Source organism: Pseudomonas sp. PD9R, from assembly GCF_019200975.1.
Lineage (GTDB): Bacteria > Pseudomonadota > Gammaproteobacteria > Pseudomonadales > Pseudomonadaceae > Aquipseudomonas.
On sequence record NZ_JAHTMR010000014.1, the window covers coordinates 1 to 57,671 of the forward strand.

Sequence of the window (57,671 nt, forward strand, 5' to 3'; positions counted from 1 at the left end):
CCCCTGAAGGGCCGTCGAAGACTACGACGTTGATAGGTTGGGTGTGTAAGCGCTGTGAGGCGTTGAGCTAACCAATACTAATTGCCCGTGAGGCTTGACCATATAACACCCAAGCAATTYGCTTGCTTCGAGCCCAAAAGCGAAAGAGCACCAGATTGCGGTGTGTGAAGACGCAATGAACCGAAAGTTCRAGAGCAACACACAAATCTATTACATACCCAATTTGCTGAAACGTTGAAAGACGGATCAGTACCCGAATTTCTTGACGACCATAGAGCCTTGGAACCACCTGATCCCATCCCGAACTCAGTAGTGAAACGATGCATCGCCGATGGTAGTGTGGGGTTTCCCCATGTGAGAGTAGGTCATCGTCAAGATTAAATTCCGAAACCCCAATTGCGAAAGCAGTTGGGGTTTTGTTTTGTCCGCAGGAAAGTACCGCGCAAATAAAGGGACGGCCTGATGGCTGTCCCTTTTTCTACCGCTGCATTAATGAAACTTTGGCAGCACGTGTTCTGCGATCTCTTCAATAATCTCTGCAACGGGTCTCTCGCTGCGACGCAAGTGCAGACCAATATGTTGCACGCCTGCCTCGCGTAATGCCTGAAGTTCGTCAATCAACGCCAGACGTCCACAACTGCCGCCGAAATGGACACGGTGCATTGGCGCATGGGGATTGGCTGCTAGATCCAAATGCACAAAGCTGATGTAGGGCTTGTCGCCGCTGACCTCACGCCACAACCCAACTCGACGACGATGCTCCTCCGGCGTTCCAGGGTAGGCGAGCCAGCCATCCATGTGTTCGCCAATCCACGATGGTGATTGCTGGCCAAGGCCCGCCACCAGCAGCGGCATTGACTCATCACGCTCCGGAAGCAGGCGAGCACCTTCAGGCAAACGACCTTTCCCCTGGCTGTGCAGCAACTCAACGGTATTGCGAAAGATCTCGCCGCGTTGCTCATAGTCCACTCCAAACAACGGATATTCCATCGGTCGATCGCCACTGGCCACGCCCAGCAGCAGACGCCCATCACTCAGTTCATCGACACTGTTAGCCGACTTGAGTGTCAGCCAAGGCTGACGCAAGGGAAGCACAACAGCTGCCGTACCCAGCATGATGTTGTCAGTGATGCCTGCCAGGTAACCCAAGTAGGAAAAGGTTTCGAACACCTGTGCAGCATCACCAAAGTGAGGGTCGTAAATGGGTACATCTCGGACCCACAGCGCACGGAAACCGGCCTTGTCTGCCAGGCGCGCCATGGCTGCATGCTGCTTCAGGTCCGGCACACCAAACGGGCGACCTTCAGCGACTCTCAATCGCTGACCATCGTTGGACCAATCATTGTCCAGCGGCAATTCCAGCCCGATGGAAAACTCCTTCGAACCCAGTAATCGTTGAAATCGTGGATGCATAAATTAACTCCAAAAAAAACGATGGAATGACATACACCCAGTATCCATACGCCGGTCAGCAAGAAAAATGCACGAATAGGAATATCAATCTTGAGCAAAACGCACGAGTGGCGAAACACATTAAGGTTTTACCATTCACAAAAACTACCGTTAGAGGAAATCGAACTAAAGTGACCGGACAGTTTTTGGTATGGTGCAGCTCCTTTTTAACGGACTGATTTCAAGCCCACGGATCGGCACCTCATCTTCAAAGAGTTGCTACAGAAATGCCTGAACCGATACCCATCAAGGATCACGAAAAAGAGACGCGCCTGGTCAACAAAAGGCTGATGGCCTGCGCCTTGTTCGTCGCCGCCATTACTTGTGCACTTGTGGTGCGCATGTACGTCTTGCAAGTAGTCGAGTTCGACTATCACTCCACGATTTCCGAAAACAACCGCGTCCACGTTCTTCCAATCACCCCCACCCGTGGATTGATTTATGACCGCAATGGCGTGGTCTTGGCGGACAACCGGCCCAGTTACAACCTGACCATCACCCGCGAGCGCGCTTCGGATGTCAAAGAGGAGCTGGATGAGGTAGTCAACCTGCTGCACTTGCCCGCTGAGGACCGCACGCTGTTTGACAAGGCGATGAAGCAGGCGCGGCACCCGTTCGTGCCGGTGACACTGTTCTACGAACTGACCGAAGAGCAGATCGCCGTGCTGGCAGTCAACGAGTTCCGTCTGCCGGGCCTTGATGTCGAGCCGCAGTTCGTACGCCATTACCCGCTGGCCGAGCATTTCGCGCATTCAATTGGTTACGTCGGGCGTATCAACGAGAAAGAATCCAAGGTTCTGGATTCGGTCGAGTACCGGGGCACCCAGTCCATCGGCAAGACCGGCGTTGAAAAATTCTACGAATCGGAACTGCACGGCCAAGTCGGTTACGAGGAAGTCGAAACCAATGCACAGGGCCGTGTACTTCGAGTGCTCAAGCACACCGACCCGATTCCCGGTAAAAACATCGTCTTGAGTCTCGACGTCAAACTTCAGGAAGCTGCCGAAGAAGCCTTGGGTGATCGCCGTGGATCGGTGGTGGCACTCGATCCGTCGACCGGCGAAGTGTTGGCGATGGTCAGCAAGCCGAGCTTTGACCCGAACCTGTTCGTCACCGGCATCAGCTTCAAGGAATACGCGGCACTTCACGATTCGATCGATCGGCCACTGTTCAACCGCGTACTGCGTGGACTGTATGCGCCGGGCTCAACCATCAAACCGGAAGTGGCAATTGCCGGGCTCGATACCGGTGTGGTCACGCCGCAGACCCGCGTTTTCGACCCCGGCTATTACCAACTCCCCGACTTCGATCACAAGTACCGCAACTGGAACCACAGCGGCGACGGTTGGGTGGACATGGACGCGGCGATCATGCGCTCCAACGACACCTATTTCTACGACCTCGCGCACAAACTGGGCATCGATCGCCTGCACGACTACATGGCAATGTTCGGTCTAGGCGAAAAGGTCTCGCTGGACATGTACGAAGAGTCCGCCGGGCTGATGCCGTCCCAGGCCTGGAAGCGCGCCACGCGTCGTCAGCCTTGGTTCCCCGGCGAAACGGTGATCCTTGGTATTGGCCAGGGCTACATGCAGGTCACGCCGCTGCAACTGGCCCAGGCCACGGCGCTGATTGCCAATAAAGGCGTCTGGAACCGCCCGCGTCTGGCCAAGACCGTCGACGGTGTTGTGCCGGTGGATGAGCATCCGATGCCGAACATCCTGCTTAAAGACCCGCGTGACTGGGAGCAGGTCAACCATGGCATGCAGATGGTGATGCACGATGCCCGTGGTATTGCTCGTGCTGCAGCAGTGGGTGCGCAATACCGTATTGCCGGCAAGAGTGGCACCGCGCAAGTGGTGGCGATCAAGCAGGGCGAGCGTTACAACCGCGAGAAGACCCAGGAGCGTAACCGCGACAACGCCTTGTTCGTCGGTTTCGCCCCGGCCGAACACCCGAAGATCGTCATCTCGGTGATGATCGAAAACGGCGAGGCCGGTGGCCGTGTTGCCGGTCCAGTGGTGCGGCAAATCATGGACGCCTGGCTGCTCGATCAGGAAGGCCATCTGAAACCGCAATACGCGGCACCGAGCAAAGCGCCGGGTGATCCTCACGTTTAAGAACGCTGACGCGATCCGCCTGGCGGAACACAAGCGCCGTAAGGCACTTGCCATCGCCCTTACGTTAACGTAAAGATTGCGGCAGGGCGCCGTTGTTTAAAGGCGCAGGGCGGACGACCCGGAGCGCTTGATGACGCTAATAAAAACAAACTCTCCCAAACTGCACCGCGAAGCCCGGCTGGCCCGGGAAAAGCTGCACTTGGAAGGCGAAGTACCGGACGGTGTCCTGCGCGCCGAAATCGACGCTTCGTGGCGACGCAGTCTCAGTCATGGTGTGCATTTCAATGCCAAGCATGAACTGGCACTGGCATCGAGTGCCGGCCTGGACGTGTTGCTGGCGAGCAATCGCTTGCTGATCGACGCCGCATTACCGGCTATCGATTACCTGGCCGAGCGCCAGGGCAAGGAAGGGTTGATCATCCTCGCCAACTCCGATGCGACCATTCTTGCTGTTGAAGGACGTGCTGACCGGCTCAAGGGCAGCGGCCTGCAAGACATCACCCTCGGCGCTTGCTGGAGCGAAGCCGCGCGCGGTACCAACGCGCTCGGTACGGCGCTGGTAGAAGCGCGGCCAACCCTGATCGATTGCGGCGAACATTACCTGGATCGCCTCAGTGATTTTTCCTGCACGTCGGTGCCGATTTATTGCCCGCAGGGTGAGATCCTCGGCGTCCTCGACCTGACCCGCGAAGGCCCACTCGGTCGCGCCCACGACAGCACCGCGCTGCTGGCCATGGCCGTCAGCCAGATTGAAAGCCGGGTGTTCAACGCCAGTTACCCGGACGAGATCGTCCTGGCTTTTCACAGTCGTCGTCAGTACCTCGAATCCCCTTGGCAGGGCCTGCTGGCGGTGAGCCTTGGCGGTCAGATACTCGCCGTCAGCGCCCAGGCCTGCCAGTTGCTGCATGCCGAGCGCTCCGCACTGGTTGGCCGGCGCTGCGAAGAGTTTCTCGGCGTCGATGGCCTGCAATTATTGGCCCGATTGCATCAGGGCGGTGCCGGTAGCCTGCAGACCGCCAAAGGCGAATTTTTCTACAAAACCCTGCGTGCGCCGCAACGTTCGATCAACGTCAGCACACCGCCGCGCAGCGCCCCCAAAACCGCCAAGGCGCAACCGGATCTGGAAACCCTGGCCGGCAGCAACGTCCGTTATGCCCGCGCCTTGCGCATGGCCCGCCAAGGCCTGGCCAACGAGTTGCCGGTGTTGTTGCTGGGTGAAACCGGCACCGGTAAAGAAGTCATCGCCCGCGCTCTGCACATGGCTGGCACCCGCTGCGACAAACCCTTCGTCGCGGTGAACTGCGCGGCGATTCCTGAAGGCCTCATCGAGTCCGAACTGTTCGGTTACCGCGAAGGCGCGTTCACCGGTTCACGCCGTGGCGGCATGATCGGGCGACTTCAACAGGCCCACGGCGGCACGCTGTTTCTCGATGAAATCGGCGACATGCCACTGGCTTTGCAGGCGCGTCTGCTAAGGGTGTTGCAGGACCGCAAAGTCGCGCCGCTGGGCGCCGGTGAAGAGCAGGACATCGACGTCGCGCTGATCTGCGCCACCCACCGTGACCTCAAGCGCCTGGTGGAAGAAAAACACTTTCGTGAAGACCTGTTCTACCGGGTCAACGGCATCAGCGTGATACTCCCAGCCCTGCGCGAACGGGAAGACTTCAGCGGTCTGGTCAGCCGTTTGTTGGCCAAACTCGACGCGCCAACGGTGGTGCTGCATGACGACTTGAGTCGCTTGCTCGGTGGCTACCACTGGCCGGGCAACATCCGCCAATTGGAGATGGTCCTGCGCACCGCGCTGGCCATGCGCGAACCGGGGGAAACCGTCCTGACCCTCGATCATTTGCCCGACAGCATGCTCGACGACCTGAACGCCAGCGAACGGCCGCAGTCCGGCAGTATCCGCGAAAACGAACTGGAGATGATTCGCCAGTCCCTGGACAACCATCAGGGCAACGTCTCGGCCGCCGCCGATGCCCTGGGCATCAGCCGCGCGACCTTGTATCGCAAGCTCAAACAGTTGCGCTCGTGATGCAGCGCCTGATCGTTCGGCTGATCGACAGCCAGAACCCGCAAGCCCTGCAATCGGCGTTGCAGTGGCTGTACAGCTTCGTGCGTCCCCATCGACTGGCGATTGCAGGGTTGCTGGGTTTATCGGTCTGCGCTTCGGCGTTGGTGCTGGTGCAGCCATGGCTGACCAAACTGCTGATCGACGATGGTCTATTGGCGCGCAACTTTCCGAAGCTAATGCTGATCGCCGGGTTGATGATCGTCGCCGGGCTGCTGGGCACGGCACTCTCCGGGATCAATCGTTACCTGCACACGCGGCTGTCCGGGCGCATGTTATTTGCCCTGCGCGACGACCTTTATCGGCATTTGCAAACCCTGTCGCCGAGCTTCTATGGCCAGCGGCGCATCGGTGATTTGATGTCGCGCCTCGATGGCGATGTCGCCGAAATTCAGCGCTTTGCCGTGGACTCGCTGTTCTCGGCAGTGTCCAGCGTGATCGGGCTGGTAGTCGCCATTGCGATGCTCCTGACGCTGTCATGGAAACTTTCGTTGCTGGCACTGGTGCTGATTCCCCTCGACGTGCTTTGGCTGCGCTGGATGCGGCGCAAAGTCGAGCGCGATGTGCGGCAGTTGCGCGAACGCTCGGCGGACATGTCGTCATTCATGGTCGAGACCTTACCGGTGATGAAATTCATCCAGTCTGCCGGCCAGCAACAACGCGAGGCGCGACGTCTAGAAAGCCTGGGTCAGGGCTACATGAGCCAGTTGCTGCGCCTGCAAGTCACCGAGTTTTTCACCCAGGCCGTGCCAGGCACGCTGACCTCGCTGTCCCGGGCCTGTGCGTTTTTGATCGGCGGTTATTGGGTGGTGCAAGGCACCTGGCAATTGGGTGCGTTGATCGCCTTTTCGACTTATCTGGGTATGGCTGTCGGGCCGGTGCAGAGCCTGCTCGGACTGTACGTTGCGATTCAACGGATGACCGTCAGCCTCGGGCGCGTCATGGAGCTTCGTGGCGAACAGCCGACCGTGCTCACACCGAACACGCCGAAACCGATGCCGGCCTCTGGTGAACTGCGTTTCGATAACGTGCACTTCAGCCACCCCGGCCGCACCACGACCCTGCGCGGTATCGAAGCGCGTATTCCTTATGGTTTGAAAGTGGCCCTGAGCGGCGGCTCCGGCGTCGGCAAATCAACCCTGATCGACCTGCTGCAACGGCACCACGATCCACAGTCCGGGCGGGTGTTGTTGGGGGAGGTCGATGTGCGCGAACTGGACCTGTTCCAGCTGCGTCGTCGCATCGCCGTAGTCAGTCAGGACATCGTGCTGTTTCGCGGCAGCCTCGCCGACAACCTGGCGTATGCGGTGCCGGACGCCAGCCGTGAAGCGATTGCCGAAGTGGCGCGCCTGGCGCAACTCGACAGCCTGATCGCGTCCCTGCCCGAAGGCCTTGACAGTCCTTTGGGTGAACGCGGCCAGCAGTTATCCGGTGGGCAGAAACAACGCATCGCGATTGCCCGCGCACTGCTACAAGACCCGTTGATTCTGGTGCTCGACGAAGCCACCTCGGCGGTGGACGAAGCCACTGAGCGCGAAGTGATCGAAGCCATTGACCGCCTGTTTGCCGGGCGTACGCGCATCCTGATCAGCCATCGCCCTTCAACCTTGGCCGATGCCGATCTGCGCTTTGAATTGCTCGATGGTGTGCTGGTTTCGAAAACGGTGCTGCATGAAGCCTGAGCCCTATGAAACCTGAGTTGCGCATCGGCGTGGTGGACAGTGGTCACTCGGCGGCGCAACGGGTGCAGGTGATCGCCGGCCGGTGTTTTTCGCTGGTGGAGGATGGGCTTGCCGAAAGCGATTTGCGCGATGATCCGTTGGGCCATGGCAGCGCAGTGATCGAGGCCATCGGCCGACGTGCACCGTCGGCGCTGTTTTGCGTGGCTCAGGTGTTTGACCAGCGCGGCGTCACCAGCGCCTTGCAGATCGCCACGGCGATTGACTGGCTGGTGGCGCAGGACGTGCGCTTGATCAATTTGAGTCTCGGCTTGCGCCAGGATCGCAGCCTGTTGCGCACGGCTTGCGCGGCAGCGGTAGAGCGGGGCGTGCTGCTTTGCGCGTCCAGTCCGGCTCAGGGCGATGGCGTGTATCCAGCGAGTTATCCAGCAGTGCTGCGAGTGACCGGCGATGCGCGCTGCGCCGAACTCGAATGGTCGTGGCTCAACAGTGCCCAGGCGGATTTCGCTGCCTGTGTGCATGGCACCTATCCGGGGCAATCTGGTGCCAGCCTCGGCTGTGCGGCGTTGAGCGGGCACATCGCGGCGTTTCTGGTGGCACACCCTCCGGCGAGCAACGAGCAGGTCATCCAGTGGCTGCGCGATAACGCCCGTTACCGTGGCCCCGAACGGCGCTTAGGGCCATGACAAGGATTGTGATTTTAGGCGCCGGCCCGGCGGGTGCGGCGGTTGCGCTGGGTTTGCGGCGGCTCGGTTATGCCGTGACGCTGGTCAGCGAGTGGCGTCGCTTTGCCGCGCTGGAAGGCGTTTCCGTGCGGGTGCTGGAAGCCATGCGCGGTGCAGGTCTGCATCAGGCGTTGGCGGATGCGGTGTTGCCTTCTCAGCGACAGGTGTCGTGGAACGGCCGGCAACACGCACAGAACATCGAATACCTGCTGGATCGCCCGAGCGTTGATCGAGGCCTGCGCGAAGACCTGCGTCAGGCGGGCGTTGAATTGATCGAAGGCCGGGTGCTGACGGTTCAGACATCTGCTGACGGGCACCGGATCGAAATCCAAGGGTGCGAAACACGGGTTGCGGATTTCCTCGTCGAGGCCCGTGGGCGTCAGGCACCCGCCCTCGGTAAAGGCTTGCGCGGTCCGGAGACAGTCAGCCTGCTCAACCGCTGGCAAGGCACGTCGGGTAACACGGCCAGTGCAGTGGAGAGCCTTGAGGACGGTTGGGCCTGGATGGCGCGCCGAGCCGATGGCCAGTGTTACTGGCAATGGACGGTGGACGTGGTCAGTGCCGGCTTGCCGGGCAAGACTATGTTGCTCGATTACTGTCGTCGGCGGCGTCTGGATTCTTCGGTGGCCCGGGCATTTTTCGGCAACGATCCGGAACTGGATTTGCAGCTACACGCCCGCAGCAGCACAGCAATTCTGAGCCCGCGGGTATGCGGCGATAACTGGATTCGGGTCGGCGATGCGGCGATGGCGGTGGACCCGCTGTCGGGCAATGGCATCTTTCAGTCCTTGTCGTCGGCGTTGCAGGCACCGACGGTGATCAACACCTTGCTGTGCAAACCTGAGCGAGCGGCGTTGGCCCAGCGCTTTCATCAGCAACGCGTCGAGCAGTTGTTTTTACGCTTTGCGCGGATCGGTCGTGATTTTTATGCCGATGAGCAGCGCTGGCTCGATCTGCCGTTCTGGCAGGCTCGGCGACAATGGCCGGATGCTGAGGTCGCCCATGCCGAGGCGGATTTCAATGCGCTGAGGATCGAGCGAGCGCCAGTGCTGCGGGACGGGTTTGTCGATGAGGCTGAGGTGGTGATTACGGCGGATCAGCCGCTGGGGATCTGGCATGTGCAAGGGGTTGAGCTGGCGTCGTTGGTGCGGCGGTTGCGCAGCGAGCCGGCGGACCAGGTTTTGGCGGGTTTGACGGTGGAGCAGGGGCGGACAGTTCGGGGGTGGTTGTTGGCTCAGGGTTTCAAACCCTGATTTTTTGCATTGGCCGGTCGGGCCTCTTCGCGGGCAAGCCTCGCTCCTACAGGGTATCGCGAGACCCTGTAGGAGCGGGCTTGCCCGCGATGGCGCCCGTGAGGACGCCGCGGATTACAACTTGATCAACACCGACTTCAACTCGGTGTAATGCTCAATCGCCGCATACCCCATCTCGCGCCCGACCCCGGACATCTTGTAGCCACCAAACGGCAGCGCCGGGTCCAGGGCGCTGTGGCAGTTGACCCACACTGAACCGGACTTGATCCGCGGAATCATCCGATGCACTGCCGCCAGGTCATTCGACCAGATGCTCGCCCCCAACCCGTAAGGGCTGTCATTGGCCATGCGCAACGCATCGGCTTCGTCATCGAACGGAATCGCCACCAGCACCGGGCCGAAGATTTCTTCCTGCACCAGCGAATGCTTCTGATCGACGTCAACAATGACCGTTGGTTTGACGAAGAACCCAGGGCCGAACTGTTCGCCACCGCACGCAATGGTCGCGCCGCTTTCCCGGCCTTTTTCGATATAGCCATACACCCGTTCCTGCTGACGCGCCGAGATCAACGGCCCCATCTCGACGCTCGGGTCCAGGCCATTACCGAGCTTCATCGCATTGGCGATGCCGGCGATATCCGCCACCACATTGTCGAAGTGTTTGCGCTGCACATACAGGCGTGAACCGGCGCAACAAACCTGGCCCTGGTTGAAGAAAATCGCGCTGGCAGCACCTGCGGCCGCGCTCGGCAAATCGGCATCGCCCATGACGATGGTCGGCGATTTGCCGCCCAGTTCCAGAGTGACGCGGGTCATCGAGTCCATGGCGATTTTGCCGATCTGCTTGCCCACGGCGGTAGAGCCGGTGAAGGTCAACTTGTCCACCAAAGGGTTATGCGTCAGGGCGGAACCGGCGGTGATACCGGTGCCGGTGACCACGTTGAAAACGCCTTCGGGGTAGCCGGCTTCCAGTACCAGTTCGGCCAGCTTCAGCGCTGTCAGCGGGGTTTCGTCGGCCGGTTTGAGCACTACAGTGCAACCGGTGGCCAGGGCCGGGCCGAGTTTCCAGCAGGCCAGCAGCAGCGGAAAGTTCCAGGCGACGATCGCGCCGACCACGCCTACCGCTTCGCGACGGATGAAACTGTGGAACTGATCGTTGGGCATCAGCGGCAGCGACACCTCGACGCTGGAGCCTTCGATCTTGGTCGCCCAACCGGCCATGTAGCGCAGAAAGTCGATGGCCAGTTGCACGTCCATCACCTGCGCAACGGCGGCGCTTTTTCCATTGTTCAGGCATTCCAGCTGGGCCAGCAGTTCGGCGTCGCGCTGCATCAGGTCGGCGAGTTTCCACAACAGGTTCTGCCGCTCCCGGGGCCGAGTGCGGGTCCACGCCGAATCATCGAACGCCTGACGCGCGGCAAGCACCGCACGGTCGACATCGTCCGGCGTGGCCCGTGGCACTACGCACAGCACTTCGCCAGTGGCCGGGTTGTGCAGGGGCATGGTCTGACCGTCGGCGGCCTCGATCCAGTCGCCACCAATAAGCATGCGCGGAGCGCGCTGGATGAATGCCGTAGTGGCGGGAAGCAGGTTTGGAAGCGACATGTTGAAACCTCGTCTTGTTCGTGTGGCGAGGTCTTTCGCAACGGTTGTGCCAGTTGTGGTTTTTTTAGTGAAAGCCCCATGCGACGGGCAATGGCAGGTGCTTGAGCAATGCATGGCGAGTGCCGGACGTCGCAAATTGCGACGCGGTGAGACGGCCAAGATCAAATGTTCGCAGCCTTCGGCAGCTCCTACACAGGAGTCGGCATACACCTGTAGGAGCTGCCGAAGGCTGCGATCTTTTGATCTTGATCCTATGCTTGTCTCAGAGTGAAACAGTTGTCGCGATATTGGACGCCTGCCGTTCGCTTCAGAAGTCGACAAGGACTCTTTATTTCAATCAACCGGTTGATAAATAACACTATTCGTAAGCTGGCACGCTCCGTGTATTGCTCATCGCAGACGTTTCTCTTGCCTCCGTCAGCGGATCAAAGCCGACGGCAGAAACCAAAAAAACGATAAGCCACAAAAATAAGAAAGCACCGTGCGAGGTTCGACGTTGATGAAGAGAAAACTCCGATCAGGTATGAGCGCCAGCTTGCTGGCCGTAGCCGCTTGTGTAGCGCTGCATTCGCCTCATAGCCTGGCAGCCCGAGACGCCCAGACCATCCTCAAGGAAACCTGTCAGGGCTGTCACACCCCCGAAGCCGATAACGCCCTGAGCCGTATCAGCCACCAGCGTAAAACGCCGGAAGGCTGGCTGATGAGCATTGCCCGGATGCAGACCATGCACGGCTTGCAGATCAGCGATGAAGACCGTCGCACGCTGGTCAAGTACCTGGCCGATACACAGGGCCTGGCACCCAGCGAAACCGATGGCGTGCGTTATGCGATGGAGCGCCGGCTCAACACTGTCGAGCAATTCGACGAGAAGACCAGCCAAATGTGTGGCCGCTGCCACTCCGGTGCACGGGTTGCCCTGCAGCGGCGTCCGGCCCAGGAATGGGAACGCTTGGTGAATTTCCACCTCGGCCAATGGCCGTCGCTGGAATATCAGGCTCTGGCCCGTGACCGCGACTGGTTCGATATCGCCCGCAAAGAGATGGTGCCATTGTTGGCCAAGCGTTATCCGCTGGACAACCCGGCCTGGAAGAAATGGCAAAGCGTTGCGCCGAAAAGCGATGCACTGGTGGGTGACTGGAGCTTCAGCGGTCACGTGCCGGGCAAAGGCGAACTGGCTGGCGTGATGAGCGTGACGGTAGACGGCAGCGACACCTTCAAGGTCAGCGTCAAAGGTCAATACGCCGACGGCACGCCGTTCAATGGCGACGGCAGCGCGATTCTCTACACCGGCTACGAATGGCGCGGCAACGTGACCATCGACGGCGTGACCATGCGCCAGGTGTTCGCTGCCCAAGGCAACGCCATGCAGGGGCGGATGTTCGAGGCCGAGCATGATGAACGTGGTCTGGATTTTGTCGCAGCCAAGCAAGGCTCCAGTCGTCTGCTCGCAGTGCAGCCGGGTTACCTGAAGGCCGGCAGCGAAACCGAAGTCACCCTGATCGGCAGCGGCCTCACCGGCAAACCGAACTTCGGCAAAGGTGTGGAAGTGGTCGAAGTCGTGGAGCAAAGCGCGGACCGGATCAAGGTCAAACTCAAGGCTGCCGCCAATGCCCAACCGGGCCTGCGCGAAGTCACCCTTGGAACGCTGAAAGGCCCGAGCCTGTCGGTCTACAACAAGATCGACGCGGTCAAAGTGGTGCCGGAATTCTCGGTGGCGCGGATCGGCGAGGGCGGTGGTTCGACGCCGAAAGTCCAGGGCCGTTTCGACGCCGAAGCCTGGGGCAAGGGCGCGGATGGCAAGCCGTATCGCATCGGTGTATTCCCGGCGCAATGGAAGGTCGAAGCATTCGACGACCGCGCCAAGGAAGATGACGACGTCAAGTTTGCCGGCACCATGCAGGCCGACGCAGGCGTATTCACACCGGGCGATGCCGGGCCGAATCCGGCACGCAAAATGTCCACCAACAATGCCGGCAACCTCAAGGTCATCGCCGCCGTCGACGACGAAGGGAAATCCCTGACCGGCGAAGGCCACATGATCGTGACCGTGCAACGCTGGAACAGTCCACCCATTCCATAAGTTGGCTGAAACCCACAGCTTCAGACACTTTTTCGGAATGACCGCAGGCCCCGCACTCGGGGTTTGCATTGGAGGTTTGCAATGGGCGCTATCTTGAATCTGGTCGAACGCAACCTGCACGAAGTGCACGTCGATGCCGACCGCATTCTGTTTCACATCCCCAGCAGTTCGCTGTTTGCCAGCGATGAGCTGACCGGCACCATCATCGATACCTTGCGTGGTCCTGGCTGTTCCTCGGACGACCTGATCCAGCGCCTGGCCGCGCGCTTCAGCGGTGAGGAAATCACCGAAACCCTGCGCGAACTGATGGCCCTGGAACTGGTCAGCGACGGCTCGCCACTGACCCCGGACATCGCCACCAAACGCGTCGAGCGCACGGCGATCAATACCGTGGTGCTCAACGTCAACACAGGTTGCAACCTGAGCTGCACCTACTGCTACAAGGAAGACCTCGACAAGCCTTCGGCCGGCAAGAAAATGGACGTCGAAACCGCGATCGCTTCGGTGGAAATGCTGCTGCGTGAATCCCCGGACGAAGAGCGTTTCACCGTGGTGTTCTTCGGCGGCGAACCATTGAGCAACCGCAAGCTGATCGAGTACATGGTCGACTATTGCGAGAAGCGTTTCCGCGAGGCTGGCAAGTTCGTCGAATTTGTCATGACCACCAACGCCACGCTGCTCACCGAAGAAACCGTGGACTACCTCAATGCCCACCGGTTCGGTTTGTCGGTAAGTATCGACGGACCGAAAACCGTGCACGACCGCAACCGCATCACCGTGGGCGGGCAGGGTACGTACGACGTGGTGCGGCGTAAGGCCGAGATGCTGCTGTCGCGTTACAACAGCCGTCCGGTCGGTGCACGCGTGACGCTAACCACTGGCGTGACGGACGTCGAAACCATCTGGGATCACCTGTTCAACGAACTGGGTTTTGCCGAAGTCGGTTTTGCCCCGGTGACCTCCGGCGACATCAGCACATTCAACCTGACCAGCGACGAGTTGATCGAAGTCTTCGCCAATATGAAAAAACTCGGTCGGCGTTACCTGGAAGCGGCTTTGGAGCACCGCAACATCGGTTTCTCCAACCTGCACCAGTTGATCACCGATATCCACGAAGGCCACAAGAAAGCCCTGCCGTGCGGCGCGGGCCTGAAGATGCTGGCGGTGGACTACAAGGGTGAATTGAACTTGTGCCACCGCTTCACCGGGTCGAGCCTGCCGACCTTCGGTAACGTCCACACCGCCGTGAAACAGGTGGAGTTGAACGACTTCCTGTCCCAGCGCCTGGACCGCACCAACACCGGCTGCGAAGACTGCCAGATCCGCAACCTGTGCTCCGGCGGCTGCTACCACGAGAGCTACGCCCGCTACGGCGACCCGACGCACCCGACTTATCACTACTGCGAACTGATGCGTGACTGGGTCGACTTCGGCATCGAGGTCTACACCCGGATCATGGCTCACAACCCTGCGTTCATCAGCAGCTACATCACTCCGCGCAAGGCTCACTGATATGAAACATCTCAAGGCAATCAATAACAAAGCGTTGAAGCTGGATCAGGCCGCGGACGAAAACCGCATCGAAGAAGTGGTCGCGATGAGCTCCGTGGCGGGTTGCGCCTCGACCACCGACCCCGGTTGGGAGATCGATGCGTTTGGCGGTGTGTCGTCGCTGTGCCAGCCGATGGAGGCTGACTTGTATGGCTGCTCCGACCCTTGCTGGTGGCCAGCCCAGGTGCCCGACATGATGAGCACGTACCCGGACTGGAACAAGGATGCCCAGTCGTCCAACGAAAACTGGCGCAACCTCGGCACGGTCTTCCCCAAAGACAAGTGATCAGAACAAGAAGAAGGATTCCAGCATGCACAGCATCAAAGCCTGCGGCCTGGCCGCGTTCGCCGTCCTGAGCACCTTGTCGCTCAGTGTCCTGGCCGATGAAAACAGCGCGTTGCAAGACGGTCACGAGTACATGTTGACCACCAATTACCCGAACAACCTGAACGTGATCGACCTGGCCACCGACACGCTGTTCAAGACCTGCAAGATGCCTGACGCCTTCGGCCCTGGCACCGTGCAACTATCGCCGGATCGCAAGACCGCTTACGTGCTGAATAATCACTATGCGGATGTCTACGGCGTCGAGCTGGACAATTGCAAACAGGTGTTCCACGCCAGCATCACCCAGAAACCGGGGGAGAAAGCGAAGTCGATGTTCGCCTTCACCCTCAGCCACGACGGCAAGGAACTGTTCACCATCGCCAACCCGACATTGATGCTCAACGATCACTACGAAGTGCAGCAGCCTCGGCTTGATGTGTATGCGACCAGCGCCGGCATGGACGCCAAACCGCTGCGCAGTTTCCCGGCGCCGCGCCAGCTGACCATCATGCAGAGCGGTGACGATGGCACGCTGTACGTGGCGGGGGCGGATGTCTACAAGGTCAATGTGCAAACCGGCAAGTTCGACGTGCTGATCCCGAGCCGTCACTGGAAACGCCCGAACTACAGCGCGCCGGACGTGCTCTATGTGTGGAACCAGCAGACCTATCGGCATGATTTTTCGCTGCTCTATACCGCAGCGAAATTCAAGGATAAGAAGCAGGACCCGTTGACCGCCGAATACCTGTATGGGCTGTTCAGCATCGACCTGAAAACCGGCAAGACCGAAACCACCGACTTCGGTCCTCTGACGGAGATTTACTTCAGCGGCATGCGCTCGCCGAAAGACCCGAACCTGATGTTTGGTGTGCTCAACCGCTTGGCCAAGTACGACATCAAGCAGAAGAAACTGCTGCAGTCGGCGACGCTTGATCACTCTTATTACTGCATTTCCTTCAACAAGGATGGCAGCAAGATCTACCTGGCCGGGACCTTCAACGATGTGGCGATCTTCGATGCCGATAGCCTGAAACAGATCGGCAGTATCAAGATGCCGGGCGGGGATATGGCGATTACCACGGCACAGGTTTTTGTGCGGTAGAGCAGATCAAAAGATCGCAGCCTTCGGCAGCTCCTATATGAGGCTGCGATCTTTTCGCTTTTAAGGGTTGGATGGCACCGGACACCCCAAATCCCCTTCCTGACACTTCAAGTAAGTCTTGAACGTCTCAACCCGCGCCTTGGTCAATTGCGTCACGCAGTTGCTATAGATCAGCGGATAAACACTCCCGCCTTCGACACCCGACGCCGAAAACTTGCACTCGGCATCCCGAAACGCAACCCACGAACGCTGCGCGCCCACCAACAGCTTCTTGCTGTCCGGATTGCTTTTCAGTCGTGTGCTGATTTGCTGGTACAGGGCATTCAATTCCTTATCCGCCGCCATATGTTCCTGCGATGCACATTGGTTCATCGTGGCTTGGTCGGCGGCGTTGTCGCAATCGACGGCATGGGCCAGGGCGGTGAACAACAAAGGCGTCAGCGCCAGAAGAATGCGTGAGTGCATGGGGAAACTCGCTTTGGCAGGGAAAATTGAGGTGCAGTTTAGCGCGATGGAATATTGCGCCATCTACGTTTGCCATTCCGGGTATTTTTTTACCGCTTCGTATTCAAGCCAGGGTAAATCGTGGGACGTCCAGATATGCGCCTGAGGCGTCATTTTCGGGTCGTCGTCCAGTGTCGCTACTCGAACAATGACGTGCGGCTGGGCCAAGCGTTCCGCCACCAAATGCGAGCCGCAGACCGAACAGAAATGCCGCAGTTTGCCCGGCGACGATTCATAGCTGCTCAGCCGATCCTGGCCCTTGGTCCAGCGAAAGTGCTCGCGCATCACCCCGGCATTCGCGGCGAATTGCGCCGCATGCGCCTTGCGGCAGGTCTGGCAGTGACAATGACTGATAGGCACGTCGAGGCTTTCGACTTCGTACTGGACGGTTTTGCAGAGGCAGCTTCCGCGCAGGCTATTCATGGAGCTCTCCTGAGGGAGTGAGTACAGTGGCTGCCCGAAGTAACGCGTCAGCCATGGCTTGAATTTCTTTGCGTAGGTGCAGCTTCCCTAGCCAGTGTTCGGGAATGGCCTTTACGCCGTAGTGGGCACCGGCCAATTGGCCAACGATAGCAGCGGTGGTGTCCGCATCGTCGCCCAGGTTGGCCGCTTTGAGAATGGCGGCTTCAAAGCTGTCCGTGTGATGGAAGCACCACAAGGCTGCTTCGAGTGAGGCAACGCAATAACCGCTGCCCCGGATATCGCTTGCAGATTTATCAGAGTAATCGGCTCGGGCGATGGCCGCGACTTTTGGTTCAAGGCATGTCGTCTTTGCGGCACTGAGCAAGTCGCGCGTGGGTGTGCCTTGCAAGGCCATGCAGGTCAGCTCGGCGAACAACTGGCAACACTCGACCGCTTCCGGTGCGGCGTGAGTCGTTCTGGAACTGTTCGCGGCAAATGTTCGCACCCGTTCGCGGTCCGGAAAGTAATACAAAACCACCGGAGCCAGTCGCATCAACGAACCGTTGCCGGCGGTGCAGGGATCGCGGGAGCCCGCGAAGGGGATGCCTGTTGCCTGATAGCGGGCCAGCGCATCACTCACAGTCATGCCAATGTCGAAGCACTCCCCGGTTGAACTCAGGTAGCCGTGTCGCCACCAAGCGAGGTAGCGGTTCATTTGATCGGTTGCATCAAAGCCATTTTTAATCAGCAGGCTTTCAGCCAGGCACAGCGCCATTGAGGTGTCGTCGGTCCATTGACCGGGCTTCAGGTTGAAGGGGCCACCGCCTGCCATGTCGGTCAGGGCCGGGAATGTACCGCGCGGCTGGAATTCGACAGTGGTGCCAACGGCATCGCCGCAGGCCAGGCCGAGCAAGGCCCCGCGATATCGTTCCGTAAGTGAGGGCTGCATGAATCTACCTTTTTGCGACATCGGTCTGGCGGTAAACGTTAGCAGTTTTGGCTGACTGCCATTCCTCTCAAAGGCAGAACTAATTACTGGAAATGCAGCCGAATATTTCAGGAAAAGTTGATTTGCTATACCTGACGGGTACAACTTTAGCGCTGGACATGGGGTCTTACAGGCCTACTGTTGTTCAGTACAGGAGGTGACTAATGAACCCAGCATCAGATCGCATCGAAAGAAAGATTTTGCTCAAGGCGCCGCGTTCACAGGTCTGGCGAGTGATCGCCCATGCCGAAGAATTCGGGAAGTGGTTTGGCGTGGCACTCGACGGCAAGCGTTTTGTCGCCGGTGAGTGGACCCAGGGGCAGATTACCTACCCCGGTTACGAGCACCTGCGCTGGAATGTGCTGGTGGAGCGGGTCGAGCCGGAGCGGTTGTTTTCGTTTCGCTGGCACCCTTACGCAGTAGAGCCGGAGTTCGATTACTCCCAGGAACCCACCACGCTGGTGAAGTTCGAGCTCGAAGACATGGACGATGGCACGCTGCTCAAGGTGTCCGAGTCCGGTTTCGATCACATTCCCCAGCATCGCCGCCTCAAGGCGTTTCGCATGGACAGCCGGGGCTGGGATGAACAGATGAACAACATCGAACAGTTTCTTGTGGAAAGGGCAAAGGCTCACGAGCATCAGGATGATTGACGGAAACCTGCTGACGGTCCCGGAACACGCGGCCTCCAGGCAAGGCACCTGAGTCATCTAAGGGTTTTCGGAAGGGCTGCTATGGCGAATGTCTTACACGCGATGGTAGCTATGTCGTCTATTGAACTTTGGATCCCATGCGTATTCTGGCCCCATCCACTGAAGCACAGGCAGTGCTCAGGATCATGGATGATCGGCCATTTGCATGGAATGCTGACGACAGGGAGTCGTAATGGTCTTGGAAGAACCCGCTTCGGCGGGTTTTTTTATGAGCGAATGAAAAGTAATGGCTGCGAGGACTTGGTCCCCGCAGCCATTTTGTTCACTGAAGATCGAGTTTCTCTGCTGCACGCCGGGTAATTTCCGCGCGCAGTTTCAATGAAGCAGCCGCACGTTTACGGGCCTCTTCCAGTACGCCGGTTGGCGCGGTTTCAGGGCTGCCAGACTGGAACGGCGGTGCCGGCGCGTATTCCAGCTGCAATTGCACCAGTTCGGCGGTGTCCTTATCGAACAATTCAGCGGCCAGGGTCAGGGCAAAATCGATTCCTGCAGTGATCCCGCCACCGGTCAGCAAATTGCCGTCGCGAACCACTCGATCCTTCACTGCGATTGCGCCCAGTGGCGCCAGCAATTCGTGATAGGCCCAGTGAGTCGTGGCGCGTTTACCCTTCAACAGGCCTGCCGCGCCGAGCACCAGTGCTCCGGTGCAAACCGAGGTGACGTAACGCGCATTGGCCGCCTGTTTCTTGATGAACGCCAGGGTCTGCTCATCCTCCATCAACGGCCCGACACCACTACCACCGGGAATGCAGATCACATCCAGCGCCGGGCAATCGTCGAAGGTGGCGGTGGGTTTGAGCATCAGGCCGGTGCTCGCGGTGATGGGCAGCAAGTCCTTCCAGATCAGATGCACCTTCACATCCGGCAGCGAAGCCAGCACGTCGTACGGGCCGGTCAGGTCGAGTTGCTGAACCTGTGGAAACAACAGAAATCCGATCTGCAGGGTCATGGTGTTTTTTCTCGTGAAGTGGGTGGACGACTTCACTGTAGGCGCCTAGGATTTGGCGCATACGCCAATCAGCCCACGAATTACGCCAATCATGCCTAAATCCATTCATGTGCTCGCCTTCACTAACGTGCAATTGCTCGACGTAACGGGGCCGCTGCAGGTATTTGCGTCGGCGAACGACATCGCTCGCCAGCAAGGGCTGCCGGCGCCTTATGCACCGACGGTGATTGCCAGTGGCGGCGGGGCGGTGATGTCGTCGGCGGGATTGGCGTTGTTGACCGAACCATTGCCCGAGCAGGGCAGCGACACCTTGATCATCGCCGGTGGCTGGGGCGTTTATGCGGCAGCGGAAGATGGACCTCTGGTGAGCTGGGTGCGCGAGCATGCGGCGGGGTGTCGACGGGTTTCATCGGTGTGTACGGGGGCGTTTTTGCTGGCAGCCAGCGGTTGGCTCGATGGCCGGCGCGTCGTTACCCATTGGACTCGCTGCGAGCAGTTGGCTCAGCAACACCCGCAATTGCAGGTCGAGCCTAATCCGATTTTCATCAACGACGGTCCGGTCTGGACCTCGGCCGGCGTCACCGCTGGCATCGACCTGGCGTTGGCCATGGTTGAGCAAGATCTCGGTCGGACCATGGCCCTGGAAGTCGCGCGGCAACTGGTGGTGTTCCTCAAACGCCCCGGCGGCCAGTCGCAGTTCAGCGTGACCTTGTCTTTACAGAAAGAAGGCAGCCGTTTCGACGAACTTCATGCCTGGATCAGTGAAAACCTCACCAAGGACCTCGGCATTCCGACCCTGGCCTTGCAGGCCGGCATGAGCGAACGCAGCTTCGTTCGCCACTACCGCGCCGACACCGGGCAGACCCCGGCCCGGGCAATCGAATTGATCCGGGTCGAAACTGCGCGACGCCTGCTGAGCGACACCGGCGTGCCGATCAAGCGGGTCGCCGTGCAATGTGGATTCGGCAGCGAAGAAACCCTGCGGCGCAGTTTTCTGCGTGCCATGGGCGTGACGCCGCAAGCCTACCGCGAGCGGTTTTCCGTCAGCGTTGCAGTCGATCCAGTAATGCTTTGAGCGTGGGATTGGGTGCCTCTTCCGCAGTGTTATGCCCATCGAGTCAACGTGGACGCTATGGGGAAATCAGCACTATTCAACGGCGTCCACTTCCGCCACCTGATTAAAATACTTCGTCCGATCCGGCGTAAACGTCACCACCATTCGCGTGCGTGAACAGGTCAGCGCCCGCTCCTCGGCCACATCCACATCCAGATCCTCCCCGCGCAAGCCCTGCCACTGGGCGAGGTATTTCAGGGAGCCGTATTTTTCGCGTTTTTTCAGGCCGCGGCTGACGCCACCTTTCCAGCCCAGGACCGGCAGTTCGTCGGCGAGGCATTGTTGGGCCAGTTCGGGTAAACGGGCGGCGCGCTGGCGGCCGATTTCCCAGCATTTGATCAGGCCCTTGTCATCGGCGTCCCACAGTTCTTCGCGATTCAGGCCGGTTCGTAAGGGGAGGTCGATGCTGCGATGGATGCGTTGGCTCATTCGGGTTCCTTGAATTCGGGTTGTGTTGGACAGCTCCGCTGTACCCGTTGAGCACGGATGTTAGGTGGCGATGCAGTGACTGGCAACAAGGTATTTCGGGGGCATGGGCGTCGGTGTTGTTTAAGAAATGTAGGGCGTGGGCCTACACAGATACCAACGCAAGGACACTGTTGGTGGCGAGGGAGCAAGCTCCCTCGCCACAGGTGATCGGTCGCGCCAGAAAACCCCGATTTACGGCTGCCAAAAACTCTTCTCCCCACTCAATCTCCGATCCAGAAAACACGCCGCGCTGATCAGTGCCAAATGCGTCAGCGCTTGCGGTGTGTTGCCCATGTGCCGCGCGTGGCTGTCGAATTCCTCGGCGTACAACCCCAGTGGATTGGCGTACCGGAGCAGTTGTTCGAATTCCAGATGGGCTTTCTCTACGCGTCCGGCGCGCGCCAGGCATTCGACGTACCAGAAGGAACAAGCGGCGAAGGCGCCTTCAGAGCCGGGCAGGCCGTCGATGTGGGTTTTGTCGTTGTGGTAGCGGTAGACCATGCCGTCGCGCACCAGGTGTTTTTCGATGGCGTCGAGGGTCGTGAGCCAGCGTGGGTCTTTGGCGCTGACGAAACGCACCAGCGGCATCAGAAGCATCGAACCGTCGAGGGCAGTGCCACCGATGTGCTGGACGAAATGCCCACGCTCTTCGTTCCAGAAGTTGTCCCAGATGTCGGCGTAGATCGCCTGGCGGGTCTGATCCCAACGGGCGAACGGCGCGGGCAGTGAGCGTTTAGAGGCGAGGCGAATCGCCCGGTCCAGCGCCACCCAGCACATCAGTCGCGAGTGCAGGAAATGATGCTGCTCGCCGCGCATTTCCCAGATGCCCACATCCTCTTGCTGCCAGGTTTCGCAGACCTGATCGACCACTTCCATGGTGTGCTTCCAGCCTTCATGGGAAATGGCTTCGCCGTATTTATTGACCAGGTAAATGGCGTCCATCAGTTCGCCAAAGATGTCGAGCTGGACCTGCGCATAAGCCAGGTTGCCAATACGCACCGGTTTCGCGCCGCCGTGACCGGACAGGTGCGAAAGCTCGATCTCCGGCAGTTCCTGGCGGCCATCGATGCCGTAGAGAATGTTTAATTTCATCGACTTGCCATGACAGTCGCTGACCCGCCCGCGCAACCAGCGCATGTAGGCGTTGGCTTCTTCAACAAAACCCAGGCGCATAAAGGCATAGACGGTAAACGAAGCATCGCGGATCCAGGTGTAGCGATAGTCCCAGTTGCGTTCTCCGCCAACGGTTTCCGGCAGGCCAAATGTCGCGGCGGCCAGGATCGCGCCGTGCTTGCGCGAGGTCAGCAACTTCATTGCCAGTGCCGAACGGTTGACCATTTCCCGCCAGCGGCCGCGATAGTTGGACTGGCCGATCCAGTCGCGCCAGAACTTGAGCGTGCGTTCCAGGCACAGCGCGGCGGCACCGTCCTTGAAGCGCGGATCGTCGATGGCACCGAGCAAAAATTGCGCAGTCTGGTCCTGCTCAAGGGTGAATTCGGCGGTTGCCGCGTTGCGATCAATCTTTAAAGGCTGATCCGCCGACAGGCGCAGGGACGGTTGATCGGCGGCCTCGAAGATCACGTCGTTCTTATCCATGCGCGCGTGGGTGTTGGCGCGGGCATAGTCATGACGCACGGCGCAGCGCAGGTGGAATGTCGCTTGGCCACTGACCACCCGGACGCGACGCATCAGCATCGGCAAGTCGTCTTCGGTATCGCCGATGGGCAGCAGATCAGTCACTTCGACCACGGCGCGGTCGCTGAGCCAGCGGGTTAGCAGCACGTTGGTGTCCGGCAGGTAAATCTGTTCACGGCGTGCGTCGGGCAAGTCCGGGGACAGCTGGAAGATGCCGGCTTCGGGGGTGTCCAGCAGCGAACAGAAAATCGATGGGCTGTCGAATTCCGGCCAGCAGAAAAAATCCACGCTGCCTTTGTCGTTGACCAGCGCGGCGCTGCGCATGTCACCGATGATGCCGTGGGCGTCGATGGGGCTTTGGCGTTCGGGATGATGATCAGCCATTGTTTCGGGGCTCCGGGTTTTACGATGAGGGCCTTAGTAGCTGACTGGTTTGGGCGGGTTGGAGTTCATTTGTCTGCGGTTACAGGGTGAGCGTTCTGGCCTCATCGCGAGCAGGCTCTCTCCCACAATGGATTTGTGTACACCGATTAATGTGGGAGTGAGCCTGCTCGCGATAGGGCCTTCACATTCAACCAACAATTCCACGCTTTCCCCTCAACCAAGGGTTATGGCAACGTGCATGCCCTTGTCGAGACTTGCACCCATGGCAAACCCCTACCGCGAACTGTTCAAGGCCCCAGGCAGCCGAGCCTTCGTGCTCGCCGGCATGATCGCGCGCATGCCGATTTCCATGACCGGCATCGGCCTGATCACCATGCTTTCGCAGTTGCAAGGTGGCTACGGCCTGGCCGGCGCGGTGGCGGCAACGTTTGCGCTGGCCACGGCGTTTTGTGCGCCGCAGGTGTCGCGGTGGGTCGACCGTTTTGGTCAGCGGCGGATCTTGCCGGTGTCGGCGCTGGTCGGTGGCGGGGCGTTGATGATGGTGTTGCTTTGCACGCGTTTGCAGGCGCCGCACTGGACCTTGTTTGTATTCGCCGCTTTGGCCGGTTGCATGCCGAGCATGTCGGCGATGGTACGGGCGCGCTGGACCGAGGTGTATCGCGGCCAGCCGCAATTGCAAACGGCGTATGCCCTGGAATCGGTGCTGGACGAAGTCTGCTTTATTGTCGGGCCGCCGTTGTCGGTGGGCTTGTGCGTGGTGGCGTTCCCCGAGGCCGGGCCTTTGGCGGCGTTGCTGATGCTGGCCATCGGGGTGACGGCATTTGTCTTGCAACGCAGCACTGAACCGCCGGTGCATCCGCACGAAGAACATCAAATGGGCTCGATCATTCGCTCCGTGGACATTCAATTGCTGATGCTGTTGATGGTCGCGATGGGCACCATCGTCGGTGTGGTGGACGTGGTCAGCGTCGCCTTCGCCCAGCAGCAGGGCCAGCCGGCGGCGGCGAGTATCGTGTTGTCGGTGTATGCGATTGGCTCGTGCATGGCCGGGTTGGCGTTCGGCGCATTGCGTTCGAAAGTGCCGTTGCCTCGATTGTTTTTGTACGGTGGGGTGGCGACGGCGGTGACGACTTTGCCGTTGCTGCTGGCGACCAATATTTTCGGGTTATCCCTGGCAGTGTTCGTCGCCGGGCTGTTTTTTGCGCCGACCCTGATTGTCGCCATGGCGTTGGTGGAGCAGATCGTGCCGCCGGCCAAACTCACCGAAGGCCTGACCTGGCTGGTCACCGGTTTGAGCATCGGCGTGGCGATTGGCGCTGCGAGTTCCGGGTGGCTGGTGGATGCGTTCGGCGCGCCCAGCGGGTTTTGGGTGGCGATTGCGGCGGGGGCGGTGGTGTTGGGTTCGGCAATCCAAAGCTTCCGCCACCTGAAATAGGCACCCCTTTTTGTAGGAGCTGCCGAAGGCTGCGATCTTTTGATTTTTCTAATCAAAGGCAAGATCAAAAGATCGCAGCCTTCGGCAGCTCCTACAACAGCGCTTTGAAGCAGCATCAAGACAGTTGCTCACACATTGGATCTTCGACTAATTCAAGCGCTGCCTCATCCGTTCTCTTAGCAGACAACTTTTGAGGTAAGCCCAGTGACCCAGCTGACATTGCTGTGCCTGCCCTATTCGGGCGCGAGTGCCATGGTCTACAGCCGCTGGCGGCGCAAACTGCCGCAGTGGCTGAAACTGCAACCGGTGGAGCTGCCGGGGCGCGGTGCGCGTTACGGCGAACCGCTGCACACCGACATGCGCCGCCTCGCGCTACAACTCGCCCATGAACAGAAAGCCACGCTCAAGGCGCCATATGCCTTATTCGGCCATAGCCTGGGCGCGTTGCTCGCCTGTGAAATGGCGCATGCCTTTCGCGCTCTCGGCATGCCGGAGCCGGCAGCGTTGTTCGCCTCGGGCACCGCCGCGCCAACGCTGCGCGCCGAGTACGACCGCGGTTTCGCCGAGCCAAAATCCGATGCCGAGCTGATCGAGCAATTGCGCACGCTCAACGGCACCAGCGAGGAAGTACTGGCCAACGAAGAGCTGATGAGCCTGACGCTGCCGATCCTGCGCGCCGACTTCCAGTTGTGCGGGCGATTCGAGCCGGTGCAGCGGCCATTGCTCAAATGCCCGGTGCATGTGCTCGGCGGCAAGGCCGACCGGGCGACTACCGAACAACTGATCGGCTGGCGCAAGGAAACCCTCGGCAGTTTTTCCGTCGACATGCTCGCCGGCGGGCACTTCTTCATCCATGAGCACGAGGCCAAAGTGTTGCGGGTGATCAAGGATCAACTTGAAGTTCATCATCGGCGACACGCCATGGCCGCCAGCGCCTGACCACCATCCCTGCGGCACGCGATGGTCGCCTGACCACTATCCCCTGTGGCACGCCATTGTCGCCTGACCACCATCCCCTGTAGGAGCCGAGCTTGCTCGCGATGACTGACTGACCTTCAACATTGATGTCGACAGTTACAGCGCTATCGCGAGCAAGCTCGGCTCCTACACTCATTCGCTAATTTTTCCGGCCTGCATTCGTTTTATAGGGACGACGTGCCTTTGTGCTGCCTGCCACTGATCCGGATGCCTAGAAATGAATGCTGAAGACTCCTTGAAACTTGCTCGCCGGTTTATCGGGTTGCCCCTGGAAAAGCGCCAGATGTTCCTTGCGGCCTTGCACAAGGAAGGCGTTGATTTCGCCCGGTTTCCAATTCCTGCCGGGGTCGAGGCCGAGGACCGACAGGCGCTGTCTTTCGCCCAGAAGCGCATGTGGTTTCTCTGGCAACTGGACCCGCAAAGCGGTGCTTACAACCTGCCAGGCGCAGTGCGTTTGACCGGTCGTCTGAACTTGCCCGCATTGGAGCAGGCCTTCGCCAGCCTGGTAGAGCGTCACGAAACCCTGCGCACGGTGTTCCAGCAACAGGCCGATGACAGTCTGCGGCAAGTACCGGCCACAGCGCCGCTGGTGATCGAGCAGGTGGATTTCAGCGCACTCTCGACCATGGAGCGCGAAAAGGCAGTCGCACAAACCGCCGAGCAGCAGTCGGTATTGCCATTCGATCTGGGTGCCGGCCCGCTGCTGCGGGTCACCTTGCTCAAGCTTGCCGAGCAGGAACACGTTCTGCTGCTGACCCTGCACCACATCGTTTCCGACGGTTGGTCGATGAACGTGCTGATCGACGAATTCATCCGCTGCTTCGACGCCTTTGATGCTGGCGCGCAACCACAACTTGCAGTGTTGCCGATCCAGTACAGCGACTATGCCTTGTGGCAGCGCCGCTGGCTGGAAGCCGGCGAGCAGGCGCGCCAGCTCGAATATTGGCAGGCGCAACTGGGCGACGAACACCCTGTGCTGGAACTGCCCACGGATCATCCGCGCCCGGCGATGCCGAGCTATCGCGGCACCCGTTACGAATTCGCCGTCGACGCGCAACTGGCCGAGCAACTGCGGGCCACCGCGCAGAAGCACAACATCACCCTGTTCATGCTGTTGCTCGGTGCCTTCAACGTGCTGCTGCATCGTTACACCGGGCAAACCGACCTGCGCGTCGGCGTGCCGATTGCCAACCGCAACCGCCCCGAGATCGAAGGCCTGATCGGTTTTTTCGTCAACACCCAGGTACTGCGCACGCAACTGGACGGCCAGACCCGCGTCGATGAGTTGCTGCGCCGCATCAAGGAAACCGCCCTCGGTGCCCAGGCCCATCAGGACCTGCCGTTCGAGCGCCTGGTCGAAGCCTTGAAACTGGAGCGCAGCCTCAGTCACACGCCGCTGTTCCAGGTGATGTACAACCACCAGCCGCAGGTTGCGGATATTTCCACCGTCACCACAAAGTCCGGCCTGGCGTTGGGCGCAATCGAATGGCAAGGGCGCACCACGCAATTCGACCTGACCCTCGACACGTACGAGAAGGGCGGCAAGTTGCACGCCGCATTGACTTACGCCAACGACCTGTTCGACGCCGCAACCATAGCGCGTATGGCGCAACACTGGACGCGCCTGCTGCACGGCATGGTCAGCGACTCGCAGCAGCGGATCAGTGATTTGCCGATGCTGGAACAGGCTGAATACCAGCGCATCGTCCATGACTGGAACCACAGCGATGAATGCTTCGCACAGGATCTGAATGCTGTTCACTTAAAAACGAACGTTGTACCTGTGGCGAGGGAGCTTGCTCCCGCTGGACTGCGAAGCAGTCCCTATCTTTTTAGGGACAAGACGGGGGCCGCTTCGCGCCCCAGCGGTAGCAAGCTCCCTCGCCACGGGTTTCACGACACGCCCTATCGCCTAGCTGAACTGCATTTCGCACAGGATCTGTGCATCCATCAATTGATTGCCCAACAAGTCGCTGTGGCACCGGATGCGCTGGCGGTGACGTTCGCCACCACGCAGTTGACCTACAGCGAACTCGACACTCAAGCCAACCGTCTCGCACACAAGCTGATCGAACTCGGCGTAGGCCCGGAAATCCGGGTTGGCGTGGCGATGCAGCGTTCCGACAAATTGCTGGTGGCGTTGCTGGCGGTGTTCAAGGCCGGGGGCGCCTACGTGCCGCTGGACCCGGATTACCCGGCGGAACGAGTGGCCTACATGCTCGAAGACAGCCGCTCGCGGGTGCTGCTGACCGAGCAATCAGTCGCCGCGACCTTGACCGTGTCAGAGGACACGCAAGTGCTGCTGATGGACAGCATCTTTCTGGCTGATTACCCGGACAGCGCTCCGGTCACCCTCGTCACGCCGGATAACCTGGCCTACGTGATCTACACCTCCGGCTCCACCGGCAAACCCAAAGGCGTGGCCATCGCCCACCGCAACGTGCTGGCGCTGATCGACTGGTCGCACTCGGTCTACCGTCGCGAAGACATCCAAGGAGTGCTGGCCTCGACTTCAGTGTGCTTCGACCTGTCGGTGTGGGAGCTGTTCGTGACCCTGGCCAACGGTGGCTCGGTGATCATTGCCCGCAACGCCCTGGAGCTGCCGAACCTGCCGGCCCGGGATCAGGTGCGCTTGATCAACACCGTGCCGTCGGCGATCAATGCGCTGCAACGCGACGGGCAGATCCCGCCCAGTGTGCGCATCATCAACCTCGCCGGGGAGCCACTCAAGCAAAGCCTGGTGGACGCGCTATACCAGCAGCCGACCATCGAACACGTCTACGATCTGTATGGCCCGTCGGAAGACACCACCTATTCGACCTGGACCCGCCGCACGGCCGGCGGCAGCGCCAACATCGGCCGTCCGCTCAAGCACACCGCCAGCTATTTGCTGGACGCCGACCTGCAACCGGTGCCGCAAGGCGTGTCTGCCGAGCTGTACCTCAGCGGCGCCGGCATCACTCGCGGTTACCTCGCGCGACCGAGCCTGACTGCCGAAAAATACGTGCCAAACCCGTTCGCCAGCAATGGCGAACGCCTCTACCGCACCGGCGACCTGACCCGTTATCAGGTCGACGGCACGCTGCAATATGTCGGCCGCATCGACCATCAGGTCAAGGTGCGCGGTTTCCGTATCGAGCTGGGAGAAATCGAGGCGCGGCTGTTGCAACAGGACACGGTGCGCGAACTGGCGGTACTCGCTCAGGACGGTGCCAGTGGTCAGCAACTGGTGGCCTATATCGTGCCAACCGAGCCGGCGTTGCTGGGTGATGAAGGCGCGCAAACAACCCTGCGTGAAACCCTCAAGGCTGCACTGCGTCAGCATCTGCCGGACTATATGGTCCCGGCGTTCCTGCTGTTCCTCGAACAACTGCCGCTGACCCCCAACGGCAAGCTCGACCGCAAGGCTTTGCCGGCGGTGGATGGCTCGCAACAAAAGCGCGAACACGTCGCGCCGCGCAGTGCCCTGGAAAAGTCTCTCGCAGCGATCTGGCAGGACGTGCTGGCCATCGACAACGTCGGCCTGGACGACAACTTCTTCGAGCTGGGCGGCGACTCCATTGTGTCGATGCAAGTGGTCAGTCGCGCTCGTCAGGCGGGGATCGTGTTGAGCCCCAAGGATTTGTTCCAGCACCAGACCATTCGCAGCCTGGCTCAAGCAGCCCGCTGCGGTGAGCAATCGCTGATCGACCAAGGCCCGGCGACTGGCGCGGTGCCTTTGGCGCCGGTACAACAGTGGTTCTTTGAACAAGCCATCCCGCAGCGTCAGCACTGGAACCAGTCGCTGTTGCTGGTGCCGCGCGAGGCGTTGAATGTCGAAGCGCTGGAGCGTGCGTTGGCACAACTGCTGACCCACCACGACAGCTTGCGTCTGCGTTACCAGCCAAGCGAAAGCGGCTGGCAACAAGCCTATGCCGCGCCGACCAGCGACTCGGTGCTGTGGCAGCGTCAGGCGCAATCGATCGAACAACTCACTGCGTTGTGCGATGAAGCCCAGCGTAGCCTCGACTTGCACAACGGCCCATTGCTGCGCGCGCTGTTGGTCGCCATGGCCGACGGCAGCGAGCGTCTGCTGCTGGTCATCCATCACCTCGTAGTGGACGGGGTTTCCTGGCGTGTGCTGCTGGAAGATCTTCAACAGTTCTACAGCAGCGGCGTGGTGCCGGCGAAGACCAGCAGCTATCAGAGCTGGGCCGCACGATTGCAGGATCATCTGCCGGCGTTTGAACAAAGCCTTGGCCACTGGCGAACCCAACTGCAAGACGCTCCGGTCGACCTGCCATGCGACCGTCCGAACGGCGCGCTGGAAAATCGTTTCGAGCACAAACTCCAACTCAAACTCGACGCCGAACAAACCCGAAAACTGCTGCAACAGGCACCCGCTGCTTATCGCACTCAAGTCAACGACTTGCTGCTGACCGCGCTGGCCCGTGCCGTTTGCCGCTGGAGCGGGCAGGGCAGTACGTTGGTTCAGCTCGAAGGTCATGGCCGCGAAGACCTGTTCGATGACGTTGATTTGACCCGCAGCGTCGGTTGGTTCACCAGCCTGTTCCCGATCAACCTGACGCCTGCGACCGCTGTCGGCGCCTCGATCAAAAGCATCAAGGAGCAATTGCGCAGCGTTCCGGCAAAAGGCCTGGGCTACGGCGCACTGCGTTATCTCGGCACCCCGGAAATTCGCACCGAACTGGCGGCGTTGCCGCAACCGCGTATCACCTTCAATTACCTTGGGCAGTTCGACCGCCAGTTCGACGACGGTGCACTTTTTACACCGTCCACCGAAGGCAATGGTCTGGCACAGGACCCGACGGCACCGCTGGGTAACTGGCTGGTTGTAGAAGGTCAGGTTTACGGCGGCGAACTGTCCCTGAGCTGGGGCTTCAGCCGCGAGATGTTCGACGCGGCGACCATCCAGCGTCTGGCCGATGATTACGCTGTGGAACTTATTGGGCTGATCGAACATTGCTGCACCCTTGAATCACCCCAGGCAACACCGTCGGACTTCCCGTTGGCGCGGATCAGTCAGGTTCAACTTGATGCACTGCCGGTCGCCGTATCGACCCTCGAAGATGTGTATCCATTGTCGCCGATGCAGCAGGGCATGTTGTTCCACACACTTTACGAGCCCGAAGTCGGCGCCTACATCAGCCAGTTGCGCCTGGACATTGGCGGGCTGGACACCGAACGATTCACCCGGTCCTGGCAAGCGGCGGTCGAGCGTCACGACATTCTGCGCAGCAGCTTCCATTGGCAGGGACTCGACATTGCGCATCAGGCGATTGCCCACCAAGTGGCACTGCCGCTTGAGGTGCTTGAAGCCAGCGACACCGACACACTGGCCGATGCCGAGCGAGCGCAAGGATTTGTCCTCGGCTGCGCGCCGCTGTTCCGATTGAAACTGGTACGGACCGGCACCGACGCCTGGCACCTGATCTACACCAGCCATCACATTCTGATGGACGGCTGGAGCAACGCGCAGTTGCTCGCCGAAGTGATCCAGCATTACGCCGCCGGGCAGTCGCTGCCTGCACCGTCGGGGCAATACCGCGATTACCTGGGCTGGTTGCAGCAGCAATCGGCAGTTGCCGGCGAGCAGTTCTGGAAGGCCGCTTTGGCACCGCTGGAAGCCCCTACATTGCTGGCCGAAGCCCTGCGCCCGCCGGTCGGCACCGAGGGCAGCGAAGAATATCGGGTAGCCCTCGACAGCCACGCGACCCAACGTCTGGCCGAGTTCGCCCGCCAACAAAAAGTCACCCTCAACACCGTGCTGCAAGCAGCCTGGAGCCTGTTGCTGCACCGCTACACCGGTCAGGATTGCGTGGTGTTCGGCGCGACCGTGGCGGGTCGTTCGGCACCGCTGCCGGGGATCGAAGAACAGCTCGGATTGTTCATCAACACCCTGCCGCTGGTGTGCGCGATGAAACCGGACCAGACCGTCAGCCAATGGCTCGGCGAACTGCAAGGCCTGAACCTGGCCATGCGCGAGTTCGAGCACGTGCCGCTGTATGACATTCAGGGTTGGGCGGGGCAGCAGGGTTCGGCGCTGTTCGACAGCCTGCTGGTGTTCGAAAACTTCCCTGTGGCCGAGGCGCTGAAACAGGGCGCGCCGGCCGGGTTGGCATTCGGCAACCTGCATAACCACGAGCGCACCCACTATCCGCTGACCCTGGGCATTGAACTGGGTGCAGCGTTGAGTCTGGACTTCAGCTACGACGCGGCGCGCTTCAGTGCCGCGCAGATCGCTACGTTGTCGGCCAACTTGCAGCATCTGCTGATGCAACTGGTATCGATGCCGGATGCGGCATTGGGCGCGCTGGAATTGCTCGATGCCGAGGATAAAAGCGCGGTACTCGCGATCAGCCAACCGTCGACAGTGCCGTTGGTTTCGACCTTGCTGGTGCACGAACAAATCGCAGCTCAGGCGGCGGCCACTCCGGACGCGTTGGCATTGCAAGTCGACGGCCAGTCCCTGAGCTACAGCCAACTGAATGCTCAAGCCAACCGCTTGGCCCATTACCTGATCGACAACGGTGCCGGCCCCGGCACGCGCGTGGGTCTTGCGCTGCGTCGCGGCCCGCAACTGATCGTCAGCCTGCTGGCGGTGCTGAAAAGCGGTGCAGCCTATGTGCCGCTGGACCCGAAATACCCGGCTGAACGCCTGGCCTACATGATCGACGACAGTCGCCTCGACGTGCTGCTGTGTGAATCCGGCCTGCTGGAAGACATGCCATTGTCAGCGGACTTGCCGCGCCTGCGCCTCGATGACAATGCCGCTTACCCGGATACCAATCCGGCCCCTGTAGGAGCGAAGCTTGCTCGCGATGGCGGTATACCTGTCGCCGAAAATCTCGCCTACATCATCTACACCTCAGGCTCCACCGGCCAACCCAAAGGCGTAGCCATCAGCCACGCCGCACTGCGCGAGTTCTGCCAGACCGCCGCCGACTATTCGATGCTCTCTGCTAAAGACCGCGTGTTGCAGTTCGCGACTTTCAGCTTCGACGGCTTCGTCGAGCAATGCTTCCCGGCGCTGTGCATCGGCGCGGCGTTGATCATGCGCGGCGATGACCTGTGGGACGCTGGCCGCCTGGCCGCAGAAATCGTCGATCAAGGCGTGACCGTCGCCGACTTGCCGGCCGCCTACTGGTTCCTGCTGGCCCGTGAATCTGCCAGCGGTGTGGTGCGCAGCCTCGGCGACTTGCGCCAGGTTCACGTCGGCGGCGAAGCCATGTCAGTGGAGGGGCTGCGCCTTTGGCATCAGGCCGGCTTGAGCCACGTTCGGTTACTCAACACCTACGGGCCGACCGAAGCGACCGTGGTGTCCAGCGTGCATGAGTGCCAGTTGGCCGATGCCAGCGACGCGTTCGGTGTCCCGATTGGTCGGGCCATCCCAGGCCGCGCGTTGTATGTGCTGGATTCGGCGGGTCAATTGTTGCCGTCCGACGGCGTCGGCGAGTTGTGCATCGGCGCGCCGGCCTGTCTGGCGCAACGCTATTTCGACCGTCCGGCGCTGACTGCCGAGCGTTTCCTGCCGGACCCGTTCGCCCGTGAGCCGGGGGCGCGGCTGTACCGCAGCGGCGACTTGGCGCGCTACAACGCCAACGGCGATCTGGAATACGTCGGACGTATCGACCATCAAGTGAAAATTCGCGGTTTCCGTATCGAGATGGGCGAAATCGAAGCCTGCCTGCAAGCTCGCGATGACGTACGCGAAGCGGCGGTGATTGCTCAGGACGGCACGCAATTGGTGGCATACATCGTGGCCAGCGATGCGTTGGTTTCCGAGGCAGAGTATCTGGACGGACTCAAAGACGTCCTGCGTCAGTCGCTGCCGGAATACATGGTGCCAAGCCATCTGGTCCTGCTGGCCAAATTGCCGCTCAACAACAACGGCAAACTTGACCGAAAAGCCTTGCCCCGTGCCGAGGCCGGCGACGCACAACGCGACTTCGTGGCCCCGACTCAAGGGCTGGAAACGCAGCTTGCGCAGATCTGGCAAGAAGTGTTGCAGGTCGACCGCGTGGGTCGCGACGACAACTTCTTCGAACTGGGCGGCCACTCGTTGCTGGTGCTGCAAGTGATCTCCCGAGTGCGTCAGCAACTGAACATCGAGTTGTCCGTGAGCAGCCTGTTTTCTGCGGTGAACCTCGCGCAATTCGCCGAACGCGCAGCACTGGCGAACGTCAGCAGCCAACCGCTGCTGCAACGTGCAGCAGCCGATCAGCCACGGGTTCTGTCTTACGCCCAGCAGCGCCAGTGGATTCTCTGGCAACTGGACCCACAAAGCGCTGCCTACAACATTCCAGCCGCGCTGCGCCTCAAGGGGCCATTGAACCGTGAAGCGCTGCGCACAGCCTTCACGCAATTGCAGGCCCGCCACGAGACCCTGCGCACAACCTTCGAACAGAACGGTCAGCAGGCGCGCCCACCGGTTCACGCACAACTGCCGTTGCAGCTCAGTGAGCGCCCAGTCGACGAGGTATCGATCAACGACGCTGTGGCCGAAGAAATCGCCCGACCGTTCGACCTGCGCAGCGGCCCGTTGTGGCGCGTTCTGCTGCTGCAAGTCAGCGCCGAGGACCATGTGCTGGTGCTCACCGTGCACCACATCGCCGCGGATGGCTGGTCGATGCAAGTCATGGTCAAAGAATTCAGCGCGCTGTACCAAGCCGCCGTTGCAGGCCAAATCGCCAACCTGAAAACGCTGCCGGTGGCCTACAGCGACTACGCCCGCTGGCAACGCGACTGGCTGGAGGCCGGCGAGGGCGCGCGGCAACTGGCATGGTGGCGCGAGCAACTGGATGGCAGCCAGGCACCGCTGGAATTGCCGAGCGAACTGACTCGTCCGGCCCGCCGCAGTCAGCGTGGGGCGACCCTGGCGCTGAACGTGGATCGCCACTTGCTGGCCGGTTTGCGTGAGCGCGCCCAGCAGCAGCAAGTGACCTTGTTCATGTTGCTGCTGGCGAGCTTCCAGACGTTGCTGCATCGCCAGAGTGGTCAGCCGAGCATCAGCGTCGGCGTGCCAAGTGCTGGCCGTTCGCGCCTGGAAACCGAAGGCCTGATCGGCTTCTTCATCAACACGCAGGTGCTGCTCGCCGAGATCGACGGGCAGCAGTCCTTCAGCACCCTGTTGCAACAGGTCAAGCAGGTGGCGTTGGGCGCACAGGCCCATCAGGACCTGCCGTTCGAGCAACTGGTTGACGCCTTGCAACCCGACCGCAGCCTCAATCACAGCCCGTTGTTCCAGGTGCTCTACAACCACCAGCAGCAATTGGGCGCCAGCGTCGAACGCGCTGTCGCCGAGCTGCAGGTCGAGCGCCTGCACTGGCAGCAACACACCGCACAATTCGATCTGGTGCTCGATACCCAGGAACAGGGCGATGAACTGGACGCCAGCCTGAGCTACGCCACCGATCTGTACGACGAAGCGTCGATGCAGCGCTTCGCCGAGCAGTGGCTGAACCTGCTGCGCGCCGTGGTCGAAGATCCGCAACAACGCGTCGCTGAACTGCCGTTGCTGCAAGCGCCGCAGGCCGCCGGGTTGATCCAGCACTGGAATCCGACATTCGAAGCTCAACTGCAGTCGCCGACCCTGCATCAGTTGTTTGAAGCCCAAGCCGCGCAACAACCGGACGCTATCGCGCTGGTCTACGAAGGCGAGCAACTGAGCTACGCCGCACTCAATGCCCAGGCCAACCGGTTGGCGCGCAAACTGCGTGAGCAAGGCGTCGGCCCGGAGGTGAAAGTCGGCATCGCCACCGAGCGAGCCATACCGCTGGTGGTCGGTTTGCTGGCGATTCTCAAGGCCGGTGGCGCCTATGTGCCGCTGGACCCGCAATACCCCGCCGAGCGCTTGAGCTACATGATCGAAGACAGCGGCATCGCGCTGCTGTTGACTCAGTCACATTTGATCGACGGCTTGCCGTCCCGCGACGGCGTGCAGGTGTTGGACCTGTCGTCACTGCAACTGGACGCCTACAGCGCCGACAACCTGCCAGCGCTGGCGAGCCCGGAAAATCTCGCCTATGTGATCTACACCTCCGGCTCCACCGGTCGGCCAAAGGGCGCATTGCTCAGCCATGGCAACGTCGGACGCTTGCTGACGGCCACCGCAAAAGAATTCAACTTCGGCCCGGCGGATGTCTGGACCCTGTTCCATTCCTACGCCTTCGATTTCTCGGTGTGGGAGCTGTTCGGTTCGCTGTGTACGGGCGGGCGTCTGGTGATCGTGCCGTATTACATCAGTCGCGAGCCGCAAGAATTCCACCGCTTGCTCTGCGACGAAGGCGTGACGGTGTTGAACCAGACGCCGACTGCTTTCCGCCAGCTGTTGCCGATTGCCTGCGCCAGCCCACGCAGCATGGCGCTGCGTCAGGTGGTTTTCGGTGGCGAAGCACTGGAAGTGGTCAGTTTGCGTCCATGGTTCGAACGCTTCGGCGACCAGCAACCGACGCTGGTCAACATGTACGGCATCACCGAAACCACGGTGCACGTGACCTACCGCGCGATCCGTCTGGCCGACCTCGACGGCAAGGCGCAGAGCCCCATCGGCCTGCCGATCCGCGACCTGCGCTGGTACTTGCTCGACAGCCAGTTGCAACCGGTGCCGGTGGGTGTGGCGGGCGAGCTGTACATCGCAGGTGCCGGTCTGGCGCGTGGTTACCACGGGCGTTGCGGCCTGACCGCCGAGCGTTTCGTGCCGAGCCCGTTCGATACCTCGCAGCGCCTGTATCGCAGCGGCGACCTGGCGCGCCAGCGCGTCGACGGCAGCATCGATTACCTCGGTCGTATCGACCAGCAAGTGAAGGTCCGTGGGTTCCGTATCGAGCTGGGTGAAATCGAAGCCGCGTTGCTTGCCCAACCGGGCGTGCGCCATGCGGTGCTGAGCGTGCATGCGGGCGACGGCGGGCCGCAGCTTTGCGCCTACGTTGTCGCCGAGCACCCCCCACACGACCCGATTGCATGGCGCGATCACCTGCGCGCCGCGCTCAAGGTCGACCTGCCGGATTACATGGTGCCGAATCACTGGCTGCTGCTTGATGCCTTGCCGCTGACCAGCAACGGCAAGCTCGACCGCAAGGCCTTGCCACTGCCGGATGCCGAGGACTGGCAATGCCCGTTCGAAGCCCCCGAGGGCGATCTCGAACAGCAACTGGCAGCCATTTGGGCCAGCGTGTTGGGCGTGGCGCAGATCGGCCGGCGCGACAACTTCTTTGAACTGGGCGGGCACTCGCTGCTCGCCGCCCAGGCCAGCGCCCGTGTGGAGCTGGAACTGGGGATCGAGCTGCCGCTGCGTGCGCTGTTCGAATCCACCGACCTTCAGGCTTACGCCGCCATGGCCGGGCAACACGCCCCGACTGACAACGATGCACGCCTGGATGCGCTTGAGTCGCTTCTCGACGAGATGGAGATCAACTGATGGAACACAGCACTGCCTGGCGTATCGCCACCCGTTTCGCCGGCCTGCCAGCCGACAAGCGCCGCGAGTTTCTGACAAAAATGCAAGAGCAGGGCGTGAGCTTCGGCCAACTGCCAATACCGCCCGCCGCAGAGCCGCAAGCGACGTTTGAACTGTCCTATGCGCAACAACGCCAATGGTTCCTGTGGCAGCTCGACCCGCAGAGCAGCGCCTACAACATTCCAGCCGCCCTGCGCCTGCACGGGCCGCTGAATGTGGCGGCGCTGCAACTGAGTTTTGATGTGTTGCTGGAACGTCATCAGAGCCTGCGCAGCCGCTTCGTCGAGGACGACGGGCAGGTGATGCAAGCGTTGGCGACGTTCACCACACTGCCCATCGAACAGCACGATCTGCGCGTCGAATCCGAAGCGCAACGCTTCGAACGGGCGATGAAAACAGTCGAGCAGGAAATCGCCCGGCCGTTCGATCTGCAACACGGGCCGCTGCTACGCGTCAGCCTGTTGCAACTGGGCGACGAAGACCACGTGCTGGTGCTGACCCTGCACCACATCGTCACTGACGGTTGGTCGATGGGCGTGCTGGTGGAAGAGTTTTCCCGACTCTACGCCGCCCATTGCCAAGGGCAGGGCGCAGAGCTGGAAGCGCTGCCAATCCAGTATTCGGACTATGCCGCCTGGCAACGTCGCTGGATGGAAGCGGGGGAGCTGGAGCGCCAGCTGAACTGGTGGCGTGAAAAACTCGGCAGCGAACAACCGTTGCTGGAATTGCCGACGGATCGCCCGCGCCCGGCACAACCGAGCCAGCGCGGTGCGCGTCTGGATTTCGCCCTCGATGCCGCGTTGGCCAGCGGTCTGATCGCCCTGGCCAAACAGCGCGGCGTCACGCCGTTCATGCTGCTGCTGGCGAGCTTCCAGGCCTTGCTCTATCGCTACAGCGGTCAGTCCGATTTGCGCATCGGCGTGCCGATCGGTAACCGCAATCGTGCGGAAACCCGTGGCCTGATCGGTTTCTTCGTCAACACCCAGGTCATGCGCGCCGAGCTGGACGGTCGTTTGCCGTTCAGCCAGTTGCTCGACCAGACTCGCGCCGCGTCGCTGGATGCCCAGGATTATCGAGACTTGCCGTTCGAGCGCCTGGTGCAGGCGCTGCAAGGTGAACGCAGTCTGAGCCACAGCCCGTTGTTCCAGGTGATGTTCAACCACCAGCAGGCCAAACCGGCAGCGGTCAGCGGTTTGCTGGCGGGCCTGCGGGTCGAGGCGCTGAATGCCTCGGCGCAGACCACCCAGTTCGACCTGCAACTGGATACCCAGGAAGAGGGTGACAAACTGTTCGCCAGCCTGACCTACGCCACCGATCTGTTCGACGCCGAGCGCGTTGAGCATCTGGCGCGTCACTGGCGCAACTTGCTGGCCGGTGTGTTGGCGAACCCGCAAACCCCGCTGGCGGAGTTGCCCTTGCTGGACGCCGACGAGCGCCTGCGCATTCTAGATGACCTCAACGACACCGCCAAAAACTATCCGGGTGAAGTCTGCGTGCAGCGGCATTTCGAGGAGCGCGTCATTGAAAACGGTGACGCGACAGCGCTGGTGTTCCAGGGCCAACGCCTGAGTTACGCCGAACTGAATCGTCGGGCCAATCGCCTGGCTTATCACTTGCGCGCCCAAGGTGTCGGCCCGGAAGTGCTGGTGGGGATTGCCTGCGACCGTTCGTTTGAAATGGTCGTTGGCCTGCTGGCGATCCTTAAGGCAGGCGGCGCCTATGTGCCGCTGGACCCGGAATACCCGCTCGATCGCCTGAGCTATATGATTGAAGACAGCGGCATTTCGCTGTTGCTGACCCAGGAACAGTTGCTGGCGCATTTGCCGACGCCGGACGACGTTCGTACGTTGTGCCTGCGCAGTGACGCCGATTGGCTGAGCGACTTGCCATGCTCCGACCCGGTCAATCTGGCGGTCGCGGAAAACCTCGCTTATGTGATTTACACCTCCGGCTCCACTGGCAAACCAAAAGGCGCGGGCAACCGTCATGTCGCGCTTCATAACCGTCTGGAGTGGATGCAAGAAGCCTACAACCTGCTGCCTGCTGACCGCGTGCTGCAAAAAACGCCGTTCAGTTTCGACGTATCGGTGTGGGAATTTTTCTGGCCGTTGATGAAGGGCGCCACGCTGGTGATCGCCGCGCCGGGGGAGCACCGTGATCCGCAACGCCTCGCCGCGCTGATCGTCGAACAGGCGATCACCACGCTGCACTTTGTGCCGTCGATGCTCTCGGTATTCATCGGTGCCGACGAGTCGCTGGCCTGCACCTCGCTGACGCGCATTATTTGCAGTGGCGAAGCCTTGCCGATGGACCTGCAACGCCAGACGCTGCGCAGCCTGCCGCATGCCAATCTGTACAACCTGTATGGCCCGACCGAAGCGGCCATCGACGTGACCCATTGGACCTGCGTCGAAGAAGGCCGCGACAGTGTGCCGATTGGCCGGCCTATCGCCAACTTGCGCACCTGCATTCTCGACAGCGAGCTGCAACCGTTGCCATTGGGCGCGGTGGGCGAGTTGTACCTCGGTGGCGTCGGACTTGCTCGCGGTTACCACCGCCGTGGCGCGTTGACCGCCGAACGTTTCGTCGTTGATCCGTTTGGCAGTGGCGAGCGTCTGTACCGCACCGGCGACCTGGCGCGCTATCGCGCCGACGGTGCAATCGATTACTGCGGGCGAATTGACCATCAAGTGAAGATTCGCGGTTTGCGCATCGAACTGGGCGAGATCGAAGCACGTCTGCAAGACCATGCCGAGGTGCAGGAAGCCGTGGTGCTGGCCCTCGATGGCCCGAGCGGCAAGCAACTGGTCGCCTACATCGTGCCGCAGGACCGCGCTTTGGTCGGCGCCGATACCGACCGGCAAGGCGCGTGGCGTGAAACCCTGAAAAGCCATTTGCTCGGCAGCCTGCCGGATTACATGGTGCCGGCGCAGACCGTGCTGATCGAGCAAATGCCCCTGAGCCCCAACGGCAAGCTCGACCGTAAACGTCTGCCAGCGCCGACCGCGCAAGTCAGCCAGCGCGTTTTCGAAGCACCGCGCACTGAACACGAGCAAGTGCTGGCGCAGATTTGGCAAGACGTGTTGGGTGTGGCGCAGGTTGGGCGTCAGGACAACTTCTTTGAACTGGGCGGCGACTCGATCATTTCGATTCAAGTGGTCAGCCGCGCCCGTCGGGCGGGCCTGAGCCTGCAACCGCGTGATTTGTTCCAGCAGCAGACCTTGCAAGCGCTGGCCGCCGTGGTCAAAGAACAAGCCGCTCCGCTGGCGCAACAAGGGCCGGTGGATGGCGTGCAGATACTTACGCCGATTCAGCGTTGGTTCTTCGACGAGCCGATCTCGCAGCGTGCCCACTGGAACCAGGCGGTGTTGCTCACACCACGGGAAACCCTTGAATTACCGCGTCTGCAAGGCGCCCTGCAACGCGTGCTCAAGCAGCACGATGCCCTGCGTCTGCGCTTCAGTCAGGTCGACGGCCAATGGACCGCACGCTATGTCGGCGCCGACAGTGCCGATGTCATCGACATGCTCTGGACCGCTCGCGTGGCCAGCGATGCGTCGCTGGAGTCGGTGTGCGATGAAGCCCAGCGCAGCCTGAGCCTGCAAGACGGGCCGTTGCTGCGGGTGGCGCTGATTGCCCAGGCCGATGGCTCGCAACGGTTGCTGTTGGTCATCCACCACCTGGCCGTGGACGGTGTGTCCTGGCGGGTGTTGCTGGAGGATTTGCAGGCCGCTTATGAAGGGCAGGAATTGCCGCCGAAGACCAGCGCCTTCCAGGCCTGGGCCGACAAACTCGACACTTATGCACGTTCCGAAGCCGCCGCCAGCGAACTGAGCTGGTGGCAAGCTCAGCTTGGCTTCGCGCATGATTCGTTGCCGGCGGCTAATGCCCAGGCGAGTCAGGCCGGGCATCTGCGCCAAGGCGTCAGCATCGGTCTGACTCGCGAGCAAACCCGCCAGTTGCTGCAACAGGCCCCGGCGATCTACCGCACGCAGGTCAACGACCTGCTGTTGACCGCACTGGCTCGCACCCTCAGTCGCTGGGCCGGCAACGAGTCAGCATTGATTCAGCTCGAAGGTCATGGCCGCGAAGAACTGTTCGATGACATCGACCTGACCCGCACTGTCGGCTGGTTCTCCAGCCTGTTCCCGGTGCGCCTGACGCCGACCGCTGACCTTGGCGGTTCGATCAAAGCGATCAAACAGCAACTGCGCGAAATTCCCGGCAAAGGCCTGGGCTATGGCCTGTTGCGCTATATGGGTGATGCCAAGGCCCAAGCGGCATTGGCGGCATTGCCGGCAGCGCGAGTCACCTTCAACTACCTCGGCCAGTTCGACCAGAGCTTTGCCGAGGACGCATTGTTCAGCCCTGCAAGCGAATCCAGCGGTGCCGCGCAGTCCGCCGATGCACCGCTGCCAAACTGGTTGTCGGTGGACGGCCAGGTCTATGGCGGCGAACTGAAACTCGACTGGACCTTCAGCCGCGACTGCTTTGACCGTCGAGAAATCGAGGCGTTGGCCGCCGACTTCCGCAGTGAGTTATTGGCGCTGATCGACCACTGCCTGAGCGACGGCGCGGGCGGCGTGACCCCGGCGGACTTCCCGCTGGCGCGTCTGACTCAGGCGCAACTCGATGGTCTGCCAGTGCCAGCGGCGCAGATCGAGGACGTTTACCCGCTGTCGCCGATGCAGGCCGGTTTGTTGTTTCACAGCCTGTACGAATCGGATTCAGGCGCTTATGTGAACCAACTCAGTGTCGAGGCTCGCGGTCTCGATGCCGAACGCCTCGGTCGCGCGTGGCAAGCGGTGCTTGATAGCCACGCGATTCTGCGCAGCAGCTTCCATTTCCCTGAAGGCTTCGAAGCACCGGTGCAACTGGTCCATCGTCACTTGCAATTGCCGATGATTTGCCTTGATTGGCGCACGCGCGACGATCAGGCCGAGGCGTTGGAGCAGTTGATCGACAGCGAACGCCTGCAACTCGATTCGACCCGCGCACCGCTGATGCGTCTGACCCTGGTACGCCTGGACGATGAGCGTCAGCAACTGATCTACACCCACCATCACTTGTTGCTGGATGGCTGGAGTAATTCGCTACTGCTGAGTGAAGTCTTGCAGCGTTACGCCGGGCAAGCAGTGCAGGCGCCGACCGGGCGTTTCGCCGATTACATCGGCTGGCTGCAACGTCAGGATGCCGAGGCCGACGAACTGTTCTGGCGCGAGCAACTGGCAACCCTCGACAATCCGACGCTGTTAGCCCAGAGCCTCGCTCATGGCGAACGAAAAAGTCTGTCGGACGCCGAGTTTGCCGACCACCGTCAGACCTTCGACGCAGCCATCAGCAAACGCTTCAGCGACTTTGCCCGTCAGCAAAAAGTCACCCTCAACACCTTGGTGCAAGGCGCCTGGGCCTTGTTGCTGCAACGCTACAGCGGCCAGCGCAGTGTCGCGTTCGGTGCCACGGTGGCGGGGCGGCCGGTGGATTTGCCGGGGGCCGAAAGCCAACTCGGTTTGTTCATCAACACCTTGCCCGTGATCAGCAGCCCGGATGCGGTGGAAAGCGTTGAGCAATGGCTGAGGCGTTTGCAGGCGCAGAACCTGGAATTGCGTGAACATGAATTCACCGCCCTCGGTGACATTCAGCGCTGGGCCGGGCGTGCCGGTGAGCCGCTGTTCGACAGCCTGCTGGTGTTCGAAAACTTCCCGGTGGCCGAAGCGCTGCAACAGGGCGCGCCGGCCGGGTTGAGTTTCTCGATTCCGCAGAACCACGAACGCACCAACTTCCCGCTGACCCTCGCCGCCACTGCCGAAAGCCAGCTCAGCCTGAACTGGAGCTACCAGTGCAGCCACTTCAGCAGCGACGCGATCAAGCGCATGAGCGAGCATCTGGCCGCGCTGCTGGCGGCGATGGTTGCCGCGCCAAAGGCTGCATTGAGCGAACTGGACCTGCTGACCGCGCCGGAACGTGAGCAGCAATTGCTGGAATGGAACCCGCCGTTCACCACGACGCAAAACCCGCTGTGGGTGCATCAGTTGATCGAAGCGCAGGCCGCCGCGCGACCAGACGCCACGGCGCTGATCTTCAACGACCTGGAATTGACCTTCGACCAACTCAACCGTCGCGCCAATCGCTTGGCCCATCACCTGCGCGCACTGGGCATCGGCCCGGAAGTGCGGGTCGGCCTGGCGATGCAGCGTTCGCCGGAAATGATCATTGGCTTGCTGGCAATCCTCAAGGCCGGCGGTGCTTATGTGCCGCTGGACCCGGCGTATCCGGCTGAGCGCCTGCGTTACCTGATGGAAGACAGCGGCATTTCCCTGATGATCAGCCAGTCGTGGTTGCGGGAAAAACTGCCGTTGCCGCAAGGCTTGCCGGTGCTGGAAATCGACCGCGAAGCGCTGGAATTCATGGCAGAAACCAACCTGGTCAACCTGACCTGTGGCGAGAACCTTGCCTATCTGATTTACACCTCGGGTTCGACTGGCCGGCCAAAAGGCGTCAGCGTGGCTCACGGTCCGCTGGCCATGCATTGCCTGTCGATTGGCGAGCTGTACGGCATGACCCCGGACGACCGCGAGCTGCAATTTGCCTCGATCAGCTTCGACGGTGCCCACGAACGCTGGCTGACACCGCTGGTGTTCGGCTCCGCCGTGATGCCCCGCGACGACGAGTTGTGGAGCGTTGAGCGCACTTGCGCCGAGATTGAAAAACACGGCATCACCATTGCCTGCTTCACCCCGACCTATTTGGGGCAGATCGCCGATTTCATGGGTGAAGCGGGGCGCGATTTGCCGATCCGTTCCTACACCCCATGCGGTGAAGGCATGGCCAAGCACGCGTTCGACGAGGTGCAGCAAGTGCTGCAACCCAAGCGCCTGATCAATGGTTACGGTCCGACCGAAACGGTGATCACGCCGCTGATCTGGCTGGCGTATCCGGACACTGAATTCGACTCGGCATTCATGCCCATCGGTCGCCCGGTCGGCAACCGCAGTGCCTACATCCTCGACGGCGGCATGCAGCCGTTGCCGGTCGGCGTAGCGGGCGAGTTATACCTGGGCGGCGAAGGTGTCGCGCGGGGTTATCACCAGCGTCCGGATTTGACCGCCGAACGTTTTGTGCCGGACCCCTTCGTGCCGGGTGCGCGCTTGTATCGCAGTGGCGATCTTGCACGTTTCCGCACCGATGGCGTTGTTGAATACCTTGGCCGTATCGACCAGCAAGTGAAGATTCGCGGGTTCCGGATCGAGCTAGGTGAAATCGAAGCCTGTCTGCTGGAACACGAAGGCGTGCGTGAAGCCTTTGTGATCGACCGCGATGGTCCGGTGAGCCGCCAGTTGGTGGGTTACGTGGTACCGCGCGATCCGCTCGCCGATGAGCAGGAACTGCGTGAAGCGCTGACGGCGCATCTGCGCAGCCGTTTGCCGGCGCACATGCTGCCGGCGCACATGATGTGCCTGGCCGCATTGCCGTTGACGCCAAATGGCAAACTCGATCGCCAAGGCTTGCCTGCGCCTGAAGCCTCCCGTCAGCAACTCGGTCAGGTGGCCGCCGCGTCACCGGCCGAAGCGCTGTTGGTGGAGATCTGGCAGGAACTGCTGGGCCTGGAATCGGTGGGCGTCACTGAAAACTTCTTCGAACTGGGCGGTGATTCGATCATCTCGTTACAAGCGGTCAGTCGTGCCGGGCAGCGTGGGTGGGTGTTCAGTCCGAAGCAGCTGTTCGAGCAGCAGACCATTCGAGCCCTCGCGGCAGTGGCCAGCAGCCGCGAAGCCGCGTTGGTTGAAGCGCCGAAAGTCGAGGCGTTCTCGCTGGTGCCGCACATTGACGTCGGGGCCCGTGAAGGGTTGCAAGACCTGTATCCGCTGTCGCCGATGCAGCAGGGCATGTTGTTCCATTGCCTCGATTCACCGGAGCTCAACCCCTACGTCAACCAGCTCAGCGTGGCGGTGGACGGCATGCAGGTGCCGCGTTTCCGCGCAGCCTGGCAAGCCTTGATCGAACGTCATGAAGTGCTGCGTGCGGCGTTCCGCTGGCGCGATGGCCTGGCTGATCCGCTGCAAGCGGTGTTTGCCAAGGTCGAGTTGCCCATCGAAGAATTCGACTGGCGCGAGCGCACGGACACCGAACACGCATTGAGTGAACTGGCGGCTGCGGAACAGGCAAAAGGCTTCGACCTGAGCTGCCCGCCGCTGATGCGTTTCATCCTGGTGCGTCTGGGTGAAGAGCGTTACCAGATGATCTGGATTTATCATCACTTGCTGCTCGATGGCTGGAGTGCTTCGCGTCTTTTGGGCGACATGTTGCGCCTGTATCACAACGACAGCCTGCCGGCGCTGACCGGTCGTTACGCCGATTACATCGCCTGGCTGCAACGTCAGGACGGTGCGCAGGCCGAGGGTTTCTGGCGCGAGCGCCTGGCGTTGCTCGAAGCACCGACCATTCTGGCGAAGGCTTCCGGTGCCGAGGGGGCTGGTCATGGCGTGATGTACAGCAACCTCGACGCCGAAGCGACGCGCAAACTGCACACTTTCGCCAAGCGTCAACGCGTGACGCTCAACACGCTGGTGCAAGGCGCGTGGCTGTTGCTTCTGCAACGCCACAGCGGTTTACGCAGCGTGGCGTTCGGTGCCACGGTGGCGGGGCGTCCGACCGGTTTGGCCGGGGCGCAGGACATGCTCGGCCTGTTCATCAACACCTTGCCGGTGATCCAGACCCTCGACCCGCAACAACCGCTCGGCGAGTGGTTGCGCGACCTGCAGGATTACAACCTGAGCGTGCGCGACTACGAGCACACGCCGTTGTCGGACATTCAGCGCTGGGCCGGGCAGGGTGGCCAGGGCTTGTTCGACAGCATCATCGTCTTTGAGAACCATCCGGTGGACCGTGCCTTGCGCGGTGGCGAGGAAGGCGAGTTGCGTTTTGCCGAAGTCGGCAGCGGCGGCGTCACCAACTTCCCGATGGACTTGATGGTCAGCGCCAACGAAGAAGGGCTTGAGGTTGAATACCTGTTCCTGCGTGATCGCTTCAGCGATCTGGAAGTGCAGCGTATTCGTGCGCAGCTTGAAGGTTTGCTGCGGGCGTTGCCGGAAGACGCGGCTTGCCTGCTCGGCAATATCGGCTTGCCGGAGGCGCGTTTGATCCTGCCGCAAGCGTCCGATGAGCAGGCCGATTTGCTCCACAGCTTCAATCAGCACGTGCGTATGCAACCGCAGAAAATCGCGCTGTTCTGTGAAGAGCGCTCGGTCACCTATGCCGACCTTGAGGCCCAGGCCAATGGTCTGGCGCAGCAACTGATCACTCGCGGCATTGGCCCGGAAAGTCTGGTCGCCGTAGCGTTGCCACGTTCCGAGCGCACCATCGTTGCGTTTCTCGCGGTGCTGAAGGCTGGCGCAGCGTATCTGCCGCTGGACCTGGCGTACCCGGCAGAGCGTCTGGCGTACATGCTCAGTGATTCGGCTGCCAGCCTGTTGATTTGCGACAGCGATCTGGGTGATCGCCTGACGTTGGCCGACAGTCCGCCACGCCTGTTGCTCGATCAATTGACTGTTGCTGGCCGCAGCGAATGTCCAGTTTCCACTTCGCTGCCGGGACACCTCGCGTACCTGATCTACACCTCTGGTTCCACCGGCCAACCGAAAGGCGTGGCCGTGGCGCGGGGACCGATTGCCCGGCATTGCCGCGGCATTATCGATCTGTACGAACTGGTCCCGGACAGCCGCGAACTGCACTTCATGTCGTTCGCTTTCGACGGTGCCCAGGAGCGCTGGTTGAGTGTGCTGTTGGCGGGCGGCAGCCTGGTGATCCGTGAGGACAATTTGTGGACCCCGGAGCAGACGCTGGACGTGCTGCATCGTCACGCCGTTACCGTGGCGTGCTTCCCGCCGGCGTACCTGCAACAGATGGCTGAAGTGGCCGAACGCCTGGGCAATCCTCCAGCGGTTCAGGTGTACTGCTTTGGCGGTGATGCGGTGCCGGAGGCCAGCTTCGAGCAGGTCAAGCGGGCCTTGCGTCCACAGCGTCTGGTTAATGGTTACGGCCCGACCGAAACCGTGGTTACGCCGCTGTTGTGGCGTGCCGAAGTCAGTGAAACCTGCGATGCGGCCTATGCGCCAATCGGGCGTGGTGTGGCCGGGCGTGGTTTGTATGTACTCGACGCCGACCTCAACCCGCTGCCGGTCGGTGTCAGTGGCGAGTTGTACCTGGGCGGCGAATGCCTGGCCCGTGGGTATCACCAGCGTCCGGGCATGAGCGCCGAACGCTTCATTCCCGATCCGTTTGAGGCCGGTGGCCGTATGTATCGCACTGGCGACCTGGTGCGCCAGCGCGAATGCGGGTTGATCGACTATCTGGGGCGGTTGGACCAGCAAGTGAAGATCCGTGGTTTCCGCATCGAGCTCGGCGAAATCGAAGCCCGCCTGCGCGAATGCGCCGGGGTACAGGATGCCGTCGTGGTGGTGCACGACACGCCAACCGGCAAGCAATTGGTCGGTTATGTCGTGGCGGTGGGCGCGACCGGGCTGGATCGTCGACTCAAGGCCGAACTGCAAGCGCAGTTGCCGGACTACATGGTGCCAGCGCGAATCATGGTGCTGGAGCGTTTCCCGTTATCGGCCAACGGCAAGCTGGATCGTCGCGCACTGCCGGAGCCGGAATGGGCCATCGGCGGTTATCGCGCCCCGCGCAACGCGCTGGAACAGGCGTTGACCGCGATCTGGCAAGAAGTGCTCGGCGTGCCGCAGGTGGGCATCGACGACAACTTCTTCGAACTCGGTGGCGACTCGTTGCAGGTGCTCAAAGTCATCTCGCGGGTACGCAGCCAGCCGCAACTGGGCTTCCAATTGAAACTGCGCGACCTGATGCAGAAACCGTGCATCGCCGAACTCAGTGGCTATCAAATGGTTGAACCTTCGAAAGCCCCCGACCCATTGCTGGCATTGAATGGCCGGGTGACAAACGTGCCAGCGCTGTTCTGCCTGCACGCCGGTTTCGGCACGGTGTTCGACTACGAGCCACTGGCCCGGCGTCTGGAAGGGCGGCGCACGGTCTATGGCCTGCAATGCCGCATGTTGCTTGATCCGCAATGGCAGGATGAATCGCTGCTGGCGATGGCTCAGGCGTATACGCAACGGATTCGTGTGCAACAGCCTGAAGGTCCGTATTACCTGCTCGGTTGGTCGTTGGGTGGTGCGCTGACGCAACTGGTCGCTCACGAACTGGAGGCTCAGGGACAGGCGGTCGCGTTTGCCGGACTGGTCGACAGCTATGTGGCAGGCACCGCGGAAGCGGGGGACTGGCGCGAGGATCTGGTGGACTTTCTGACCTTTGTTCTCGGTCTGCCGGCGGATGAGGCGCAGGCGCTGATAGCGTCGAAAGCTGCAGACATGAACGAGCGCGAGGGTGCTGCGGCAGTGATCGAGGCGGCCATGCACGGCGGCAATGGTCATGCGGCGTTGGGGGCGAGTGAGCTCACGCAGATTTTTGCCACCGGCTCATCGCTCAAGCAACTGGCTCTGGCGCAGCGGCAACTGCCGAAAATTCAGGTCGCGGCGCATCGCTGGTGGGTGGCCGGGCGCGATGACGAGCGCCGGGTGTTCGAGGCACAAGTCGGTCATCACGGCGTTGATCGCCTGTTGACGGGCGGGCACTACGAATTGCTGCGCGGTGATGAATTACTCGACCAGCTGGAAGACCTGTTGGAGCAGCGCCTGGCTATCGCCTAGCCCTGTAGGAGCTACCGCAGGCTGCGATCTTTTGGCTGTGTTCGATCGGTGTTCGATATACCGATGAATCAAGATCAAAAGATCGCAGCCTGCGGCAACTCCTACATGAACCAGGTTCGATTCAAGATTTTGATTATTGACCTCTTTGTGTAAAAGGATTCGCCCCATGGCTGTACTGCCAGAACTTGAAGCTTTTCTCGAACTCGCCGAGTTCGGCCGCCTGACCGGTAAAAGTCGCGCCATGCACGAACAGACGCCGCAACAGGCGCGGATCGATTTCGAAGCGTCCTCGGGCTTTCTCGATGTGCCACTCGACCACATTGCCTGCGAAGACTTCAGCGTGACCGCGCGCGATGGCCACAGGCTGCCGGCGCGCTTGTATCGCAATGGGCAAGCGGCGGCCGGGTTGCAACCGGTGATCCTGTATTTCCATGGCGGCGGTTACGTGGTTGGTAGCCTCGATTCCCACGATGCGTTGTGTCGGAGACTGGCGGCCCAGGGTGGTTTTGCCCTGTTGACCGTGGATTATCGGCTGGCGCCGGAGTGGCGTTTTCCCACTCCGGTGCAGGACGCTTGCGATGCGGGTAACTGGTTAATGCGTGAGGGTGCGGCCCGTGGTTTGGACGCAAGCCGAGTAGCGTTGGCCGGTGACAGTGTTGGCGCGACGCTGGCCACGGTGCTGTCGATCATCGCCGTGCGTGAACCTGAGGAACTGGCGCTTAAACCCAAGGCGCAACTGCTGGTGTACCCGGTGACGGACGCCACCACCCACCGCGCTTCGCACCGGGATTTCGCCGAAGGCTATTTGCTGGAAACCCCGACCCTGGACTGGTTCTACGCCCACTACGGACGTACGCTGCAGGACCTGGCGGACTGGCGCTGCTCGCCGCTGCTGGCCGAAGACCTGTCGGGCGTGGTGCCCGCGCTGGTGTACCTGGCCGGGCATGATCCGCTGCATGACGAAGGGCTGGCCTATGCCGAGCGCTTGCGTGTTGCGGGGAATGACGTGACGTTGCTGGAGCAATCGGGCATGACTCACGACTTCTTGCGCATGGCCGGGTTGCTGAGTGAAGTCGAAGGGATTCATGCCGAAGTGGCGGGGTGGGTGCGTTCGCGGTTGTGAGGGGGAATGAATAGAAGATCAAAAGATCGCAGCCTGCCGCAGGCTCCGATCTTTTGACTTTGCCCTTTTGGGGCGGGGAGCGGAGATTTGTGGTGGGGCAACTAATGCCTTCGCGAGCAGGCTCGCTCCTACAGGGGATCTTTGGCGGACACAGAATCGGTGTTCACATAGGTCAAATGTGGGAGTGAGCCTGCTCGCGATGGCGTCATCACAGTCAGCACAAATCCCACAGCCATAAAAAATGCCCGTATCTCGCGATACGGGCATTTTTCATTTCAGGTCAGGTGCTTAGAAATCGTATTTCGCCGTGAGCTGCAGGTTGCGCGGCTCGCCGTCGAAGGTGGTGCCGAAGTTGCCCAGGCCCGTCAGGTAATGCTTGTCGAAGACGTTGTTGGCATTGACGGTGAAGCTCAGGTGCTCGTCGAACTGATAACGGCTCATCAGGTCCACGAGGGTGTAGCCGCCTTGCTTGAGCGAGGTAGCGCCTTCGGTAGGGCTGGTGCTCTGGCCGTAGAAAGCGCTCTGCCAGCTGATGCCGCCGCCGACGGTAACCTGGTCCAGTACGCCGGGCAGGCGGTAGGTGGTGAACGTACGCACAACGTGTTCCGGTTTGGTGGTGGCCAGCGGGAAACCGTAGATGCGTTGCTCGTCCTTGTCACGGGTACGGGCGTAGGTGTAGCCGGCGGATACGTTCCAGCCTTCGGCCAGTGCACCGGCCAGTTCCAGTTCCACGCCCTTGGTGGTTGCACCGGAGGTTGATTTGTAGATGTCCTGCAGGGTCGTGGTGTCGGTGGCGACGTACTGGGCGACGTTGTCCTGTTCGATGCGGAAGAAGGCCAGGCTGGCGTTTAGTTTGCCTTCGAAGTAGGCCGCTTTCAGGCCGGTCTCGTAGCTGTTGCCTTCAACCGGGTCCAGGGTCTTGCCGCTGGCGTCCCGGTAGATTTGTGGCTGGTAGATGTTGGTGTAGCTGGCGTAGACCGAGTAGGTGTCGTCGAGGTCATAGACCACACCGGCGTAAGGCGTGACGACGCCGTGTTCCTTGTAGCTGGCGTGGCTGTCGGTCAGGCCGGCATCCGGGTTGTAGGTGTAATCTTCGTTGTACTTGAAGGTACTCAGGCGGCCGCCGAGGATGAACGACAAGTCGTCGGTCGGGCGCAGGCGCGTGGCCAGGTAGATACCGTTCTGGCTCTGGATGCGTTCGTACTTGCCGTTTTTCGGAAACTCCGGTTTGGCCAGTTCGCCATTCCAGTCATAGATGCTGCCAGGCACCAGGCCATCGGCGTTGGGGGCGCCATAGTTTGCACCGGTCTGACGCGAGTGGGAGGTCATGAAACCTGCCACCAGTTCATGCTCGCGACCACCCAGGCTGAATGGACCGGTCACGTTCACGTCAGCCGTGTTCTGCACGCGATGACCTTCCCAGCGACCCCAGTAAAGGAACATCCCGTCACCGGTGGCACGATCCGGGCTGCCGCCGCTGGCCGAGGCCAGTTGGGTATCGTGATCGGTGGTTTTCTGGTCGAGGCTGAGCTTGAGTTTCCAGTCGTTGGCCAGTGCCTGTTCCAGGGACGCGAAGTAGGTGGTGCTGTCGAAATCACGACGGCTCCAGTCGGCACCCGGGTTGAAACTGCGTGGGAAGTCGGTACGGCCACCGTCGGCGAAGTACACGGTGTTACCGGTCCAGGAGCTGCCGCGCGGGGTGGCGCTGGACTTGTCGATACCGAAGGTCAGCAGGGTATCGTCGGTCAGGTCGGCTTCGAGGATGCCGTAGAACAGGTCTTTCTTCTGGCTGTAGTGGTCGATGTACGAATCTTTGTCCTGGTAGGCGGTCACGAAACGGCCACGCACGTTGCCCGAATCGGTCAGCGAACCGGAAATGTCGCCTTCGGTGCGGTAGTTGTCCCAGGAGCCGGCGGTGGCGCTGACCGATGCCTTGAATTCCTTGGTCGGCTTTTTGCGGACCAGGTTGACGGTGGCGGACGGATCGCCCGCACCGGTCATCAGGCCGGTCGAGCCTTTGATGACTTCAACGCGGTCGAGGCTGGCGGCGTCGTCGCTGTTGTTCGGGTTTTCACCGTACACACCGTCGTAGGGAATGTTGACGCCGTCGTACTGAAAGTTAGTGATGGCAAAGCCACGGGCGGAGAACTCGGTACGGTCACTGTCGTACTTCTGCGTCGAGACACCGGGGGTATTGCGCAGCACATCACCCACGCTCTTTGAGCCCTGATCGTCCATCTGCTGACGGGTAATCACGGTGACGGTTTGCGGGGTTTCACGAATGGTCAGCGGCAGCTTGGTGGCGGTGGTGGTCGCGCCAGTGGTGTAGGAGCCGGTGTCTTCGGTGACCAGGCCCAGGGCCTGGCCAGAAATGGTGGTCGCGCCCAGTTGCAGGCTAGAGGAACCGCCGGACATCAGGGTTACGCTGTTGCCGTTGATCTGGAACGAAATGCCGGTGCCTTTGAGCATCTCGGTCAGGGCCGCCGAAGGCTCCAGCGAACCGGACACCGCGCGAGACTTGATACCGGCCACCTGATCCGGGCTGTAGAGAATTTGCAGGTTGGTCTGCATGCCCAGTTCGGTCAAGGCGCTGGACAGCGGTTGTACTGCAATACTTACTTTTACAGGTGCAGCATTGGCCATCGAGCTCCCCAGCAAGGTGGCGGTCAGCAGAACGCTGGTCAACAGGGTTCGATGCAGGGTCGGGCGCTGTACGGCCAACGCGAGAGGTGTGCGGCGTGGAAGAGATCGCATTACTTACCTGTGCTCCTGAAAAAGTGTCGTGCAGAGTTTTTGTTAATAGGAATGATTATTAAGACGGGGCGAGTACGCGAAACCGGAAAAATAAATTTCAGAACGATGAATGACTGGGCTTTTATGCGGTCCCGTGGCGAGGGAGCTTGCTCCCGTTGGACTGCGCAGCAGTCCTGGTTTTTTTGGGGCCGCTTCGCGACCCAGCGGGAGCAAGCTCCCTCGCCACAAAGTTGTGTTCAGCTCGGTCCTAAGCGGTCAGGCAGGGGTCAGTTCGGTGACGACCCGGCCGCTTTCCATGCGCACCAACTGGTCGGCGACATCGAAATAGCGGTCGTCGTGAGAGATCACGATGATGGTCTTGCCCAGGCGCTTCAGGTCCGGCAGCAGCTCGGTGTAGAAGATCCGGCGGAAGGTCGGGTCCTGGTCCGCCGCCCACTCGTCGAACACCAGCACCGGCCGTTCTTCCAGCCAGGCATTGATCAGCGCCAGGCGTTTGCGCTGGCCGGTGGAGAGGTCGGTGGTGGTGAAATTGCCGTCCTTGACGCTGACTTTGTGCGCGATTTCCAGGCGCTCCAGGTATTTGTTGGCGTCCTCCGGGATCTGCATGTCGCCCTGGACCACGTCATCGAACAGGTAGTAATCGGCGAAAACCGTGGTGAACAATTGGCGATAGTCGTCGCGGTTCTGCGCATCAATGGCCTCGCCGTTGACGCGGATCTCACCTTGCTGCGGTGTGTACAGGCCCAGTAGCAATTTGATCAGCGTGGTCTTGCCGCAGCCGTTCTCGCCGACGATGAAGGTGATGTCGCCCTGCTTGATCGACAGGTTGACCGGCCCCAGCTGGAATGGTGCGGCACCGTCAACGGACGGGAAGGCATAGCGCACGTCCGCCAATTGCAGTTCGTGCACGGCTTGTTTGACGTAGCCCTGATCGTTGAGCAGCAGGTGCGGCTCAGGGGTGGAAAACTGCTCGGACAATTCGGCGATGCGGCGGAACGCGATCTGCGCGCGGCTGACGATGGGCAGGGTGCTGATCAAGTGTTCCAGCGGGCCTTTCATGTACAGCAGCACCAGCACGAAACCGCTCATCACGGTTTTGTCGGCACTCGGCCAGAAAGTTTGCAGCGCCAGGGCCAGGACGATGACCACGAAAAACAGCATCGAGCCGAAAGTCTTGGCGATGACGAACGTGTTGATCGAGCGCACCTGAGTGTTGCAGATGAACTCGGCGGTGGCCTTGATGCCCGCGACGAACATGCGCTGGCGACGTGGGCGGTGAATGCGCAGTTCCTTGGCGCCTTCGGCGATTGCGTTGTAGTGCTTTTGCAATTCGTCTTCGGCGTCACGGGCGGCCATGAAACCCTGTACGCCTTTGCTCTGGGCGTAAGCCTGGATGGCGGTGCCGATCAGGATCGCGGCGACCATGATCAGGAACATCGGCCACGACAGCATCGCCAGGTAGCCCATGCAGCCCAAGGTCACGGTGACGGATATCGCCAGTGGCGCGAAGGCGAAGGCGAAGTCGCTGATGGTGTCGACGTCATGGGTCAGCACCGGAATCAGGCGGTGGCTGCGATAACGCTCGATCTGTTCGATCGGTGCTGACAGGACCTGTTCACCCAGTTGTTTACGCAGCTTGGCGATGATGTGCTGGCCGACGTAGTTGGTGCCGATGTCGGAGCAGATCGAACTGAGCAATGCCAACAGGCACAGGCCGGCGAACAGTGCGACCACGCCTTGGGTCAGGCCGGTTTCCGAGTGCAGCGCGTTGTTGATGGTCGCCAGCAGCACCGTGACACTCAGGCCGCCGACCATGCCCAGGAAAATCGACGCGGCGACAATGAGTCGAAAGGGTTTCAACAGGGCGAACAATTCGCCAATGGCGCCACGGGTTGGCTGGGTCATGGAGGACAATTCCTTGGGTCGTAAGGCAGATACCCAGTAGAACGTCTGATCGAAGGCTTAATTTACAGCGGCGCCGACTGGCGGCGGGGTTGCTGCAACTGCATCGACCTGTAGGAGCCAGGCTTGCCGGCGAAGGCGTCCCTGAGATCGCCTTCGCCGGCAAGCCTGGCTCCTACGAAAAGCGTTCCGGACGCTTAGAGGTCACGCACTACGCGAAAGCCCATCCAGTCGCCGCGTTCCTGCGGGTATTGGCTGTTGCGGTTACCCGAGCGAGAGAATACTGGCGCCTCACCCCAGTCGTTGCCGCGAATGCGCACGGCTTCGCAGTTGGGCTCCAGCCAGGCGCTGCCATCGGTGGGGGCACCGATGTAGTTCGGGTGTTCGCAGTCTTCGACCCACTCATAGACATTGCCGTGCATGTCGTACATGCCGAAGGCGTTGGGCGGGTAGCTGCCCACCGGCGAGCTGTAGCTGTAGCCGTCCGCCGGGCCGTAGGTGTTGGCGTGTTTGGCGATGCTGTATTCCTTGCCCTCATCGAACGGGAAGGGGAACGGCCCCTTGGTGCCGCCGCGTGCGGCGTATTCGCGCTGGGCCTCGCTGACCATGTGGTATTTCTGCCCGGTCTTCTTCGACAGCCAGGCGACGTAGTTCTTCACGTCATCGAAGTTCATGCACACCGCCGGTTGGCGCGGGCTCTGTGGATACCGTGGTTTACTGGCGACGCACTCACGGCCGGGGCGCGTATCGCCATTGGCGATGGTCACGCCGCTCTCGCGCACGTAGTTGTCCCATTCACCGGCGGTGACCTGGAAGCGGCTCATGGCGAATGGCTTGGCGAAGGTGACTTCGTGCATCGGACTCTCATCGGGCTCACGACCGACTTCGTCATCCGGTGTGCCCATGGTGAAGGTGCCGGCAGGCAGCACAACCATTTCCGGGCAGTCGCGGCAGTCCTTGAACACCTTGCCCGGTTGCGGTGGGGTGGCGGCTTGGGCGGCAACCGGTAACAGGCCGGCGAGGAGTACAGTCAGTCCAACGGTCAGCAGATTTCGGTTCATGACTCATCTCGATCAAAAAGAAACGGGGCAATAACGGAACCTGTAGGAGCTGCCGCAGGCTGCGATCTTTTGACCTTGATCTTTCACGGTATCAAGAAGATCGAGATCAAAAGATCGCAGCCTGCGGCAGCTCCTACAGAGGGGCGCGTGTCAGGCCGTTTTGTTCAGCTGCGCCATGAAACGGTCGATTTCGTTTTCGCTGTTGAGCAAGCCGGGGGCGATGCGGATCACCGGGCCGACGTCGCGTTCCACCGAGTCGCAGACCACGCGGTTGTGCATCAGTTGGCTGGCGACCTTTTCGCAGTCCTTGTCCTTGATCCGGAAGAAGGTGAATCCGGCGGACAGTTGCGGGCTTTGCGGGGTCACCAGTTCGATTTGTGGCTGTTCCAGCAAACGATTCTTGGCATAGGTGTTGAGGGCGTGGATACGCGCCTGAACATCGGCCTTGCCCAGGTCCAGGTGCAATTTGAACGCTTCGTCCGCCGCCCAGCGATGCTCGAAACTGTGATAGCCACCGGGGGTCATGATGGTCGAGAAATCAGTGGATTCGCTGAAGGTCGGAATGATCGGCGTGACGTCTTTGAGCTCACTCGAACGGGCACAAATGATCCCGGTGCCACGAGGACCGAACATCCATTTGTGGGTGCCAGCGATGAAAAAGTCGCAATGCATGTCGGGAAACTCGAAGTCTTCGACGCCGAAACCGTGCACGCCATCGACTACATAAAGGATGCGGTCCTTGTCCTCACGATTGCGGTTTTGCTCTTCTACGAGTTTGCCGATTTCGCCAATCGGCAGTTTCACGCCGCTGCCCGAATGCACCCAGGTCATGCCCAGGACACGGGTCTCGGGACGGATGCCACTGGCGATCGAACCCAGCACTTCGTCCACGGAAATATCGCGGCTGTTTTCGAATAATTTGAGTTTGCGCACCTGGGTGGCCTGGCGTTGCTGTCGATACTCCAGGGTGTAATGGGTGGAGTAATGCTCGTGTTCGCTGACCAGAATTTCCTGATCCGGGCGCACATGAATGCCGCCATAAATCATCGCCAGGCCTTCGGTGGTGCTGCCGGTGAGGGCGATCTGTTCCGGCCTGGCGTTGAGGTAGCGACCGGCCCAGACACGCACGTTCTGCTCGCGTTTCTCGGTTTCCTGCAGGTCCCAGTCCATGGCCCGGCCGGGGTTGCGGTCGATAGTGGCGCGGTGCATCTCGATGGCATTGCGCACCGGCGCCGGGTGCGAGGTCACCAGAAAGTTGGCGAAGTGCAGGTAATCCGGATCCTGATTGAACAGCTGCTTTAGCTGCGCCCACTTACCCTTGGGCAGGGATTGCGGCTGCTGTTGCAGATTGCCGGCCATCGCCGGCAGTTTCACGGCGGCAGTCAGGGGCAGGCCGGCGGCGAGAATACCGGCCTGCTTGAGGAATGAGCGACGGTTGGTCATGAGCTTGATTCGCTTATGCAAAAAATAGGGATCAGTTTTTCGCCACAGGCCTGGAAGACTTCTGCACCTGGTCCCATACCCGCAGGAAATTGCCGCCCCAGAGTTTGCCGATGTCGGCCTCGCTGTAGCCGCGACTGATCAGCTCGGCGGTCACGTTGCGTGCCTCGCTGACGTCCTTCCAGCCGTCGAGGCCGCCACCATCGTTGAAGTCGGAACTGATGCCGACATGATCGATGCCGATTTTCTTCACCGCGTAGTCGATCGCGTCGCCGTAGTCCTTGAGGTTGGCCTTCGGTTCTTCGTCGACAATCGCATAGAGCTGGCTGGCGTACTCACCGAAACGCTGTTCGGACCAGACGGTGATGATCGGGTCGCCCGGCATCAGCGCCATTTCCAGTCCCTGCAACGGTTGCAGATCAAAACGCGCACGCAGGGCGTTGAGCTTGTCCTGGGTCGCCTGACTCAACGGGCGGATGTAGGTCGGGAAGCCGACAATCTGCACCACGCCGCCACTGTCTTTGATCAGCTGCATTTCGTGGTCACTGAGGTTGCGCGGGATGTCCACCAAACCGCGTGGGGCCGAGTGCGAGGCGACCATTGGTGTACGGCTCAATTGCGCCACTTGCTCCAGCGCTTTGGTCGACATCTGCGATACATCGATGATTACGCCA

General features: G+C 60.9%; 29 protein-coding genes and 2 rRNA genes (1 of these 31 running past the window's edge). 18 read left to right on the top strand and 13 right to left on the bottom strand.

All coding sequences use genetic code 11. The features are described from left to right. Both KUF73_RS23425 and rrf read left to right on the top strand, forming a co-directional pair. Positions 1-102: ribosomal RNA gene (locus KUF73_RS23425) — 23S ribosomal RNA — on the top strand; the annotation flags it as partial. A gap of 159 nt (positions 103-261) precedes the next feature. Continuing rightward, a 5S ribosomal RNA gene (gene rrf / locus KUF73_RS23430) occupies positions 262-377 on the top strand. A 112-nt stretch (positions 378-489) separates the two neighbouring features. Here the strand turns inward: rrf and KUF73_RS23435 are convergent. After that, entirely contained in the window at positions 490-1,413 is a 924-nt protein-coding gene (locus KUF73_RS23435; RefSeq protein WP_218440384.1) for a TIGR03571 family LLM class oxidoreductase, read from the bottom strand. Positions 1,414-1,679: 266 nt separating this feature from the next. Here KUF73_RS23435 and mrdA point away from each other — a divergent pair, with 266 nt between their 5' ends. The 5 genes from mrdA (at position 1,680) to KUF73_RS23460 (ending at position 9,300) form a co-directional block, all read left to right on the top strand. Next, on the top strand, positions 1,680-3,572 hold the full coding sequence (gene mrdA, locus KUF73_RS23440) for a penicillin-binding protein 2 (RefSeq protein ID WP_218440385.1): 1,893 nt from the start codon (positions 1,680-1,682) through the stop codon (positions 3,570-3,572). A 130-nt stretch (positions 3,573-3,702) separates the two neighbouring features. After that, complete coding sequence (locus tag KUF73_RS23445) at positions 3,703-5,607, top strand: sigma-54-dependent Fis family transcriptional regulator (protein ID WP_218440386.1); 1,905 nt, start codon at positions 3,703-3,705, stop codon at positions 5,605-5,607. Further along, positions 5,607-7,325 (top strand): ABC transporter ATP-binding protein, encoded by a 1,719-nt coding sequence (locus KUF73_RS23450; protein ID WP_218440387.1) that lies wholly within the window; start codon positions 5,607-5,609, stop codon positions 7,323-7,325. Before KUF73_RS23445 ends, KUF73_RS23450 begins: the two co-directional genes overlap by 1 nt. Positions 7,326-7,330: 5 nt before the next feature. Then, positions 7,331-8,008 carry a S8 family serine peptidase gene (locus tag KUF73_RS23455; RefSeq protein ID WP_218440388.1) on the top strand — a complete coding sequence of 226 codons (678 nt, stop codon included), beginning with the start codon at positions 7,331-7,333 and terminating at the stop codon, positions 8,006-8,008. Continuing rightward, positions 8,005-9,300, top strand: a complete 1,296-nt coding sequence (locus KUF73_RS23460) for a tryptophan 7-halogenase (protein ID WP_218440389.1) — start codon at positions 8,005-8,007, stop codon at positions 9,298-9,300. The genes KUF73_RS23455 and KUF73_RS23460 overlap by 4 nt, the downstream gene beginning before the upstream one ends. A gap of 114 nt (positions 9,301-9,414) precedes the next feature. On the opposite strand, the gene KUF73_RS23465 is transcribed toward KUF73_RS23460, so the two are convergent. Beyond that, positions 9,415-10,905, bottom strand: coding sequence for an aldehyde dehydrogenase (locus tag KUF73_RS23465; RefSeq protein WP_218440390.1), 1,491 nt, complete (start codon positions 10,903-10,905; stop codon positions 9,415-9,417). Positions 10,906-11,404: 499 nt separating this feature from the next. Here KUF73_RS23465 and peaA point away from each other — a divergent pair, with 499 nt between their 5' ends. The 4 genes from peaA (at position 11,405) to peaD (ending at position 15,966) form a co-directional block, all read left to right on the top strand. Continuing rightward, positions 11,405-12,985 (top strand): quinohemoprotein amine dehydrogenase subunit alpha, encoded by a 1,581-nt coding sequence (peaA, locus tag KUF73_RS23470; protein WP_218440391.1) that lies wholly within the window; start codon positions 11,405-11,407, stop codon positions 12,983-12,985. An 81-nt stretch (positions 12,986-13,066) separates the two neighbouring features. Continuing rightward, on the top strand, positions 13,067-14,497 hold the full coding sequence (peaB, locus tag KUF73_RS23475; RefSeq protein WP_218440392.1) for a quinohemoprotein amine dehydrogenase maturation protein: 1,431 nt from the start codon (positions 13,067-13,069) through the stop codon (positions 14,495-14,497). Position 14,498: 1 nt separating this feature from the next. Then, positions 14,499-14,822: a quinohemoprotein amine dehydrogenase subunit gamma gene (gene qhpC / locus KUF73_RS23480; protein WP_218440393.1), complete on the top strand. Its 324-nt coding sequence runs from the start codon at positions 14,499-14,501 to the stop codon at positions 14,820-14,822. A 25-nt stretch (positions 14,823-14,847) separates the two neighbouring features. Next, entirely contained in the window at positions 14,848-15,966 is a 1,119-nt protein-coding gene (gene peaD, locus KUF73_RS23485) for a quinohemoprotein amine dehydrogenase subunit beta (RefSeq protein ID WP_218440394.1), read from the top strand. A gap of 60 nt (positions 15,967-16,026) precedes the next feature. On the opposite strand, the gene KUF73_RS23490 is transcribed toward peaD, so the two are convergent. From KUF73_RS23490 to KUF73_RS23500, 3 genes are all read right to left on the bottom strand, one after another. After that, the gene (locus tag KUF73_RS23490; protein ID WP_218440395.1) at positions 16,027-16,431 is read right to left on the bottom strand and encodes a lysozyme inhibitor LprI family protein; all 405 of its coding nucleotides are present in this window, start codon (positions 16,429-16,431) and stop codon (positions 16,027-16,029) included. Positions 16,432-16,494: 63 nt separating this feature from the next. After that, positions 16,495-16,893, bottom strand: a complete 399-nt coding sequence (locus KUF73_RS23495) for a GFA family protein (protein ID WP_218440396.1) — start codon at positions 16,891-16,893, stop codon at positions 16,495-16,497. After that, positions 16,886-17,821, bottom strand: a complete 936-nt coding sequence (locus KUF73_RS23500) for an ADP-ribosylglycohydrolase family protein (protein ID WP_218440397.1) — start codon at positions 17,819-17,821, stop codon at positions 16,886-16,888. Before KUF73_RS23500 ends, KUF73_RS23495 begins: the two co-directional genes overlap by 8 nt. 203 nt (positions 17,822-18,024) lie before the next feature. On the opposite strand from KUF73_RS23500, the gene KUF73_RS23505 reads away from it, so the two are divergent. After that, on the top strand, positions 18,025-18,513 hold the full coding sequence (locus KUF73_RS23505) for an SRPBCC family protein (RefSeq protein ID WP_218440398.1): 489 nt from the start codon (positions 18,025-18,027) through the stop codon (positions 18,511-18,513). 322 nt (positions 18,514-18,835) lie between these two features. Here KUF73_RS23505 and inhA read toward each other — a convergent pair whose 3' ends face one another. After that, positions 18,836-19,522: an isonitrile hydratase gene (inhA, locus tag KUF73_RS23510; RefSeq protein WP_218440399.1), complete on the bottom strand. Its 687-nt coding sequence runs from the start codon at positions 19,520-19,522 to the stop codon at positions 18,836-18,838. Between the two features lie 91 nt (positions 19,523-19,613). Between inhA and KUF73_RS23515 the strand changes: the two genes are divergently transcribed. Further along, positions 19,614-20,597, top strand: a complete 984-nt coding sequence (locus tag KUF73_RS23515; RefSeq protein ID WP_218440400.1) for a GlxA family transcriptional regulator — start codon at positions 19,614-19,616, stop codon at positions 20,595-20,597. Positions 20,598-20,669: 72 nt separating this feature from the next. On the opposite strand, the gene KUF73_RS23520 is transcribed toward KUF73_RS23515, so the two are convergent. Then, a complete protein-coding gene (locus tag KUF73_RS23520; protein WP_218440401.1) occupies positions 20,670-21,065 on the bottom strand; it encodes a hypothetical protein in 396 nt (131 codons plus the stop codon). A 231-nt stretch (positions 21,066-21,296) separates the two neighbouring features. Then, positions 21,297-23,123, bottom strand: a complete 1,827-nt coding sequence (locus KUF73_RS23525; RefSeq protein WP_218440402.1) for a glycoside hydrolase family 15 protein — start codon at positions 23,121-23,123, stop codon at positions 21,297-21,299. Positions 23,124-23,385: 262 nt separating this feature from the next. Between KUF73_RS23525 and KUF73_RS23530 the strand changes: the two genes are divergently transcribed. The 5 genes from KUF73_RS23530 to KUF73_RS23555 all read left to right on the top strand — a co-directional run bounded on the left by KUF73_RS23530 (position 23,386) and on the right by KUF73_RS23555 (position 49,840). After that, on the top strand, positions 23,386-24,558 hold the full coding sequence (locus KUF73_RS23530) for an MFS transporter (protein ID WP_218440403.1): 1,173 nt from the start codon (positions 23,386-23,388) through the stop codon (positions 24,556-24,558). A 204-nt stretch (positions 24,559-24,762) separates the two neighbouring features. Beyond that, positions 24,763-25,497: a thioesterase II family protein gene (locus KUF73_RS23535; RefSeq protein WP_218440404.1), complete on the top strand. Its 735-nt coding sequence runs from the start codon at positions 24,763-24,765 to the stop codon at positions 25,495-25,497. A gap of 256 nt (positions 25,498-25,753) precedes the next feature. Continuing rightward, positions 25,754-36,955, top strand: a complete 11,202-nt coding sequence (locus tag KUF73_RS23545; RefSeq protein WP_256345678.1) for a non-ribosomal peptide synthetase — start codon at positions 25,754-25,756, stop codon at positions 36,953-36,955. Next, positions 36,955-48,717, top strand: a complete 11,763-nt coding sequence (locus KUF73_RS23550) for an amino acid adenylation domain-containing protein (protein WP_218440405.1) — start codon at positions 36,955-36,957, stop codon at positions 48,715-48,717. Before KUF73_RS23545 ends, KUF73_RS23550 begins: the two co-directional genes overlap by 1 nt. Positions 48,718-48,883: 166 nt before the next feature. Next, positions 48,884-49,840, top strand: a complete 957-nt coding sequence (locus KUF73_RS23555; RefSeq protein ID WP_218440406.1) for an alpha/beta hydrolase — start codon at positions 48,884-48,886, stop codon at positions 49,838-49,840. Between the two features lie 288 nt (positions 49,841-50,128). Here the strand turns inward: KUF73_RS23555 and KUF73_RS23560 are convergent, their stop codons facing one another. The 5 genes from KUF73_RS23560 to pvdM all read right to left on the bottom strand — a co-directional run. Then, a complete protein-coding gene (locus tag KUF73_RS23560) occupies positions 50,129-52,594 on the bottom strand; it encodes a TonB-dependent siderophore receptor (RefSeq protein ID WP_218440407.1) in 2,466 nt (821 codons plus the stop codon). Between the two features lie 255 nt (positions 52,595-52,849). Beyond that, complete coding sequence (locus KUF73_RS23565) at positions 52,850-54,499, bottom strand: cyclic peptide export ABC transporter (RefSeq protein WP_218440408.1); 1,650 nt, start codon at positions 54,497-54,499, stop codon at positions 52,850-52,852. Positions 54,500-54,693: 194 nt separating this feature from the next. Further along, positions 54,694-55,557 carry a formylglycine-generating enzyme family protein gene (locus tag KUF73_RS23570; RefSeq protein ID WP_218440409.1) on the bottom strand — a complete coding sequence of 288 codons (864 nt, stop codon included), beginning with the start codon at positions 55,555-55,557 and terminating at the stop codon, positions 54,694-54,696. Positions 55,558-55,707: 150 nt separating this feature from the next. Beyond that, positions 55,708-57,000, bottom strand: coding sequence for an aminotransferase class V-fold PLP-dependent enzyme (locus KUF73_RS23575; RefSeq protein ID WP_218440410.1), 1,293 nt, complete (start codon positions 56,998-57,000; stop codon positions 55,708-55,710). Between the two features lie 31 nt (positions 57,001-57,031). Next, a protein-coding gene (pvdM, locus tag KUF73_RS23580) for a pyoverdine-tailoring dipeptidase-like protein PvdM (RefSeq protein ID WP_218440411.1) crosses the window boundary here: on the bottom strand, positions 57,032-57,671 show its 3' portion. It continues 710 nt past the right edge of the window; 640 of the gene's 1,350 nt are visible here — the last part of the coding sequence; its start codon lies beyond the right edge, outside the window; it ends in the stop codon at positions 57,032-57,034.

What these genes read in the sequence shown, in the direction of transcription:
- KUF73_RS23435 (WP_218440384.1), bottom strand. Translation starts at nt 1,413, where the DNA reads ATGCATCCACGATTTCAACGATTACTGGGTTCGAAGGAGTTTTCCATC.
- mrdA (WP_218440385.1), top strand. Translation starts at nt 1,680, where the DNA reads ATGCCTGAACCGATACCCATCAAGGATCACGAAAAAGAGACGCGCCTG.
- KUF73_RS23445 (WP_218440386.1), top strand. Translation starts at nt 3,703, where the DNA reads ATGACGCTAATAAAAACAAACTCTCCCAAACTGCACCGCGAAGCCCGG.
- KUF73_RS23450 (WP_218440387.1), top strand. Translation starts at nt 5,607, where the DNA reads ATGCAGCGCCTGATCGTTCGGCTGATCGACAGCCAGAACCCGCAAGCC.
- KUF73_RS23455 (WP_218440388.1), top strand. Translation starts at nt 7,331, where the DNA reads ATGAAACCTGAGTTGCGCATCGGCGTGGTGGACAGTGGTCACTCGGCG.
- KUF73_RS23460 (WP_218440389.1), top strand. Translation starts at nt 8,005, where the DNA reads ATGACAAGGATTGTGATTTTAGGCGCCGGCCCGGCGGGTGCGGCGGTT.
- KUF73_RS23465 (WP_218440390.1), bottom strand. Translation starts at nt 10,905, where the DNA reads ATGTCGCTTCCAAACCTGCTTCCCGCCACTACGGCATTCATCCAGCGC.
- peaA (WP_218440391.1), top strand. Translation starts at nt 11,405, where the DNA reads ATGAAGAGAAAACTCCGATCAGGTATGAGCGCCAGCTTGCTGGCCGTA.
- peaB (WP_218440392.1), top strand. Translation starts at nt 13,067, where the DNA reads ATGGGCGCTATCTTGAATCTGGTCGAACGCAACCTGCACGAAGTGCAC.
- qhpC (WP_218440393.1), top strand. Translation starts at nt 14,499, where the DNA reads ATGAAACATCTCAAGGCAATCAATAACAAAGCGTTGAAGCTGGATCAG.
- peaD (WP_218440394.1), top strand. Translation starts at nt 14,848, where the DNA reads ATGCACAGCATCAAAGCCTGCGGCCTGGCCGCGTTCGCCGTCCTGAGC.
- KUF73_RS23490 (WP_218440395.1), bottom strand. Translation starts at nt 16,431, where the DNA reads ATGCACTCACGCATTCTTCTGGCGCTGACGCCTTTGTTGTTCACCGCC.
- KUF73_RS23495 (WP_218440396.1), bottom strand. Translation starts at nt 16,893, where the DNA reads ATGAATAGCCTGCGCGGAAGCTGCCTCTGCAAAACCGTCCAGTACGAA.
- KUF73_RS23500 (WP_218440397.1), bottom strand. Translation starts at nt 17,821, where the DNA reads ATGCAGCCCTCACTTACGGAACGATATCGCGGGGCCTTGCTCGGCCTG.
- KUF73_RS23505 (WP_218440398.1), top strand. Translation starts at nt 18,025, where the DNA reads ATGAACCCAGCATCAGATCGCATCGAAAGAAAGATTTTGCTCAAGGCG.
- inhA (WP_218440399.1), bottom strand. Translation starts at nt 19,522, where the DNA reads ATGACCCTGCAGATCGGATTTCTGTTGTTTCCACAGGTTCAGCAACTC.
- KUF73_RS23515 (WP_218440400.1), top strand. Translation starts at nt 19,614, where the DNA reads ATGCCTAAATCCATTCATGTGCTCGCCTTCACTAACGTGCAATTGCTC.
- KUF73_RS23520 (WP_218440401.1), bottom strand. Translation starts at nt 21,065, where the DNA reads ATGAGCCAACGCATCCATCGCAGCATCGACCTCCCCTTACGAACCGGC.
- KUF73_RS23525 (WP_218440402.1), bottom strand. Translation starts at nt 23,123, where the DNA reads ATGGCTGATCATCATCCCGAACGCCAAAGCCCCATCGACGCCCACGGC.
- KUF73_RS23530 (WP_218440403.1), top strand. Translation starts at nt 23,386, where the DNA reads ATGGCAAACCCCTACCGCGAACTGTTCAAGGCCCCAGGCAGCCGAGCC.
- KUF73_RS23545 (WP_256345678.1), top strand. Translation starts at nt 25,754, where the DNA reads ATGAATGCTGAAGACTCCTTGAAACTTGCTCGCCGGTTTATCGGGTTG.
- KUF73_RS23550 (WP_218440405.1), top strand. Translation starts at nt 36,955, where the DNA reads ATGGAACACAGCACTGCCTGGCGTATCGCCACCCGTTTCGCCGGCCTG.
- KUF73_RS23555 (WP_218440406.1), top strand. Translation starts at nt 48,884, where the DNA reads ATGGCTGTACTGCCAGAACTTGAAGCTTTTCTCGAACTCGCCGAGTTC.
- KUF73_RS23560 (WP_218440407.1), bottom strand. Translation starts at nt 52,594, where the DNA reads ATGCGATCTCTTCCACGCCGCACACCTCTCGCGTTGGCCGTACAGCGC.
- KUF73_RS23565 (WP_218440408.1), bottom strand. Translation starts at nt 54,499, where the DNA reads ATGACCCAGCCAACCCGTGGCGCCATTGGCGAATTGTTCGCCCTGTTG.
- KUF73_RS23570 (WP_218440409.1), bottom strand. Translation starts at nt 55,557, where the DNA reads ATGAACCGAAATCTGCTGACCGTTGGACTGACTGTACTCCTCGCCGGC.
- KUF73_RS23575 (WP_218440410.1), bottom strand. Translation starts at nt 57,000, where the DNA reads ATGACCAACCGTCGCTCATTCCTCAAGCAGGCCGGTATTCTCGCCGCC.